We start from the raw sequence: 57671 nt of genomic DNA on the forward strand, positions 1-57671 counted from the left end.
AAAGTTATCCCAGAATTTTTGGTATTTATCGTTATCTTTTTTAGCTAGCTTAGTAAGTTCACTTAAAACTTTTGATGTTGTAGCTTTTCTAATTTTGTCGATAACTTTATTATGTTGTAATATTTCACGCGATACATTCAATGGTAAATCAGCAGAATCAACAACACCTTTTACAAATCTTAGGTATGGAGGAAGAAGTTCTTTATTTTCCATAATAAATACTCTACGCACATATAAAGATAAACCATAATCTTTATCTCTATTCCAGAAGTCAAAAGGCTTATTTTCTGGGATGAATAGTAAGCTGTTGTATTCAAGATTACCCTCAACTTTATTATGTGACCAAGTTAGAGCATTGTTGAAGTCATGAGAGATGTACTTATAAAATTCATTGTACTCATCATCACTAATCTCTTCTTTTGATCTTAACCAAATAGCTTTAGTATTGTTTACAACTTCGTATTCATCAGTAATTGTTTGCTCACCTTTGTCATCAGTTTCAACTTTTTTCATCTCAACTGGTGTATTTATACAGTCAGAATATTTGTTTACTAAACCTTTTAAAGCATTGTGATCTAAAAGATCTTCGCTTTCTTTTTTAAGGTGTAGAGTTATTTCTGTACCGCGTTGCTCTTTTGAGATAGTTTCGATTGTGAAATCTTTTTCTGCAGAAGAAACCCATTTTGTAGCTTGATCTTTAGCTTGGCCTGCTTTTCTAGTTCTTACTGTAACTTTATCAGCTACAATAAATGATGAGTAAAAACCAACACCAAATTGACCGATTAGATCGCTATCTTTGTTTTTATCACCAGTCAGGTTTTCTAGGAATTTTTTAGTACCTGATTTTGCAATAGTACCAAGGTTTTCGATAACCTCTTCTTCAGTCATACCGATACCATTATCGCTAACAGTTATAGTTTTTGCATCTTTATCAAAATCAACTTTGATTGCATAATCAGCATCACCTTCGTTTAAATCAGCATTTGCTATAGATTCGTATCTTAGTTTTTCGATAGCATCTGAGCCGTTAGATACTAGCTCACGCAAGAAAATATCTCTGTTTGAATATAGTGAATGAATCACTAGGTGTAATAACTTATCTACTTCTGTTTCAAATGTATAATTTTTCTTAGACATTTTGTTAAACCTCTTTATTGATTGTTATAAATTAAATCTGTTCAAAGGTTATATGAGAGCTAGATGTGTTTTTTCAAGGAAATTTTGTTTAAGAGATGGTCTTTTTAAGCAATTAACTGGTAAAACTCTGACATATCAAAAATTTTTACATCTTCATTTGGGCAAATATTCATACCATAGTTATCAAATATCTCTTTAGGACAATATTTTTGTTTATTATTTGAGTCATAAGCTCTTACCCAGTTTGCTTGAGAACCTAAAGTCATTTGCCAAGGAGTTTTAACTGCTGGTAATTGAGATAAGCCTTCTGCAATTTCATTATTATTATAGTTAACAACAGCAGTATGAATATTTTCAAAAGTATTCTGTGTTGTTTTATTTGGTACTATCAATAAAGCCCAATTATCAAAATCATTACCGGGATCAAAAGAGCGATCTTGAGGAGCTGGCCCTAGAGATAAATTTACAGGTAACCAAGTAAGCCATTTATTAGTTTCAGAATTACAAGTTTTACCATCTTGTTTAAAATCTTCTACTACAGTTGAGGATGCTCCAGCTTCTTGCAGAAGTTTTACGATATTCGCTTCAGCATTATCTTGATTTTTAGTTGCTTGATTTAAACCTTTATCTAAAACCTCAATCCATAAATGTTTATCAAATATATGATGTCTAGTCATATAGTTTTCAGTACCATTTGTAGGGTCGCAAAAAGCATCTGAACTACTATCGACATCACAGTGATTAAACTGACCGCCAGGTATGCCAGCTTTAGGCTTACTTTTATTAACTTGAGGAATACATGAAGCATTCGCAAGCTGAGCTAATATAATTAAAGATATTAGGTAAGTGGTTTTACGCATTTCAGGTTTGAGTTTAAATATATTTTTAAAGATGGTAGCATAAGGACTAAAGTAATTATAGATTTAAATTCAACAAATGTATTGTAAATATATCCCTATACAATTATCCCACCGCCTAGGCAGACATCACCATCATAAAAAACAACAGATTGACCCGGTGTGATAGCTCGTTGAGCTTCTTCAAAAACCACATCTACTGAACCATCAGCTTTGACTGTTACCTCACAAGCTTGGTCTTGCTGTCTATAGCGAACTTTTGCTTTACACTTAAACTTATCTGCTGGAGCAACCCCTGCACACCAATTAAGCTCTATTGCTTTTAATGACTGCTTGAATAACAAAGGATGGTTATGGCCTTGCACAGCTATAAGCACATTATTCTCAAGATCTTTTTGAGCAGCAAACCAAGGTACTTCTGGACGATTTTTCACACCTCCAATACCGAGACCTTGGCGTTGACCAATTGTGTAGTACATCAAACCATCATGCATACCAATTTTGATACCGTTCTCATCGTGGATTTCTCCTTTTTGAGCTGGCAGAAATTTTGATAAAAACTCTTTAAACTTTCTCTCGCCAATAAAGCAAATACCCGTACTATCTTTTTTATCAAAAGTTACAAGGTTGTTCTTTTTTGCTATATCACGAACCTTATCTTTGATGATTTCGCCAACTGGGAATAGTGTTTGCGATAGCTGTTCTTGCCCTAGCGTGTATAAGAAATAAGTTTGATCTTTTGATTCATCAACACCTTTTACAAGCTGAAAACTGCCATCATCAACTTTTCTACACCTTGCATAATGCCCTGTTGCAATATATTCACCACCAAGTAAATGCACATAATTCAAGAATGCTTTAAATTTGATTTCTTTATTGCATAAAATATCTGGGTTTGGCGTTCTGCCAGCTTTGTACTCTGTAAGAAAATGTTCAAACACATTATCCCAATACTCTGCAGCAAAATTTATCTTTTTAAATGGAATGCCGATAGAATCACAAACTGCTTGGGCATCAGCTATATCCTGCTCTGCTGAACAAAAGTCATCACTATCATCCTCTTCCCAGTTTTTCATAAATACGCCAGTTATATCGTATCCTTGCTGTTTTAAGAGCAAAGCTGAAACTGAAGAATCTACACCGCCGGATATTCCTACTACTACTTTTTTTGACATTCTACTATTAATTAAAATATGTTTGATAGAGATTATATATTATTTGGAGACGTTTTAAAAAATCTTAACTATACAAATAGTCTTATTCTTTAGGGTTTTGTATAGTTATTAACAGACTACAGTTCCTTGATGATACATAATTTTCCAATTACCATCGTAAAATTTCCAAATAGTAGATCTCCTAGTAATACGAGTCTTATCTTGCGTTAGTGTATATGTAAGCAGGAAGGTATCCTCAGATAATTGTCTACATTTAAAATCTCTAGGGTTTTGCCAAGTTTCTTCATATGACTTACTGTATCTTTCCTCAAGACCATCTAGCACATGGTCTTTAGTATAAATATTACCTGATGCTCCAACCTCCCAGAATCCTTCATCCATCATCGCTTCAAAATCATGACGTTTTCTACCAAATTCTTCTCTATGAAAAATAGGTTCACGGCTTTTAAGTTCGGTTAATATCTGTTCATCTGTCATATTAATCATAAAGCTCCCTCATAGTTATTAAATAGGTATCCAATACTTATTTTTTCAACACAGACAAAAATGCTTCTTGTGGAATCTCTACAGAACCGATATTCTTCATACGCTTTTTACCTTCTTTTTGCTTCTCAAGAAGTTTTTTCTTACGTGAAACATCGCCACCGTAGCATTTTGCAATTACATTCTTACGCAAAGCTTTTACAGTACTTCTTGCAACAATCGTACCACCAATAGTAGCTTGGATTGCAACTTCAAACATCTGTCTAGGAATAAGCTCTTTTAGTCTCTCAACCAAATCACGACCTTTGTACTTTGCTTGGTCTTTATGAACTATACTAGCTAAAGCATCAACTTTATCACCATTAATAAGCACATCAAGACGCACCATATCACCTTCTTGATAACGATTTAACTCATAATCAAGAGAACCGTAGCCTTTAGTTACAGATTTAAGCGTATCAAAGAAATCTGATACTACTTCAATCATTGGCATATCGTAAGTAATAGATACTTGGTTACCCATGTAGTTCATATCTACCTGAGTACCACGCTTTTCGATACAAAGAGTTATCACACTACCGACATGATCTTTTGGCACAAGAATATTTGCACGCACAATTGGTTCTAGGATTTTATCAATAGCACCTGGATCTGGCAGTTTAGCAGGGTTATCTACAATTACTTTTTCGCCGTCTTTTTTGATGGCTTCATAAACTACAGTAGGAGCTGATGTAATAAGGTCAAGGTTATACTCTCTCTCTAGTCGCTCTTGGATAATCTCCATATGAAGCATCCCTAAGAAACCACATCTAAAACCAAAACCTAATGCTTGAGAAACTTCTGGCTCAAAAAATAAAGAAGCATCATTTAAGCTTAGCTTTTCTAACGCTTCTCTAAAGTCAGGATAATCATCTGAGCTAATAGTAAACATACCAGCATAAACTTGCGGTTGTACTTTCTTGAATCCTGGAACTACAGTATCTGTGGGGTTATGAGTATGAGTCAGAGTATCGCCCACCGGAGCACCGTGAATATCTTTAATACCAGAAATCACAAAGCCAACTTCACCAGCTTTTAAATGGTTTAAATCTTTCATCTTAGGAGTAAATACCCCAAGCCTATCCACTTGATGAGATACACCTGTAGACATTACTTTAAATTTCTCGCCTTTTTTAAGCGTACCATTCTTGATTCGCACAAGTGAAACTACACCTAAGTAGTTATCAAACCATGAATCAATAATCAAAGCTTGAAGCTTAGCATCTACATCACCAGTTGGAGCAGGTACTTTTTCTACGATAGTTTCTAATACATCTTCGACACCTAAACCAGTCTTAGCACTACAAGTAGTCGCACCTGTAGCGTCAATGCCGATTATCTCTTCAATCTCTTCAGCTACTTTTTCTGGATCTGCAGAGGGTAGGTCAATTTTATTTAAGATAGGAATAACTTCTAGCTCTTGGTCAATCGCAGTATAGCAGTTTGCTACAGTTTGAGCCTCTACACCTTGTGCAGCATCCACAACTAGCAATGCACCCTCACAAGCAGCTAAAGAACGCGATACTTCATAAGAGAAATCCACATGACCTGGAGTATCAATAAAGTTAAGTTGATAAGTTTCACCATCACGAGCTGTGTAATCTAATGTTACAGACTGAGCCTTGATAGTGATACCTCTTTCTCTTTCAATATCCATCGAATCAAGTACTTGCTCTTTCATTTCTCGTTCAGTTAAGCCATTACAAACTTGGATGAATCGATCAGAAAGAGTCGATTTACCATGGTCAATATGTGCAATTACAGAAAAGTTTCTAATATGTTTCATAAATGATTTTCTTAATAGAGTTTTTATATTTCATAAGATTAGTTAGCTATATATTATGCTATAAAACCACTTTAAAATGTAGCCATTTAGTCCAATGTTTAGCATAAATGTGTCTCTATAGTAATAATCGGGTTGACAAAAATGAATAAAATATGCAAAATACCAAAGTTATTTATATTATAATAGCGTGTCTCGCATCCTCAAAAGAGAACCGAATTTATAAAAATTAAAAATAAGACAATTGGAGAAATAAATTGGCTAATTCAAAACAAGCAAAAAAAAGAATCATTCAAGCTGAACAAAACCGTCAGCATAATGTAGCTCGTCGTTCAGTAATGAGAACTTTCTTAAAGAAAACAGCTACAGCAATCGAAGCTGGTGATGTTAAGTCTGCACAAGAAAATTTCGCTAAAGCAGTGCCATTATTGGATAGATATGCAACTAAAGGTCTTATCCATAAAAATAAAGCTGCAAGACATAAGTCTCGTTTAGCTGCTAAAATCAAAGCACTTTCTGCTGCATAATTTCAAAATATTTTTTCTAAAAAATTTTCTAATACTTATATCGAGCATTCATTGTGATATGATTGATGAAATCTTCATTAATGGTAATCACTATGCCTACAATAAAAATTCACTATACAAATAATATAAACATTGATGATAAGTTAGAGTTATTTACAGAAAACACTCATCAAATGCTTGTAGATGTAATCGCTACAGATATCGACACTTGTAGAACTTTAGTTTACCCATGCTCACAGTATCGTGTAGGCAGTTCAAATAGTGAGTATAATGCTTTTATACAGCTTGATATAGCTATTTTACCAGGTAGAAGTGTAGAGCTTCGTAAAAAGCTTGGTCAGATATTACTGAATGATTTGAGAAAGCTTTGCAAAGATAGTTCGCAAGCGATTGATTTTAGAGTGAATGTTAATGAAACTGATACAGAGTTTTATTTTGGTTTATAGTAGAAAGTAACTTTTGTTATTAAAACACTGGCTCTTTAGTTGGTGGTACATAGTTTCCTGATATGCCAATCAACTTATCTTGGTTGTTGAAAGTTAATATAAGTTTAGACTCCTCATAATTGGTGTCTTGCATATGTTCTTTATATGAATGTATATAAATATATTGATTTGGATTAAAGGTATCGATAATATCTGGAGATCCTAAGATGTATTTAACTTCACTTTTTGTCATATTGGGTCTTATATCAAAGACTTTTTTGTTTGTGATAGTCTTACCTTGAGGTACTGGAGCTGTATATGGCTCGATGATGCCACAGCTATTTAGTAAAACAGCAGAAGCAATAGTTAACGGTATTAAAAACTTTCTATACATCTGTTAGTCTTCTAGGCCTGCAAATAATTTTTGGTCAATAATATCACATAAGCAGTGTATTATAAGGAAATGATTCTCTTGAATGGTAATTTCATGGTTAGAAGGGACTCTTAATTCTATATCACCATCCTGATGCATTTGTTGCATATTGCCACCGTCAAAACCTGTCATAGTAACAACTTGCATCTCTAAATCATGCGCTTCCTCTATAGCTTTGATGATATTTGCTGAGTTACCTGTAGGTGAGATTGCTAATAATATATCGTTTTCATTACCAATTGCTGCAACTTGCTTTGAGAAGATTTCATCATAGCCATAATGTTCAGCAATACTCGTGATGCTAGAAATATCTCCAGTTAATGCTATAGCTGGAAGGGGAGGTCTTTCAAGGTTAAAATAACTTAGAAGTTTTGATGAAAAATGTTGTGATAATGTTGCACTACCACCATTACCACAAACAAGTATTTTGCCACCATTTTCTAAACAAGAAACCATTGATTTACCCACCTCTGCTATAGCTGGAGGTAAAACATTGGCTGTTTCAATTTTTGCTTGAATGCTATTTTCAAAATATTTATTTACTCGATCTATTGAGGTCATGCTTTATCAAGAATGTTTTATAACTAGAAAAATTTTACTATATTAGATTTTTGATAGCTAGCGATACAGCTTAATTTACTTAGTTATTTGCTTTTACTAAAGGGATTAGAATTAAGCAGATTATGGGAAGTATTAAACAGATTAACATAAAGCTCCAAATATATTGTATAGGTATATAGCCCATTATAGAAACACCCAAAACGCCTGTAGACATGTTTACAAAATTCATTGCACCAGATGCATTAGCACGGCATTCTATGGCATTTGAAGCTAGGTGTGATGCTGTGGGGTATATAAAATTACATACAAAATACATTAGTGTAACGAGTATGAAAAATATAACTGGAGAAACTAGGCTGTAAACTTGCAGCAGAGCTAATATGACTATTAATACTATTAAAGAAGCTAATGCTATTGTTAATAGACTCTCTGAGCGGTACTTGTTTATAAGTTTTGCTACTAAAAAAGATCCGCTAATAATACCTATTGTGGTTAAGCTATTCCACACACCGTATTGGGCACTAGTAAAACCAAACATTTGATGAGTAATAAATGGGCTAGAAGTAGAGTAACAGTAGCTAAAAACAGTCATAGCACCGATGCTGAGTGAAAATACTACTAGCCTTGGGTTACTTAGAGCTTCTTTATAGCCATTTAAAATATTTGTTATGTTTAGGTCGAAGTTGTTATCTTTGTTGTTGTGATATATAAAGCTAAGAATTAGCATAATAATGCCGTGTATTAATAAAGCATAGAAACAGTAATACCAGTGTGAGTATGTACTAATCATTCCACCAATTAGGACAGCTAAAGTGATCGACAGAGCAAAAGAGATTGTTGCAAAGGATAAGGCTGTTTTTGCACGACTTTCTTCTACTGAATTATTGAGTATTATAAATGTACATACTAGTCCAGCAGATGAGCCTATAGCTGTTATGAACCTGCCTATAAGTAGTATGGGCATAGAAAGTAACTGACCACCAAATAGGCATATGATAATACCTATAAGATTTATGGAGAGTCCAATTCTTAGTGTTACAGCATCGCCAAATCTTTTTGCAATGGGGCCATAAGCAAGCTGCCCAATCACATAACCAATTAGAAAAATACTTACTAACCACTCAACTGTACCATTGTGAAGGTTCATTTCTGTAGAGATATGTGGTAGAGCAGGGTTTAATATAACAGCCGATGCGCTTGCTATACTTATATAGCTTAGTAGGATTGCTATTTTATAGTTTTTCATATTACTTTTTTGTTATATATTAACTTGAAAAATATTGTATATTTCCTGTTTTGTTTTTACAATGGCTTATATAATGAACATAGGTTTAGTTTTATTTGACAATGAAGGTTGCTAAAAAGATATCTGTTTCACTGTTTGAGGTTTTTTATGAGTTAAGTTTACATGGTAGTTTTACAAGCACAGCAAAAGCTTTAGGTGTTACAAAGGCATCTGTAAGCCATTCTATTAAGCAATTAGAGAAAGAGTTAAGAGTTGATTTACTTAATAGAACAACAAGAACATTGTCGCTGACTCATGAGGGTCAGCTTTTACTTACTTACTGTAAATCGCTTCAATCTCAAATAGATAGTGTTAGAGATCTATCAAAGTCGTTTCATAAAGAGCCATCTGGAGTTTTGAAAATAAGTACAACACCGTATTTTGCAAAAGAGGTGCTACAGTCATTCATAAAAGAATATCTGTTAAAATTTCCAAAAGTAGAGATTGAGATATTAATCGAAGAAAAAATTTCTAACTTTAAAATACAGGAAGCAGACTTGATTTTGGGGGTTAATTGGCAACCACCAGAAGATATTGTTGCTCGCAAAATAGCGCAAACGAAGTACATCCTCTGCGCAACACCGGAATATTTGAAGAATGGAGGCTGTCTAAATGATTTAGATGATTTGCAGAAACATAACTATATTAGGCATAAATCTAGACCAACAGCTTTAGTAGCTCTTAAAGGGAAAAGTCGCCATATTGAAGTAAACTCATCGCTTTCAGCAAACGATTCTGACTTTATCAAACAATGTGTGCTTTTAAGTATGGGAATTGCTCAGCTTCATGGGTATATGGTTGTTGATGAGATTAAGAAAGGAAAACTCGTACCATTATTGGAAAATGAGTTTATAGATCATCAAGATATATTTATATATTATCAAAAAAATAAGTTTGTTCAGCCAAAAGTGAAAGAGTTTGTAGAGCTTGTTGTGAATGCAAAAATATTGTTGTAGGAATTTTATTGTTTAGGTTTTTTTAACTCTCTCACCAAATAAGCTACTACCAATTCTAACTTCTGTGCTGCCATGCTGTACCGCTAGCTGATAGTCTGCACTCATTCCCATAGATAGTCTTGTGAGTTTTTGCTCGTTAGATAACTGAGAATTAACTTCATCAAAAAAGCTCTTCACTTTCTTAAAGCTTTTGTCAGGTGTGATTGATTTTGCTGGGATACACATTAGTCCTACAACAGTTGTGTTTTTCAGCTCTTTTGATATTTTTATACACTTCAAAACTTCATCTTGCTGCAAAGAGTTAAATCCTGATTTGTTGGGATCATTATCAATATTTATTTGTAAAAGAACATTTATTTGCTTGTTTTCAGCTTTGGCAGCTTTATCGATTTTCTCAAGGTGATCTTTTTTTTCAACGCTTTGAATAGAATCTACATATTTAACAATGTGTTTTATTTTACGAGATTGTAAAGAGCCGATGAAATGCCAGCTTAGATCAGGTCTTGCGGTAGCTTTCTCCTCTAGTGCTTGTAAATAATTTTCGCCAAAATCAGTTTGTCCTAGTGATTTTAAGTAGTCTATTTTTTCTATAGATTGATATTTGCTTACAGCTAAAAGTTTTACTTTGCTATCAATGTTTTTAATAATCTGATTATATGCGTTTTTTATGAAACCTTTATCTATCATATTTAGCGTTCTTGTTTTTTAGTCATTACTATCAAATTTCTTTCAGCATCTAAAAAAGGCACTTTGATTTTATGCTTAATAGTATTTAGTGGTAATTTTGCTAAGTTTTGCTCTTCTAAATCAGGGCCTTTCATTGCAAGCATTTGATTTTCATCAGTTAGGAAGTGCTTGCAAAGCTCATAGAAGTTATCAGATGCGCTAAATGCTCGAGATATAATGTTATCAAAATTTCCTTCTAAGCTTTCTATACGGGTATTTACGGGTTCAATATTATCAAGCTTCAAAGACTTCTTCACATTTTTCAGAAACATAATTTTCTTGCCAACGCTATCAACTAAAGTAAATTTGTGCTCAGGATATAAGATAGCTAACACAACACCAGGCAATCCACCACCTGTACCCACATCTACAGTTGTATTACCTTTTATGTATTTTGCTACAGATAAACTATCAAAAAGGTGTTTTACAAGCATGTCATCAAAGTTTTTAATGGCAGTCATATTGTAGACTTTATTCCATTTTTCAAGAAGTTTTAGGTATTGTATCCATAGTTCAATTTGTTCTTCAGAGGCTTTAATATCTAATTTTTCTAAAGCAACTTGTATTTTTGTAGAGGGAACCGTCATTATTGTGTAGATATATTGTGTGAATAGCTTATATTATAAGCTGTATTTCTGTAAAAATGTTATTATAAATTTAATTAAAATTAGATTTTGAGTTGTGGTTTAGGTTTTTTTTATATATAAAGAGTTTTCATAAATAAGTTTCATAGCCTTAACGTTACCATAAGAGGCGGCTTTATTTAGCCATAAAAAAGCTTCTTTACGATTGGTTTCAACGTAGTAGGGTTGGTCTTTGTCGATATATGATCTACCAAGAAAAAACATAGCCTCTGTATTATCTGCTTTGGCAGATTGCTCTAGGTATTTGTGAGCTTTCTCGGTATCGCCTTTAGAATTATAAATAATTGCTAAAGCAAGGGAAGCGTTAGCTCGGTATCTTCGTGGTTGCTTATGATTTTTTTTAGCTAAAAAAATATCAAAATACTTGATTGCCATATCAGTATTTTTTTTAACACCTAATCCATAGGCGTAATGGATTCCCAAAAAATATGGAGATGTAGGGCATCCATTTTCATATAGGTTGGCAAATGCCTTTGCAGAGGATATATAGTCACTGTGTTGAAATTTAGAGTATGCTCTGTTGTATTCGGTAGAAATACATGCTTGAGATATTTGAAAGCTAAGGCATCCCAGTAAGATGGTTATTATAATTATTTTTTTTCTAATGTTCTTCATAGTTTGTAAATTAAAGACTTGCTCTTTAGTAAAGTTTCGCTATTTAAACATAGTTGTTTGTAGCTTGTCAAGCAAGGTGTTACAGCACTTGTAAGGCATACTAAAATGAAGTTGTATTAATAAACAGGTTGGTTTAATGATTGACTATGACAGTCTTTTTCTATACAATACCGAAACTATTTCTGCAATCTATAAGATTGGTTTAAATTTTAAATATATTAATTAAGAGGATAATAACATGAAAAGAACTTTCCAACCTTCAAACCTAAAAAGAAAAAGAACTCACGGTTTTCGTGCTCGTATGAAGACTTTAAGAGGTCAAAAAGTAATCAGAAACAGACGAGCTAAAGGCAGACATAAGCTTGCAGCGTAATTTTTGTTTAACAAAACAAAATATACTCTCTAAAGAAGAAATTACTAAAGTTTTTAACAGTGTTGAAACTAAAATAAGCTCAGATCATTTTACTTTTTTGATAGGTGAGAGAGCTGTAAAAACAGCGGGTTTTTGTGCAATATTAGCAAAAAAAAACATTCGTAAAGCTGTAAAAAGAAATCTTTGTCGAAGGCTTTTGAAAGAGTCTTTTCGAACTCATAAAGATTTTCTTGAGCATAAAGGTTTAGTAATTCTTAGTAAAAAGCCAGCAAATGAAGCTAGCAAGGAAGAATTGTGGCAATCAATACAAAAATTTCAACAATTTTTAAAAAAGTGACAATTTTCCCTTTTATCCTGTTCATCAAATTTTATCGTTACTGTATCAGTCCATTTATACCAGCTAGATGTAGGTATTATCCTACTTGTTCTGAATATGCTCTAGAAGCTTTGAAATCTCATGGTATACTAAAAGGATTATATTTAAGTGTTTGTAGAATTCTTAGATGCCAACCGCTGTCTAAAAGAGACTACTACGACCCAGTTCCTAGCAAAATAAAAGGTTTAAAATAATAATGAAATCTAATCATATAAGAATATTACTATTAGTTACAATAGCAATAATGTTTGTCTCTCTTATGGGTAAATGGGAAGAGACATTCCCATCAAATGATAGTGCTCAACAAACTACTGCACAAGTTCAAGACGCTACTAGCCATTATAGTGATTCAGCAGCTGTTACAAATGATAAAGCTACAACTCCAGTTAAGGGAGATGTTAAAGAATCGTTAGCAGCTAAAACAAACTTCTCTGAGTATGATGATTCTAAAAGCGTAACTATAAATACTGGTGTATTTAAAGACTTAAAAATAAGCCTTAATGGTGGCGCAATAACTTCTGCTTCGTTAAAGGACTATACGGTAAGCTTAGAAGATAAGTCAGCAATGCCTCTTCTTACTAGTAAAGATAAGTCGCAGTATATTGCTAAAAGTAATATAGTTGTTGATAAGAAACCACTTGATATAACCTTTGAAAATAAAGGCATTAAGAAAGAGGGTGATAAGCAAGTATTAACTTTAAGTGCAAATGTTGACGGTTTAGATATAGTTAGAACTTATACTTTTGATGATAGTAAATACAATATCTCTGTAGCTCAAAACATCACAAACACTACAGGTAGCCCAATCAGTGTTATTGTTGATAATTCACTTGCGCGTGATTTTGATCCTGCTGGAGATAGCTTTAGTTTATTAAATGCTCATAGCTATACATTTACAGGTGTTGCTTATTCAACAACCCAAGATAAGTTTAGAAAAGAATCATTTAAAGATATTGCTAAAACTAATGGTAAACCTACTATAGTTGGTAATGTTGGTAATGGTTGGGTAGCTTTTGTAGAGCATTATTTTGAAACTGCATGGATTCCACAATCTACTAATTCTATAATTTACTTTAAGAATATTGATGAAAATATCTTTGAAGCAGGTGAATATTCATCTATAACAATACAGCCAAGCCAATCTCAAGATGTAACATCTGTTCTTTATTCTGGGCCAATTATTAAAAATAATCTTGCTCCATTGGCACCTAACCTTGAGAAGACTTTAGATTATGGAATGTTATCATTCTTCTCAGAAATTATTTTTTGGGTAATGTCTCATATTCATGCTTTAGTTGGAAACTGGGGTTTAGCTATTATCTTGGTTACTTGTCTAATTAAGGCTATATTCTACCCATTATCTGCTAAGAGCTACCGTTCTATGGCTAAGATGAGAATGCTTCAGCCAAGAATGAAGCGTTTACAAGAAAGCTATAAGGATGATCGCCAGCAGCTTGGTAAAAAGATGATGGAAATGTACAAGAGTGAAAAGGTAAACCCTCTAAGTGGTTGTTTACCAATGGTTGTGCAGATTCCTATATTTATTTCATTATATTGGGTGTTATTAGAATCAGTTGAGTTAAGACATGCGCCATTTATATTCTGGATTCATGACTTATCAATTAAAGACCCATTCTATGTGCTTCCTGTACTTATGGGTATTTCGATGTTTTTACAACAAAAAATATCTCCTGCTCCAGCAGATCCAATGCAAGCTAAAATAATGATGTTTTTACCAATTATGTTTACATTCTTGTTCTCATCATTCCCTGCAGGCTTAGTATTATACTGGCTAACAAATAACCTTATTAGTATTACCCAACAATATATAATTACTAGACGCTACCAAGCTAGTCACACTCATAAGAAAAAATAATTAGTTATGGACAAATCTCTCTTAAAACCTAAGTACTGGGGGATTTGGTTAGCTATTTTTATAGCTAAAATCCTCGTTAATACACTTCCTTATAAAGCTTTGATGAAACTCGCAGTTTTTATTGGTAAGCTTGCTAAACCATTGGTTAAAAAGCGTAATAAGATAGCGTATATTAATCTTAAAATTGCATTCCCAGAAAAGTCAGAATCTGAAATTCAGCACCTAGTTGAAGAAAGTTATAAATCTGCTTGTATGGCAGGGTTTGAAAGCTTGATAGCATGGTTTATGTCTGATAAAAAATTCAAAAAAATACCTGTTGATGAAAGTGAGTTTGAAACTTTTAGAACTACACATGAAAATCTAGATAGACCTTTGATGTCTTTAGGTTTTCACTTTCATACTTTAGAGATAGCTGGTAGATACTGTGGAGATACCTTTAAGCCTTTGAGTCTTATTTATCAAAAGCATAAGCATCCAGTGATGGAGCATGTAATTACCTCTTCACGCTTAAAGTATGTTGAAAAATGTTTTGAGCGTAAAAATATGCTGACGGTAATAAAAAGTTTAAGAGGACGCATGACACTCTGGTATGCCCCAGACCAAGATTTTAAAGAGCATAGTATTTTTGTGCCTTTTTTTGGCAAGCTTTGCTCTACTTTGGTGGTTACTCCATGGTTAGCAAGGAAAACAAAGTCTATAGTTATCCCAACATATTATGTAAGGAATAAAGATTTATCAGGCTATAAAATGATTTCTGGTGAGCCAATTGAGTTTTCAGGTAATGACTATGAAGATGCATTGCTTGTTAATAAGTTTCTTGAAAGTGCAATTCGTAAATATCCAGAGCAATATCTATGGCAACATCGTCGTTATAAAACTCGTCCAGATGGTGAGCCAAAAATTTACTAATAAATTATTTACCTACATTTATTTATCCATCTTTCTTAAGTATGAAAATTATAGTGCAAGTATTTGTATTAAGAGTTTATAATTTTTATTACTTTGAGTATAATTAATCTTTAGAAATCGTAAGAATATAAAAACAGGTTTTTTAGGATTAAATTATGCAAGATATCTCTCTTTCTTTTATTCAGTTGATATGGCACGCTAATTTTGTTGTGCAGCTTATAATGTTGCTCTTAGTGGTCATGTCGCTATATTCATGGAAAGTTATGATAGAAATGAATACTAGAGTGAAAAAATATAAAGATGAGCAAGTTAAGTTTGATAAACTTTTCTGGGCTGGTCACCATATTCAGAAGCTTTATGAATATTATTTACAGCATAAAGAAAATATATTTGGTAAATCTGTAATATTTTGTATGGCTCTTAAAGAGTTTAATGGTTTAAAAGATACGGGCATTCTTAAAGGTGAAACTATACTGGAAGGTATGGAAAGGACTGTTAGTATAGCAATTTCACAAGAAGCTAAAGAATTGGATAATGGCCTTTCAGTACTTGGGATGATTGGTTCAGTTGCACCATATATTGGATTAGTTGGTACTGTATGGGGTATTATGTCTTCATTTAGTGCTCTTGGTGGTGTTGAGCAAGCAACTATATCTGTGGTTGCTCCACATATTGCTGAAGCTCTTATAGCTACAGCCTTAGGTCTGTTTGTCGCGATTCCTGCTGTTGTTGGGCATAGTAGGCTTGCTAATCAAGTTGATGATGTTTTGTCAGGATATGAAGCGTTTCAAGATGACTTATGTATATTGTTACTTAAAGAAGCACATAAGGATCAATTACAACAACCACATAATCAAGAAAATTACTAAAGCCATTTTATGAGAAGAAGAAATAAAAAGTTTTTTAGAAAAAAAAGAGCAATGGTTGAGATCAATGTAGTACCATACATTGATGTAATGCTTGTATTACTAGTTATATTTATGATTACCACGCCAATTTTAACACAGGGTGTAAAAGTTGATTTGCCGAAAGCAACATCAGAAAAAATCCCATCAAATGATAGTAAACCAATAGTTGTTACAGTCAATAAAGATGGTCAATATTTTATAAATCAAGGTGTTGGTAATCCAAAAGCATCATTAACTGCTTCGAAGCTTAGCTCAGTGGTAATAAGTCTATCAAAACAAAGTGCAGGTAAGCCTGTATATGTGCGAGGAGATAGTCAAGCAAGTTATGGTGAGGTTGTTAAAGCGATGGCTCTTATTCAAAAAGCAGGTGTTGATAAAGTGGGGTTAGTTACAGAAGATGGAAAATCTTAAATCCTACTACCATAAAGCAAAAATTTTTTGTAAAAAACAAATTGATAAAGATCCATATTTAGCAAAATCAGTGTTAATACATGTAAGTGTTGTTGTCTTGCTATGTATCTTATCATTTGTTAGTACGCTGAGATTTAGTTCGCCAACTAATTTTGAAGTCCAGATTAAAGGCAAGCCTAACCACCCAACAGTTATACAAGCTACATCAATTACTAGTCAAGATTTAGATAAGCAAATACAGTCGTATGAAAATAATCGTGAGCAAGAGAGAAAAGCTCGTCAAGATATTAAAGATGCTAAGCAAGACATAAAAGAAGCACGAGCAAAAGCTATAAAACAGGCAAAAGCACGAGCAAAAGCAAAAGCTGAGGCTGATCGTAAGGCTAAGTTAGAAGAGCAAAGGAAAGCTAAACTCGAAGCGAGGCGTAAAGAGCAGAAAAAACAACAAGAGTTAGAGAACCAGAGAAAGATTGCTGAAAAACAGAAGCAACAAAAGCTTGAAGAGCAAAGAAAAAAAGAGTTGCAAAATAAAAAAGTAAAACAGGAAAAAGCTAAGCTTGAAGCAGAGAAAAAGCGTAAGCAACAAGAGGCAGAAAAACAAAGAAAAGCTCGAGAAGCACGCCTAGCAAAAGCTAGAGCAGAAGCTCAAGAGTCAGCTCGAAGACAAGTACAAAAAAGTCAAAGTGATTCAGCTATTGCTAGTTACTTAGGTGAGTATCAGCAACGCATTGAAGATCATTGGGTTAGAGATAATTGTCGGGGAATATATAAATTCCCTAAAGCAATAGCTAGAAATGGTAGCTTTATAAAGCTTACAGGAACTACTGGAAATTTCAGGTGTGATCAATCATTAATAGATGCTATTAAAGATACCACACCACCAGCAATAACAAATGATGTGGCAAAACAAAGATTGCAAGATGAGAATATCAGCTTCTTATTCGATCCATATAAATAAAAAGGTAACAAATGAAAAAGAAAATTTTATATATTACAGTATTTATTTTTATTAGTTTTAATCTCTATGCGGATTTTGTTGTAAATGTTCGTTCAGGGATAATAAAAAAACCATTAGTTGCAGTAATTTCTAATAACATGATTGATGGTTTTTCAAAGTCTGTTAACAGTGTTGTGGAGGAAGATTTAGCTCATAATGCTAAGCTAGAATCAAGTATGCCGATACAATATGAAGTTAAAAGTCAAAGTTTAGTACCTTGGAAAAATATAAAGGCTGATTATGTTGCTTATACGAAATACACTAAAAACTCGTATAATAACTATACAGTAGAAGTTAAAGTCTTAAAAAGAGATGATTCAAGCTATATTCAGTCAATAACATATAGAAATATCAGTGCTGCTTTAAGTAGAACTCTAGCTCATAAAATCTCGAATTATGTTTATCAAAAAATAACCGGGGATCAAGGGTTCTTTTTAACTAAACTTGCCTATGTAAAAGTAACTAATCCATACGCAAGATATGGTAGGACGTATGAGCTAATAATCTCAGATTATGATGGTTATAATAAGCATACAGTTTTAAGGCAGAAAGATAACCCTATTGCTACACCATCGTGGTCAAGTAATGGTAAGTTTATTGTATACTCTAGCTATAGTGGTGGTAGTATGGCAGTTTATAAGCTTCAAATTGCTACTGGAAAAGTTACTAGAATATCTAACTTTAAAGGGATTAATAGTGCCGCAGCGTATTCACCTAATGATGATATGATTGCTTTAGCCTTATCAAAAGGTTATTCAGATCAGACAAATATTTATATTATGAATCTTGTAAATAAATCTTTAAAGAGATTAACGATTAATGGTATTAATACAGCTCCAAAATTTTCACCAAACGGTAAGAGTGTAATATTTACCTCAGATAGAGGAGGTAGACCTAATATATATGTTGCACCTATAAACTCTAAATACCCTCAATCTTCAAGACTAAGTAGCAAAATATATCAAGGATATGAGCCAAACTATACGCCAAATGGTAAGGACGTAGTATTTATGAATCAAAGTGCTCGTTCAAAAGGGACGCGGATTGCTGTATTTGATATATCTAATAGTGATCTTAAGATATTAACAAATGGAAAATCCGATGCTTCACCTACTGTTTCACCTTTTGGTGATATGGTTGCGTATGTAGCTTCGAATTCTAGAGGTTATAATTCTATAGATATGGTATCCTTAAATGGAGATAATCATTTTAGCATAGTAAATATAGATGATAATAAAACACTTATTCAGTCACCATCGTGGTCACCGAAAAATTTTTAGGGAGGGTTTATGAATATAGTAAATAGATTTTTGATTCTAACAATAATTGTAGGTTCGCTTTTTAGTTGTGCATGGTATAAAGGTCCTGAACCTTCGGCTGTGGATAGCTCGGGCACTAGTCTTGACGGTTCATCTTTGGGCGAATCTGGATCAAATACAATTAGTTTGCTTAAGTCTGGAGAAAATTCAGGTGGTAATTTTGCAGACGATGGTGGTAATTTTGAAACTACAGATTTTGATAATGTTACTTAAAATAAAAAATAAATGGAGATTAATAGCATGAAAAAGAAAATAATTGGTTTAGCTGTAATAGCCTCAGTATTAGCGTTGGCTAGTTGTTCTAGTGACAGACCTGATAATAGTGATCTAATAAAAGATAAGTATGCAGGTGTTGATAGTTCAGATGCCTTAGAAATGTCATCAAAAATATTTGGTTCTGAAAATATGAGTTCAGATGAAGTTTCTAAAATGAAAGAAGAGTTAATGGGTATAAACTGTAGATCTGTGTATTTTGGATTTGATAGTAATGATGTTACTGATGATGCTAAAACATGCCTAGATCAAACAGCAGACTATCTAATAGCGCATCCTAATCAGCCAATTAAACTTTCAGGTAACACCGACCCAAGAGGAAGTGATAAATATAACTTTAATTTAGGTCAAAAAAGAGCTGATGCAGTTAATCAATACTTATTATCAAAAGGTGTTAATCAAGACCAAGTATGTGTGGTAAGTTATGGTAAATTAAAGCCAGCAGCAGAACCTACGCAGTACTATGATGAGTTCTGTAGTGATGGCATGAATGATGCTTGTATGTATAAAGCATCTGAGAAAGCTTATTATTTAGATAGAAGAACTGATCTTGATTTCGGTGTGAAATGTGATGAAAGTGACTCATCTATTCAGCCATCAGCAGAAATGTAATCTGATTTTTTATCTATTCTTTTTTCTAAAATTAATCTAAAATACACTTCATAATTCTATATAACTTTAATTATCATGATTAAAATACCTAAAATTGGCTTTGTGAGTCTTGGTTGTCCTAAAAACCTTGTTGACTCTGAAAGAATAATTACTAAGCTAAAAGCTGAAGGCTATGAACTATGCGATAGTTACAATAATGCTGACATGGTAATCGTAAACACTTGTGGGTTTCTTAACTCGGCAATAGATGAATCACTTGAAGTGATTGGTGAAGCGATTGCTAAAAACGGTAAAGTGCTTGTGACTGGATGTCTTGGCAATAAAGCAGACATGATAAAAGAGAAGCATCCTAAGGTTTTAAGCATTACAGGACCACAGGATTATGAAAATTTAATCGAAGCTGTACATACTCATGCTCCGATATTTGCTAGTGATTTTGTATCTTTAGTTCCACCACAGGGTATAAAGCTTACACCGAGACACTATTCTTATTTGAAAATATCTGAAGGTTGTAACAATACTTGTACTTTTTGCATTATTCCAGATATTCGCGGTAAATTAAAAAGCCGTAATATTGATAATATTATGATAGAGGCTGAGAAGCTTAAAAATGCAGGTGTAAAAGAGCTACTAGTAATTTCGCAAGATACTTCAGCGTATGGTGTTGACATAAAGTATAACCCTGGTATTTGGCATGATAAACAATACCAAAGCAATATATTGGATTTATCTACAGCATTGGGTGAGCTAGATATGTGGACAAGATTGCATTATGTATATCCATACCCTCATGTTGATAAAATTGTACCACTTATGGCTCAAGGTAAGATTTTACCGTATTTAGATGTACCATTACAGCACTCTAGCCCAGAAGTACTAAAAAGAATGAAGCGACCAGCTCATACACAAAAGACTCTTGATAGAATCAATAAGTGGCGTGATATATGTCCAGATATTGCTATTCGTAGTACATTTATAGTTGGTTTCCCAGGTGAGACAGAAGCAGATTTTGAGCATTTGCTAGATTTTGCTAGACAAGCACAGCTTGATAGAGTTGGCTGCTTTAAGTACTCTGAGGTTGAAGGTGCTAAAGCTAATGATTTTGATGATTTGATATCCGAAGAAGTTAAGCAGCAGCGATTAGATACTTTTATGGGTTTACAGTCTGAGATAAGTGCTAAGAAGCTTGAAAGATTTGTAGGCACTGAGCAGCAAGTTATAATTGATTCAATAAATACTGATGAAAACTACGCAATAGGTCGTACAAAATACGATGCTCCAGAAGTTGATGGTCAAGTAATAATCGGCGATGCAAAAGAGCGTAGATTGAAAGTTGGCGAGTTTGCTATCGTAGAAATCACAGAATCTACAGAATATGACTTAATTGCTGACTAAGACATTTATATATATTTGTAAGGATATGTATCTTCTCTATTTTGAAATGAAATAATCTTACTATTTTGAATCATGCCATTTTTAATATTGATAGAGTTTTCTAATGTTTTACTCTTAGCACCACTTTCTTTCTTCAAAATCACATTGGGAAGATAACTCAAGACAGTTTCTGATATGCATCTTGAAGTACTTTCCCAAAGATAACTAGGAGTATGATCTACACCATAATAATCTATGGACTCTACTTTAAACATCGGCTTTTTAAAGCTAGTTGGTTTAGAGAAATAAAATCCCATCTCTTCATCACAGCTAACATCAATTATTAGGCTATTGGGTTTTATTTTTGCAAAATTTTTCTTATTGATAAATATCGTTGGATTGTTAGGGTCTTGTAATATTCCATTAACGATAATGTCAGATTTGCTAATTAGATTGATCAACTTTTTATTTTCAGATAAATCTTCTGAAACTCTAACATACTTGCAACCATTTATTACATCTTGTAAATCTGCAATTGTACGGCGAGAGCACACGGTTATATCCTTGAAGCCACGACCTTGTAAAGCATATATGGCCCCACGACTAACAGCCCCAAAGCCAATTATTAGTATTTTTTTCTGTTCTCCATATCTACCGTCTGTAGCTTTTAATTGAAGTGCATGCAAAACAGCACAGTATCCAGCTAATTCATTGTTTTGCCAGAAGCTATGGCGGGGTGTTTTTTTATCATCTTGCAATGAATACATATCTTCAAAGGCTAATAATGTTAATTTTTTGTCGATAGCTATCTGTGTGATTTCTTTCTGTTGTACACAGTGTGACCATCCCCAAACAATACTTTCATCTTTAATATCCATCAAGTCTTGTAATACTGGTTTAGCTAGTATTATGTTCCCAATACTTTTTAATATTTCATCTCGCGAAGCAATACCTCCAGTTTGACTAGCAATTTTCTCATCAGAAATATTCATAGATTTACCATAACCACTTTCAAATATAAGTTGCTCACGAATTTCTTTAGGTATTTCAGATATATGATCAGGGTGAATGGGAAGTCTTTGTTCATTTTCTTTTCTTGAAGTCCCGATGACTCCAAATGTTAATTTGTTCATGTTTGTATCCTTGTTGTTAAATAATATATTTATCAACACTTATATGGTCACAAAAGAATGTCTCTAATTTAATAGATAAACTCTTACATATACATGTATAGTGTCAAAAGTTAGATCAAAAAAAGCTGTTTATTTACAGGTCAGACTAAGAATGAGTATCAGTAGGCTAATTGAAAAAATTAGAGCTACCTGTTTGAGTATATACTAATTATTGTAGTGATAAGGTAATTAATAATTATACTGAAGCATCAGAGCTGTGATAGCTAGCACTTACTTAATTATCTCATGTTTTTATTGACAATTAAGTCTAACTTAGAATATACTGTGTAAATGTTGTGTGTTGAGTGAATAAAATGAAATTGGAACTAAAAAAATACTTAGATATTGCAGAGGCTATAAGTAAACTTTTAAGTCCTTTCGCTGAAGTTGTAATACATGATTTATCAACTAATAAAATTGAAGCAATATTTAATTCTATATCTAAACGAGAAGTTGGAGACTCTTCATATTTAGATCATATTAATTTAGAGACATATGATGAGCTTTCAAATGTTATTGGTCCATATGAAAAGTTAAATTATGACGGAAGAAAACTAAAATGTATCATTACTGTAATTAGAAATAGTGATGATGTTGCAGTTGGTACGCTGTGCATAAACCTAGACATATCTGTATTTGATAAGTATAGAGGAATTTTACAGCTGTTTTTGACAAATAATGATAAAGGGATGTCTCAAAAATCTCAGAGTCTATTTAGAGATACTTTATATGAGCAAATCAATAATTTTGTTCAGAAATATTGTTTAAATCACAATTTGAGCATAGACAATCTGACAAGGCTTCAGAAAAAAAATCTAATATTAGAGCTTAAGCAAAATGGAGCTCTTGATGGAAAGAATGCTAGTCACTATATTGCTAGAGCTTTGAATGTGAGTAGAGCAACGGTCTATAACTATCTAAAATAAATTTATAAAAAGGAAGTAAGATGTTAATTATACTAGGTGCCTTAATAGGCTTTTTTGCAAGCTTTGTATCCACTCTACTTGGTGGAGGTGCTGGACTTATTGCTACACCTGCTTTTTTTTACATAATATTGCATACTTATGGTGCAGACTTCGCGATGCAGATAGCTTTAGCAACTTGTTGTGGAATGTCTGTATGTCTTAGTTTGGTTGCTACATATAAACATTTACGGAGAGGCAATATTCAAATTGGAGAGTTAAAATATTTTTTGATTGCTTTAGCTATAGGCTCGGTAATTGGAGGTGTGTTGGTTAAGCATATTGATACAGTTCTTTTAAAACATATATTTTCAGTGATACTTGTATTAAGTGGAATCTGGATGATTCTACATAATGATAGTAAGATTGTTAAATTGCCTGGAACCGTAGCTTATCCAATTTGTAGCTTTTGTGGTGTTTTAAGTGTGCTTGCAACATCAACTACCTTTGCTACGATGTTTTTTATTAAAATAGGTGTAGAAATTAGGAAAGCTATATCAATTGCTAGTGTTTGTGTGGTAATAAATTCAACTATAGCAACTTTTATGCTAGTTTATGGTATAAAAGTAAATATTCCCCAAACATTTGGGTATATTAGCTTACCGTTGCTATTATCATCAGCACCTTTTTCTATTATCGGAAGTTTGCTTGCGGTGAGATATTTAGGTGTGATATCACCAGTGCTTCTTAAAAGATTGTTTATAGTTCTGATGTTTGTATCTGCTGTGATAATGGCTTTATAAATCACTTTTAAGTTTACAGGAATATTATGAGGGAATTAAAATTTTGGCAGGTTGATGCATTTACTCAAGAACCTTTTAAAGGAAATCCAGCCGCAGTTTTTATATTAGAAGAAGAGCTTGATGATGACCTAATGCAACTAATAGCAATTGAAATGAATTTATCTGAAACGGCATTTATTCTCTTAAGAGAAAATAAAAACCCTTTGCTCAGATGGTTTACACCAATGTATGAGATTGACTTATGTGGACATGCTACTATTGCGAGTTCAGAAGTGTATTTTTCACATGTAGATAGAGATACAGATAAGGTTGTTTTTGATACCAAGTATGTTGGACCGATTGAAGTGAATAAGTGTGATCAAGCTTATACTATGAGCTTTCCTCTTCGTGAAGGTGAAGAAGTAAATGTAAATAGTATACCAAAATATATTTTAGACAGCTTATCCTCATCTAAGCCAATTTACGCTGCAAAATCACGAGACTTAATGTTAGTTTATGATAATGAAGATTCTATTTTAGAAATGAAACCTGATTTTAACAAACTGTTAGAATGTGACGAGTTTATAATTGTTACAGCAAAATCATCTAATTCAAAATATGATTTCATATCTAGATTTTTCTGTGCAGCTGAAGGTATTTTAGAAGACCCTGTAACAGGCTCTGCTCATTCAACTCTAGCACCATACTGGGCAAAACAACTTAATAAAACTAATATGTTGGCTTATCAAGCTTCAAAAAGAGGTGGGGAGTTGAGATTAGAGATGAAAGCAGACCATGTAAACATAACAGGGTATGCTGTGAAATTGATAGAAGGGTGTATGAGTTTATAACTATCTTCAATTGAAAATATAAATATATAAGGTATACTTTGAGATTCAACTGGAGAGGTGGCCGAGTGGTTGAAGGCGCACGCCTGGAAAGCGTGTATAGTAGAAATACTATCGAGAGTTCGAATCTCTTCCTCTCCGCCAAAGATAATTTAGAGTATGCTAAATTACTATAGAATTATTTTATCCATACTTGATATGAATTGTTGATATAATTTATTTAATTCTTTTTTATCAATACAATAATAATTTTTATTAGCCTTAGTTTCTGATAATAAGATTTTTGTATCTTTAAGTTCAAATATTAGTGAAATAATTAGTAGTTTACCTATTGTTTATATATCTAATCCGATGCCGAAAATAATAGCAAATATAAAATATGTCAATATTAAACTAATGTTGAAGCTATTTGGTTTGTTAAGTTTATATATTATGAATCACCTAAATACCTGAGATATCCTCATAAGAATGTAACTTATGAAGATTATATTCTGAGATTTATAGCCTGCCAAAAAACATTATAAATTTAAAGAAAATAATAGTTTATGTTATTCCTTGTGCAGACATTAAAAGAGTTATTATGAATGCAGATGTGATATTATATGAAAAATATTAATAAGATTAATAAGATTATCTTATAAGGTAAATAAGTAATTAATATTGGTATTAATTTTTACAATTCAATATTATATGTTGGTATGATCAATATTGATTTTTATAATTATAAATATAAACCAAAGGAAAAACAGATGCTTAAAAAAATTGTAATAGCTCTAGGAACTTCTAGTTTGTTGTTTGCTTCTAGTGGAATAGCAGGTGAAAAAACTAATCCAACAGGTGAAACTAAAGCACCATCAGCTAGCCAAAATACTACGCCGCAGCTGAATTTATCACCACTGCGTAATTTAAATACAGTTGATAGTCCTATGGGTAGTGACTATAGTTATCGTGAAGCGTTTAAAAAAGTTAATATTGATGAATTAAAAGCGGATATGAAAGAGCTTCTTACAAAGTCTCAAGACTGGTGGCCAGCAGATTTCGGTAATTATGCTCCTTTCTTTGTTAGACTATCATGGCATGACGCAGGGACTTATAGAGTATCTGATGGTCGTGGAGGAGCTAACCGTGGCCAACAAAGGTTCTCTCCATTAAACAGCTGGCCAGATAATGTAAACCTTGATAAAGCCCGTCAACTTTTATGGCCAATTAAACAAAAATACGGTGATGCTGTTTCATGGTCTGATTTGATTGTGCTAGCAGGTACGGTATCTTTAGAGTCTATGGGTATGGAGCCAATTGGTTTTGCATTTGGTAGAGAAGATGATTGGCAAGGTGATGATACTGATTGGGGTGTTTCTCCAGAAGTACTATCTAGTAATGTTAAAAATGGTAAGCTTATAAAACCTTTCTCCGCTACAGAAATGGGTTTAATTTATGTAAACCCAGAGGGCCCAGATGGTATCCCTGATAAGAAAAAAGCTGGTAGTGCAATCCGTCAAGCCTTTAGTGGTATGGGAATGAATGATAAGGAAACAGTTGCTTTGATAGCAGGTGGTCACGCATTTGGTAAAACTCATGGAGCAGTGCCAAAAGAAGATCTTCAGAAAGATATTGGTCCAGCACCTGATAAAGCCCCAATTGAACAGCAAGGATTAGGTTGGCATAATAGTTATGGTAGTGGTAACGCTGATGATACTATGGGTAGTGGTCTTGAAGGTTCATGGACATCTACACCAACTCACTGGAATTCAACTTTCTTAGATAACTTATATAATCTAGATTGGAAGAAAACATTATCTCCAGCAGGAGCTCATCAGTGGACTCCAACAAACTCAAAAGAGAGTGATATGGTTCCTGATGCACATAAGCCAGGTGTAAAACATAAACCTATGATGTTTACAACTGATTTGGCTCTTAGAGAAGATCCTAAGTTTAATAAATATGCTGAAGAGTTCCATAAAAACCCTAAAGAATTTAAGAAAGAATTTGCTAAAGCATGGTTCAAGCTGACTCATAGAGATATGGGACCAGCTTCAAGATATATGGGGTCATGGGTTCCTAAGCAAACATTTGCATGGCAAGATCCTGTACCTAAGGCTGATTATAAGCAAGTATCTAAAAAGGACATTTCACAGCTTGAAGAAATGGTTGCTAAATCTGGACTATCTAGACAACAACTTATTAAAACTGCTTGGGCTTCTGCGTCAACGTATCGTAAAACTGACTACAGAGGTGGTACTAACGGTGCAAGAATTGCATTAGCTCCAGAAAAAGATTGGGCTATGAATGAGCCAAAAAATCTTGAATTAGTATTGACTAAATTAAAAGAAATTCAAACTAAGTTTAACAAAAGTAAAACTGATGGAACTAAAGTTTCATTAGCAGACTTAATTGTTTTGGCTGGTAATATGAGTGTAGAAGAAGCGGCTAATGAAGCTGGCTTTAATATTGAGATTCCATTTGTACCAGGTAGAACAGATGCGACTCAAAAACAAACTGATGTTAAATCTATTAATTACTTAAAAACTAAATCAGATGGTTTTGTAAACTATACAGATGGTAGTGTAAGTCCAAACAAACTTCCACAAGCATTAGTTGAAAAAGCGAGTATGTTAGATTTAAATGTCCCAGAAATGACAGTTTTAGTTGGCGGTATGAGAGCATTAGATACTAACTATAAAGATTCTCAAGATGGTGTGTTTACATCAAAAGCAGGACAGCTTAACAACTCATTCTTTGTAAACTTACTTGATATGTCTACAAAGTGGGAAAAATCTGATAAACCAGGTGAGTATGTTGGTCTTAGTAGAAAAACTGGTGATGCTAGATGGACAGCTTCTTCTGTTGACTTAATCTTTGGATCTAACTCTGAACTTAAAGCTGTGGCTCAAGTTTATGCAGAAAAAGGCAATGAGCAGAAGTTTGTAAATGACTTTGCTAAGGCTTGGCATAAAGTTATGATGAACGGTAGATTTGATGTTCAAAACAATCCTACTTCTAAAAAAACAACTTATGATAATGTTATTATCTAATCGCTAAGATATCTTTAAAAATATTCTTTAATTATCCAACTTTAGCAATTACTTTATTGTTAGACCATGTGAGATTGATTTTCTATATTGATCAGTATCAAGTTTAAGGACTTGTTCTGGTATTCGTTCAAGACTTTGTCTGCTTTCATCACTAGTATTATAGATGCGAATCTCTGCTAGATCATCATTTTGTCACTATTTATCATGAACTCATGAGAGTTTTTAGGTGAGTTAACTCTTCTAACAACAACGGCTATTTTCCTGAAAGGTAGGTCGATACATTTACCATCCGTAGATTCTTTTGAGTATGGCTATTAGAGTCGATAGAAGACATACTGTCAAGATCACCTACATCCCAACAATCATTGCCTATTTCTTCAGTGTATAGGGTATTGTTTGATTCATTCGAGATTTTTACTCTGAACTCATTTTATTATCAGTAGTTTCTTGGTCACTATTAGCATAACATGTACGCCTAATAGACTAATTAGTAGACTTGTATATAGCTTTTTCATAAAATATGATCCTAAAATAAATGCAGAGAATTAATTATAGTTTTAACTTTTTTTAAAAGGTATAGTAGGAATGGATATGTTTTTTTAAGAATTTAATGCTTTTTCCTTTGGAGTGTTAGCATTCCCATTACAATCAAACAGCCCCATCCTAACATAAGAGTGGTTCCTCCAATTGGAGCTAATCTTAACGCTTGAGATAGGTTAAATATTACGAAGCAATATATACTAAAACTAAACATCAAAGTACCCAGGATAAATAGTATAGAGCTAAGTTTAAGAAAAATGCTATTTGTTATATTATGAGTTGTAAGTGAAATTAGCCCTATAATACTTATTAGTATTGCATAAAGCTGATTATAACGAATAGCTGTCATTAGCATATCAAAGTGTTCACTAGAAATATGTGTTTTTAATCCATGCTCAGCGTAAGCACCTATTGCTACAGATATAAAGCCAAATATAGCTCCGATAATTAAAGTCATTACTTCTCTCCTTTGTTTTGTAAAAAAGATTTAACTTGAAGTATTATGTCATTGCACGCTATTTTTGCTTCATTAACTTTAGTATATAAATCAAAAAAACCATGTATTAAACCTTCATAACACTTATACTCTACATTAGCATTAGATCTGGATAGTAAATTAAAATATAACCTACCATCATCTCTTAATACATCTAATTCTGTTGTAAATATTAATGCTGGAGCCAAATTCTCAAAATTTGTTCCCCGAACTGGTAAAGCATATGGATCTTGTATATCACTTATATTACTAAGATATTGTTTCCAAAACCACTCCATTGTATCTCTCGTTAAAATATAGCCAGATGAATAATTACTATATGATTCTGTAGAATAGTTAATATCTAGCATAGGACTAATTATAATCTGACAAGCCAATGTAAACTTATTTCTATCTCTTGCCATCATAGCAACAACTGCCGCAAGATTACCTCCACAACTTTCTCCCCAAACACCTATTTTTGATGAGTCAATATTAAGTTCCTTACTATGACTAAAAACCCAACTTGTAGCTAAAAAACAATCTTCTGGTGCTGCTGGAAAAGGATGTTCCGGAGCTAATCTATAGTCCACAGCTATAACCATACAGCCAACTTCACTAGCGATACGTCGGCATGTTTGATCATAAATATCCATATTATCTCTTATTACAAAGCCACCTCCATGAAAATACATTAATGCTGGCAGTTGATTATTCAGTGATGGGTAATATAACCTTACTTTAATGCTTCTAGCATGTGTATTTACAATTTTAGCTGCTACCACCTTTGCCATTAAAATAGACTCTTCTTTTGGTTTTTTATAAAATGCTTCATTGAAAGCATGCCTTAACCCTTTGGGAGAAAAAGAAGAATAATTAGGGAATCCTGAAGAATTATAGTTATCTATTATGTTTTGCATCTCTTTTGAAATAGTCATTTTTTCTCCTTTGTTTGGTGTTATCTCACAATAACTTAACCTTTTAAATCTCCAGCTTGCAAAAGCTTTGTAGGCCAGATTTGTGATTTGTTTGATTATTGGTAATGAAACTATTACTGCGAATAACTTCCAAAATTTTAATTGTTGCCATATCAAAATAAATGAATCTAAGCCAATAAATAAGTTACCTTCATTATCTCTAGTATGTAAAAGCTTTAGAGTGTCATTATATTCAAGATTTTCATTTACTAAAGTATCTGTAGATGTTGTTATATCTATCCATTCAAATATATTTTCAGGGGCTACTCTTTTGTAGTATCTAATTTCTTTTGAGCAGAGACCACATTTTCCATCATAAAAAACTTTTATCATTATGATATGTTTTTGTTTTTATATAATGATTAATTGTAGTAGATATTGTGAAAAAACTATAGAAACTTTGAGATTATAAAAACTAAGATTATTTTGTAATAGTTATTTTATACCACTATGTCTTAGTAAAGCATCCTCATTAGGTTTGCGACCCATAAAGCCGACAAAATTATCCATAGCATCTCGAGATGAACCTTTTGAAATAATATTTTCAAGCAAATCACTGCCTACACAATCACTTAAAACACCTTCATTTTCAAAGCGAGAAAACACATCAGAAGATAGAATTTCTGCCCATTTATAACTATAGTATCCTGCAGCATAGCCACCAGCAAAAATGTGTGAAAATCCGTTTTGGAATTTGTTATAGCTAGGAGCTTTCATAAGGTTTGCAGACTCTCTAACTTTATTAAGTTCGGCTTGTACCTCAGTAACAGTTGTAGCTTTATTATAATGAATATTGATATCAAAAAGTGCAAACTCAAGTTGGCGAACCATTGCCATTGCTGATTGGAAATGTCTTGTACCTATTAGTTTATCTATTTGCTGAGTTGTAAGAGCTTTACCATCACGAGAGCCTGACATTAAGTCTAAACCTTCTTTGCACCAACAAAAGTTTTCCATAAATTGACTTGGTAGCTCGACAGCGTCCCACTCAACACCATTTGTACCAGATATAGATGGGATGCTAACTTTTGATAATATGTGGTGTAGAGCATGACCAAATTCATGAAATAGCGTTACTACATCATTATGCGTAAGGTTTGCACCATCTTTTGAAGGTGGCATAAAGTTACAGTTTACATAGGCAACAGGCATTTGCTGTGAGCCATCAGACTTTATGAAAGCAGTACGAGAGCCATCCATCCAAGCACCACCACGCTTGTTATCACGAGCGAAATAATCACAAATAATAGTGCCAACATATTCTCCAGAACGATAAAACTCAAGTGTACGCTGTTCTGCTAAGTATTTTTTATAGTCGGTGTTTTCTCTTACTTCAAGTCCATATATTTTACCTAAAATATTAAATAAACCCTGTTGTACTTTTTCTAGTGGAAAGTACTCGCGTAACTCTTCGTCGGTAAAATCATATTTTGCTTTTTTAAGTTTCTCTGAGTAGTAGCCGGTATCCCATGGTTTTAAGTCATTAGTAAGACCACTATCTTCAGCAAATTTGCGTAATGCTTCTAGTTCATGTTTTGCTTGAGATTTTGATTTTTCTAATAGATTGTTTAGTAGTTCTAAAACTTGCTTAGGAGTTTCAGCCATCTTCGTATAAAGTGAGTAGTCAGCGTAACTATCAAATCCAAGGATTTGAGTTTTTTCTATTCGCAGCTTGAGGATTTTCTCGATATTATCATCATTGTTAAAACTTTTGTTTTCAGCTTCAGCAGAAGCTTTAGTACAAAATGCTTTATAAAAAGTTTCTCTTAGCTTTCTGTTATCAGCTTGCTGCATAACTGCTAGATATGTTGGTATATCTATTCCTAAAGCATATTTACCTTTAGATTCTTTTTGTTTTGCTTTTTCAATTGCTGCAGAGATAGTATTTTCAGGTAACCCTTTAAGTTCAGCTTCATTATCTGTTTCGTAAACCCAGCTCATAGTTGCATCTAAAACATTATTTTCAAAACTAGTTGTTAGTTTTGCTAATTCTTGAGATATTTCTTGTAGTCGTTTTCTCTTTGACTCTTCAAGGTCTACTCCTGATGCCTCAAAACCTTTTATAGCTTTCTTGACAGTCTGAGCTTGTTCAGGGTTTAAATCTTGCTTTTGTACTTGTTTATAGGCGTTAAAGAGACCTTTATTTTGACCAACTTTTGTATAAAATTCTGTAAGCTTAGATATTGCATACTCATATCCATCACGTAATTCTGGAGTATTACAAACGGCATTTAAATGAGATATTGTTGAGCATATTTGTGTGATTTTTTCATCATCTTCTTCCAGCTTAAGTAAGTCTATCCATGATATCTGTTGTTGTTTTAGCGTATTGTCGAGGTTAGTTTGAGCTGTTGTAAGACTTTCATCAATTGCTGTTTTTATCTCATCAGCATTAAAATTAGCGAGGTTAGGTAGATCAGAATAAGTTAGTAATGAGTTCATGTTTTCTCCGAACTGGTTTAGATATATAATATTATATAAGTTCAAATATCAGTTATATCAAGGTTTATTTTATGATGAGTTTACAAGAAGAAAGAAATGATGCGGAGCTTTATTTTATAGAATATAAGCCTGGTAATATAAAGTTAAATGTAGGGAGTTATAGTCAAGCAGTAATAGTATCGTTACAAAAGGTAGTCAAATATGATAATAATATAATCAAGCTTAATGACATAAATAGCGATCATCTTGATATATTACTCAAAGATAGTCCTGAGGTTATATTGATTGGTACAGGCTCAAAACAAGAACTTCCAATTATCGATATCATAGCTAAATTAGCAAATGCTGGCAAAAGTGTAGATTTTATGGCAAGTGAGAAGGCTTGCAAAACCTATAACCTTTTAGTAAATGAGGGAAGAAATGTAGGCTGTATCATAATTTGATGTAGAACGGTTTATTTGTATGGCAATAGTGCTATAATGCAATTGAATACTAAAATTTTTTTAATCATAAGAATGGAGAATGCTATGAAAAATATAATTAAATTTGGAGCTATTACGATGACGGTTGCAGCTTTAGCAAGCTGCTCAACATTTGGCTTTGGAGATGATTCTAAATCAGCAAATACTAGTGATTCAGCTAATGATACTCAAACAGTACAAGTAAACCCAGATGCTGTAAGTGCAGATTCTTCAACTCCAGTATCTAAGATTAGTTTAAAGCAGGATGGTGACCAACTTAAGGCGACTATTTATACAACGTATAATAACAATCCAAATGGTAGTGTAAAACTTCAGTGGAAAGCACCTGAAGGCACTAAATGCTACGACACTAGCTTCCCAATCACTAAATATGGTGAGAAAAATGATATGACTTGGGCTACTGTTCAAGTTAAGCAAGGCAAAAATGAATGTAAAGGTGATTGGACTGCAAATGTTGAGTTTGATGGAGACATTATCGCAACGGATACATTGAACGTTAACTAATCTACATTTATATAAAAAATAAAAAGGGTTTCTATGAAAAAAATAGGATTATTCGTTGTTTGTATATCTTTAAGTATTATGCTGAGTTCTTGTGTGACAAGTACACAAGATAAGATTAATGATCTACAGCTTACTCAAAAACAATTGCAAAATAAAGCATCTGAAAGTCTTGCTAATATCCAGGCACTTAAAGATAAGGTTGTTAAATATAGAGCAGAAGCTGATGAACTACAGAAAAAATCTGACAAAATGGATAAAGATATATCTGATCTGAAAGTTGCGTATGGACAATTTGAAGATCCAAATAATGATAGTGCCATAGCTGTAAATAGTGAGCTTGTATCTAAAATGAAACAAAAGGTCGATATTGATGAAAAAATTAATAAATATCGATCTCAAGCAAACACATTTGCCTCACAGATAACTCAGCTAAAAGCAACATCTCAAACTCAAGCTAGTCAAGCCTCAAAAATATCATCACAAATAGCACAACTTAGCTCTAAAAAGTAAATAGTTGTTTTACTTATTAGCACATGATGATAGAATTTCTACTAAGATTATAAGTGTTTATAGCGTTATGACTAAACTACAAAAAATATTTGTTTCTTTAGGTTGTATTTCAGTGATGTTGATAGCTGGTTGTGCTACAGATTCAGTTGAAAAACTTGCTAAACTAGAGAAAACTCAGCAGCAGACACAACAAGAATTGTTGGATGCAAAAAAGCAGCTTGAAGAGGCTAATTTAAAAGTCCAAAGATATAATGAGCTAACTGATAAATATGAAAAATTAATTAAAGAGCAGACAACTAATTTAAAAGAATTAGAAGAGGAGTATATCTTATTAAAAAATAAAAAAGACTCTAGTAAACAAGCAGTAAAAAGTAAACTTATGGAGTCTGCTCAGAAATCCGTTGTCTTACAAAGAAGACTGAAAAGATACTCATCAAAAATAGATACATATGAGAAAAAATCAGAGAAGTTAGAAGAAAAAGTAAAAGCAACAGAAGTTTCTGTAAAAGAAACAAGTAATGAAATCAGCAAGATAAAGAAAGAAATCGTAAAAGCTACTTTTGAAGAAAATCAAAGAGAAGTTAAAGAGGTTAAGGCTAAGGTTTCTGGTACCTTAGATTAATACAAAAACATAATAATAAACAGGTAATTAAATTAAATGAAGAAAATACTTTTAATGTCGCTATCAGCATTAGCTTTAAGTAGTTGTAGTTCATATCATGCATTTATGGATAAGATGTACAGCTCGGATGAATCTATATCTATAAACCCTGATGATACTCTTGAAAATCCAGATCAAGATGGTGAAAATGTTACAACTGTTAACCCTTCTGCCACTCTTAAGATAGTTTATGTTGCGAAAACAAATGAAATAGATGCTAATATAATAACAAACTGGAATGATGCACCACAAGGTTCAATTTATTTGACCTGGACAGCACCTAAAGAAAGTAATTGCTATAGTACTTCTTTCCCGATAACTAAATATAAAGAAGACCAAGATTACACTAAAGACAGTCAAAGTGTGATGGCTGATGATATAGTTTGTAAGGGTAAGTGGTCTGTTTCACTTGTAAATAAATCAGATAATTCGGTCTTAGCTAAAAAGACCATCAATATAGAATAATCTTTCTTAAAGATTTTATAAGATAATTTTGCTAAACTATAGCAAAATTATTCATAATCAAAAATTAATGACTACTTTAACGAAAAAAATATCTCTTAGAGATATTATCTTTGCATTTCTATGTATATCGCTGTTTATCGTTTTTTTAATGCCTTTTGAACCATTTATTTCATTAAATTTAGTCGATATATCTTCTGGCAGTGGTAAAAAATTTTTAAATGATCTAACTAGTGCTAACATAGGATTGTTTATACATAGGTATTATATTTTTTACTATAGCCTTTGCATCAGTAGTTTAGCAATACTTCTTAATAAAAAAATATTATTTGATGTTATCGATTATTTTAAAGGGTTTAGTAGGGTAGTTAAATCAGGGATACTTTTATTTTTTACTTTTGGGGTAATTTCTTCTTGTTTTGCATTCTCACCATCTATAGCAATTAAGGGTGTTGGGTTGACATTCTTACAGTTTATAAATGTACTATTTGTGGCTCGCTATATTCAAGAAAAACAATATGGTGTAGAGATCTTTTATAAAATTGTAATGCTATCATTAATTTTCTTTGGTGGTACTTTAGCATTACGGTTATGGTTATCAAACTACTCAGTTTATGGATCTGTCGTAGCAGGAAATATACAGAAAGTACTTTTATATCTATACAACTGTTTGAATCCTAGATTTTTGGATAATTATTTTAGTTGGTTTCTGCCATTGCTTTTATTACCCTGGTTTGTCGACATGAGACCTATCTATAAGATTGGTTCATTTATAGCAATTACAGTAGTTTGGTTTGTACTTATAAACCACGCTTTTAGAACTATATATGCTGAATATATGGTCATTTTACCGTTACTATTTATCTATTCTAAGAAGTATTTTAAAGTAACTGTTACGGTATTCGTTCTAGCGTTTAGTTTAGCGTATTTAATTGATTATGCTTATACTAGTTATATTTTATCTTCAGGAACATCGCAAGTTTCAACCTTGATGAGATATGGTACAAGTGGTAGATTATCTTTGTGGCATGAAGCATTTCTAATAGGTCTAAATCACCCACTAACAGGTATAGGGCAGTGGAATTATTTGGTTTATACTAAATATTCTGCTGGGTATCCTCATAACTTACTTTTAGAGATATGGTCACAATGGGGTATACCTGCATTTATAGGTGCTGCAGCCGTAATATTAGTTTCAATTAAAAATCTGTTCAAACAAAGAGTTGAGATTTGTGCTAATCCATTGCACTGTATATTTATCATGATGTTTACAGCTGGAATGATTGATGGAATGTTAAATGCGATGTTTAAAACTTCTTTAGGTCTTTTTGGCTCAGTATTTGTTTTTGGTTTTTGTTTATCAATGTTTAAGTCGAAGAGTTTAAGCTCAGTAAAAGATAATTCATCAACCTTAGATGTAATACTAACTACTGTTTTGGTATTGGGCAGTATTTTTTGTATTACTATTTTACCTCTTATATTTAAGCCAATGTGGATTTAGCTGCAAAACTGCTATAAATCTTTTGTGATTATATTTTACATCATGATTTGTCTATTATAGAATTAGCTTCTAGAGTATTTTCTCAAGGAAGAAAACATGAAAAAACTAAGAATAATTATGGTTGGTGTTGCTGCTGCTTTAGCGTTAAATGCATGCTCGCAAAACAGTAGTATGGCTGAAGACCTCAACTCTGCAAGTGATAGTGTTGTGAGATTCGTAAATGGTACATTTTCCGCACAGATAGATAATAGTGATGTTAAGAGTGTCTATGATGCAACTATTTTAGCTTTGGGTAATAACAGTGACTATAAAATTGTTAGTAAAGATGCTAAAGACAATATCGCTGAAATATCTGGCCAAGTTGAGTCTTCACAGCAACAGTTTAGTGTTAAAATAGTTAGAGATAATTATGATATTGTGAATATATATATCAAGATTGGAACTTTTGGAGATAAAGAGTCTTCAGTTATTTTACTTTCAGATATTAGAACCAACTTAGGACTATAACTATTTTGATGAAAACTCCTCGCGTATTATCAATACAATCTCATGTTGCTTATGGCTATGCTGGAAATAAGGCTGCAGTATTTGCTATGCAAAGGTTAGGGGTTGAAGTGTCTCCAATATATACAGTACAGCTTTCAAACCATACACAGTATGATGTTTTTAAAGGAGCTTTCTTTAGTGCGAAAGATATTCAGTCGATTATAGATGGACTGAAAGAGAATAGCTTCTTAGGTAAGCATGATGCGTTATTGTCGGGGTACATTGGTAATATTGAAGTTGCTAAAGTTATTGCAAATACTGTTATAGATCTTAAAAAGCTAAATCCTAAAGCTATATATTGTTGTGATCCTGTTTTTGGAGATTTTTATGATCATAATGATGAAGGGCATATTTTTGCATCGAAAGATCATCCGCAAATGTTTTTAGAAAACTTATTACCAATAGCTGATATCGTTACCCCAAACTTATTTGAATTGTCTATACTAAGTGATACAGATATTAGCTCATATAATGATATTGTTATGGCCTGTGAAAATCTTATTAAAAAGACTAAAAATAAATCACAAACTATAATAGTTACAAGCACATCTTTTGATAAAAATAAGACTGGAATTGCTATTTACAAAGATGGTTTCTTTGAATATTTAGAGTCTGCAAAATATATAGTACAGCCTAAAGTTAGTGGGTCTGGAGATATTACAGCTGCGATGTTTTTAAGCTATATATTAAAGGAAGAAAATTTTTCTAAAGCATTGCAAAATATTACTGTATGTTTAGATGGTATATTCAAAGTTACTCATAATATCAATAGTGATGAATTAGCATTAATTCAGGCACAAGATTATATAAAGTGATATAATCAATTCTATATACTGAAAAATATTTCATGTTTTTAAAGAATATTTTCAGACTCAAAATGATTAAAACTTAATTATAAGGAAGAGTAATGCAACATACCATAAAAGAAATTGCAGAACATTTGGGTGCGGAGCTTATTAATCCTAGCGAAAAAGTTGTCACAGGACTAAACTATGCTGACAAAGCACAAGAGGGAGAGCTTACTCTTATTAATAAGCCGGAGCATGTAAAACTCTTAGCTAAGTCAAAAGCTAGTGCGGCGTTGATTACAAAAGAGCTTAAAGGTAGAGTTGTTGATATTAATGATAAGCCAATACTTATCGTTGAAAATGCAGATTTAGCAATGGCAAAAGTTTTAGAATATTTTGTAGATCCTGACCCTGAGCAAAATGGGATCCATCCAGCTGCTGTAGTTGACCCATCAGCTAATATTAGTGAAAATGTATCTATAGGTGCAGGTACATATATTGGTAGAAATGTTAGCATTGGTGAAGGTACTATAATATATGCAAATGTTTCGATTTATGATAATGCTCAAGTAGGACCACAATGTATAATTTGGCCAAATGTAAGCATACGAGAAAGAACTGTTGTAGGAGCTTTTTGTAGACTTTATTCAGGTTGTAATGTTGGTAGTGATGGTTTTGGCTATCGTCCATCAGAGGATGGTCGTACTATAGTTCGAGTTCCGCATATTGGTAATGTTATTTTAGGTAATTATGTAGATGTTGGGTCTGGTAGCTGTATAGATAATGCTAAATTTGGCTCGACAATAGTTGGCGATTTTACAAAGATAGATAATCTTGTGCAGATAGGACATAATGTAACTATTGGTAAGGGCTGTATGATCTGTGGACAAGCAGGAATTAGTGGCTCAGTAAATATTGGTGATGGTGTGATTATCGCTGGTAATGCAGGTATAAAGGATCATGTAAATATTGGTGATGGTGCAAGAGTTGGTGGTAAGGCTGGCGTTATGAAAGATATCCCTGCTGGAGAAAGTCATATGGGCTACCCAGCTTATGAGGGCCGTGAATTAATGAAGCAATGGGCTGCTATTCGTCATTTACCAGAAACTATGAAAAAGCTAAAAGCATTAGCTAAGACTTTGAATATTGATTTATAATAGCTCTCTAGCTTCCTATACTGTTGAGTTTCTACTGAATCTTTTATTTGTTATTGACTTTCTTTGATCCTGACGGATTTTTTGTTTATCATCAGGTGATAAATCGTGGCCAGCTATAGCTTTTTTTCTGTATGTGTCAGTAGTTACGTGTTCTTCAGTAACTACTTGAGGTGCTTGTGTTGTACTTTCTTGGTTTGGTGTGGTTGTAGTAACAGTTTCAGTTGTTTGATGAGTTGCTTCTTCGACTACTTTACCATCTTGATTTGCTGCAAAACTGGTGGAACTAAAAAGTACAAATATTATAGTTGATAAAAGTAAGTTTGATCTTTTCATATTTCACTATTTAAAATAAGGCTGTAATAAAATTATGCTAATAAAAAGTTAATATGTCAATAATTCTTGAGAAGAGTCTGAAAGCAGTAACAAATAGTTTTTTATAAGCGCATATTGGTGTAAAGCGTTTGACAAAAAGTTTGGGTATTGGTTTGTGAGAATATATACCTGATTTCTGATAAAATGTTTACATAAACAAAATATCTCAAAGCAGCAACAATCATGAAAAAAATAAACTTCAATTCTCACGGCTCAAATATAGCAGCCCTACTATATACACCTGAAAATTTTGATGCAAATAATAAATATCATACAATAGTACTTTGTCATGGTTTTGCAGGTTTTAAAGAAGTTCTTCTTCCTGCGTATGCTGAAGCTTTTGCAAAAGCTGGCTATATAGTTCTTAACTTTGACTATAGAGGTTTTGGGGAGAGTGAAGGCGAGAGAGGTCGACTAGTACCGAAGTTACAAATCGAAGATATTCATTCTGCGATTGATTATATAGCGAGTTTAGATTTTGTTGATTCTAGTAAGATTGGGCTTTGGGGTACTTCGTATGGTGGCGCTAATGCCATCACAGCTGCTGCACAAAATGATCTTGTAAAATGCCTATCAGTACAACTAACTTTTGGTAACGGTGAGAGAGTAATCACTGGCGATATGTCTACTGAAGAGAAAGAAAAATTTGTAGGTATGATTGATAAAATGCTAGCTAAAAAAGAAAAGACTGGTAAAGAAATGATGGTTCCTTTACATAAAGTACTTACAGATGAGCAATCAAAAGGCTTCTATGAAAGATATAGCAAAGAATATGATGCTTTTGATATCAAGACCCCATTCCTAACAGTTAATGAAACTATGTCACATAAACCAGAGAACTATATCAGTGATTTAAAAATCCCTGTACTAATAGTTGCCTCTGATACTGACTCTGTAAATCCTGTTGAAGAGTCACATATACTATATGAAAAAGCTAATCAGCCAAAAGAACTAATGCTTTTAGAAGGAATTAGTCATTATGAGTGCTACGAAGGCGAGCCTCTACAAAAAATACTAGCTAAGCAGATCGCTTGGTTTGATGAGTTTATAAAGTAAAATACTACCCCGTCTTGCTTTGCAAGCCACCCCTTCAATATTTGAAGGGGTGGCTGCACATTAGCGGTTAGTAGTTCCAAAAACAAATGATTAGAAAATAAAACTAACTCACATCTTGATATGCTTTTAATATTTGGTTATATTTTTTTTCACCAACTTTACTTTCTAACTCTTTTTTATTCTCTTTAATTCTAGTAACTACTCCTTTTATTAAAGCATCATTGTAACTAATATGAAGGACTCCATATTTTTCAACATTACTACTATTTTGAATATTCTTATTTAATGGTACCAGGTATGTATATGCTTTTTCAGGATCAGATACATAATTATATTTGTTATCTGAAAATACCGTTGCTATATTACCATTTAACATCATTTGATATATTTTATTAGATTCTCTGCTTAATAAATAAGATTTAATTAGAATGATTGAAAATAAGAAAATAATTGTTACTACACCCAAATAATATATTTTTGGAAATATTCTTAAACCACTTTTTCTTTCTAAAATCAAAATTCTGACAAATATCTCTAATGAGATGAAAATCAAGAAATATAAAAACAGAACAAATGAATACATATGATCACTATAAATATTTACCTGAAAAAAAGCTTCCAGTCCAAATTTATATATATCAAAAAGATTCAAACTAATAAAGTCAGATACATTATATAAGCTCTGGTAAAGGAAACCATATATGAATCCAACATATAAAATAAGGATATTTATACCAGCAAAAACTTTTATTTCTAAATTATCAAACTTAGAGACGAGCTCTTTAAAAAGAGAAAGAAAATCTAAAAATAAATTCCACACAAGTGAAGGATTTAGCATAATAAAAAAGACTTTTTTACGTAGCTTTTTTATATAAATTTTACTTATATTTTTATTTTCATTGCTTTTTAACCTTTCTCTACAATTCTTTATAAAGATCACCCTTATAAAACGTTTTATAGTTGATATGTAATATAAGAAAAATGCTAACAATAATGATAATGCTATTAATAGTATTAAAAAAATAATTACTGTAAACAGTAGCATATACTAAAACCTTTTATTTACTAGATATTTTATTAAAATCAAAACTCATGATTAAATTCTAAGCATTGACCTCTTTGGTCGCTGACTACCTTACCTTTGTGATATTTCACAACACCGCTGATGATAGTGGTTTGAACTTTTGATTTAAATGTGCGACCTGCAAATGGTGTCCAACCACACTTATAGTGACTGGTTTCATCACTACGCGTATGAGGTTCTTTTAAGTTTACAAGCACTAAATCAGTTGTAATACTGAAGACCATCATTAATTCAGTAACCATACAGTTTTCCAAACAATCCATCCGTTATGGTTAGTATTATTTATATAAATAAAATAGTAGGGTCTATTTTTAACCGTGGTTAAATGATTTTTTTCTTTGTCAAATCTACTATGTAGTTCAGCAGAGTCATCATAAAACTGAGAATAAACATCTTTATTGCCATACTCGAGTAACCTATATCTTGTATCCCCCTCATATCTTGACATAAACCCATAAAATGGTGTCTGGCTTAATGAATTCGAAATAAATGCGGAATATGGAACCTGTCCAATAGTATTAAATTCATTAATGCCATATTTGTTTTTGACATCATAAATATCAACTGTCAACCCATAAAAGATGGGTTTTTCAAACTCTTCTTGCAATTGTTGGATATTCCCAACTCTAGCACTAAAAATAAAGCATGCGAAAAGTATTGGTAATATAACAATTTTAGCAGCATTTTTAAAACTATGATCACAAATAATATAAATAAACATTATAACCACAGGGAAGTACATATAAACCCTTACTTGGAAGAAATCCATTTGATAAGCTAACAATACCATAAAACCCAGAGAAGATAATATAACCAGCAACAGACTAATAGAGCACCCAAAAATGAAAGAGATATTTTTATGGGTAAATATATGATTTAGAAGAGCAAGACCCATTAAAAGAATTGCCGGAATAATGAATATAAAATTAATTTTCCAGAAAGACATAAAAGGTGTAAATGCATGGTAGTAGTTTTTAAATATATCTAATGGTAGAGCAGATGATATTGATAAAAGAGAAGATCTACCTTGTGTAACATGTAAGAAAAGTTGTTTTTCAATAAAGTAACAAACTGTTACTAGGAAGAAGATTAGAAAACCTTTAATTAAGTACTTTCTAATATCTCCTTTTGTTTGAGGGTTACTAAACATAATCAATAAATCAATTGCCATTAAACCAAGAAATAAATTATATGCGGTCTGATAAAAATTCATACTTATGAATAAAAGAAGAATCTTGAGGAAAAAACACTCTTGTCTTATACAAAAGCCTAGAACACAAAAAAAAACAGCTAGAGCCATACTAATACTATCAAAACGGTATAGCATATTTTGAATAAAAAAAGGATTAGCTATAAAAATTGATGCTAACATGAATGCTGTTTGTTTATAGGTGTTAGCAAAATGCAGGTACACAAGTTTTGCTGCAACACCAATGAGTGCAATTGATATAATCCAATTATATGGTGTTGGGTCGATTACAGGTCCTCGAGTAAGAGAGTACATTTTGCCTATCAAGTATGTTAATGGCCGTCCATCATTTAACCACCAAAATGCACCTGTCTCTAGTCGATGTAAATCATCTGTATAAATTCCATGCCCATAAAGTATAGGGTAAAAAAATAGCAATGAAATAAGCATCAAAAGTAATGCTTTTTTACCGTCAAATGATGACCAATCTAAGACACTATTACTATAATTTTTTAGATTTTTAATTACTGACATGATTTAATATAGTTAGAAGTCTACTTATTAGGAATAATATCAAAAAACATTATTATTTAGTATATGTTTAAGTGTGGTTTTGAATTTTTTTAAACCTTTTAAAGAAGTTGATGAAAATTATAATTTAAAACTCATGATTAAATTCTAAACACTGACCTCTTTGATCACTGATAACTTTACCTTTATGATACTTCACAACACCGTTGATAATAGTTGTTTGAACTTTTGATTTGAATGTACGACCTGCAAACGGAGTCCAACCACACTTGTAGTGACTGATTTCATCAGTACGCGTATGAGGTTCGTTTAGATTCACAAGCACTAAATCAGCGTGGTAGCCTTCACGGATAAAACCACGATCTTTAACCTTGTAAACTATAGCTGGAGCGTGGGCAGTCTTTTGTACTACTTGCTCAAGAGTTAAGAAGCCATTGTGATGATGCTCTAGTACAGATATAAGAGCCTCTTCAACTAATGGTAAGCCAGCAGGTGCTTTAAAGTAAGTACCTTGCTTTTCTTCCCAAGTATGTGGAGCGTGATCTGTTGCAATTACATCGATAGTATTGTTCGCTACACATTCTAAAAGCTTCAACCTATCGCTTTCTTCTTTTACAGCAGGGTTACACTTTATCAAAGAACCTTTTTCCGCATAGTCTTTGCGTGAGAAGAATAGATGATGCGCACAAACCTCTGCTGTGATGCGTTTTTCTTCTAGCGGAATAGTATTATCAAAATGTACCATCTCTTCTGCTGTAGTTAGATGAAGTACATGAAGTCTTGAGTTGTATTTTTTCGCAAGTCCTACTGCAAGCTCTGATGACTTAAAGCAAGCTTCTCTTGAGCGAATCTCTGGGTGTAAGTCAAACGGTACATCTTCGCCGTATTTCTCACGAGCTTTATTCTCAAGTTCTGTAATCATTGGAGTATCTTCACAATGAGTTACTATCAGAAGTGGACTGTTTTTAAAGAAGCCTTCAAGAGTTTCTTTGTTATTGACTAGCATATTACCAGTTGAAGCACCCATGAATATCTTAATAGCACAAGCATCATTTGGTTTCAGGCGTTTTAGCTCTTCGACATTGTCATTTGTAGCACCTAAGTAAAAAGCATAGTTAGCATGAGATCTAGCAGCAGCTCGCTCTTTTTTCTCAGCTAGTCGCTCTACAACTGTTGTAGCTGGGTTTACATTTGGCATCTCCATATATGAAGTAATACCACCCATTACAGCAGCTTTTGACTCTGTCTCAATCTCGCCCTTATGCATAAGACCCGGCTCTCTAAAATGCACTTGATCATCTATCATACCAGGCAATAAATGAAGTCCTGTAGCATCAATTACCTTATCAACTTCTTTTGAGATGTTTTCAGCAACTTGAGCTATCTTGCCATTCTCAACTAAGACATCTGACTTAAAAGATTTACCTTCGTTGACAACTGTAGCGTTTTTTATGAGTAAACTTTGATTAGACATTTCTCTTTCTCCTTTTTCAATTCCTAGATGAAAGTATAGCAAAAAAATGAGTTACTTATTATAGGGTTTTAGGAAATCTACTTCATGTATTTGTTTTGATTAATCACATTAGCCATTCACTAGCTTTTTTTGCTTCTCTAATAATTTTTATTTGTTGATTTTTGTATATAACTTCGGCAGGTAGGGTATGACATAAGAAAAAAGGCATACTTTCAGTAAAACCATATGCTCCAACTTGTTTGAATACAAGAGTGTCGTTTGGTTTAGTGGTTTGAGGTAAATCAATACTTCCTAAATAGTCTATGCTAGTGCACAGGGGTCCATGTAATTCCATTGTATTTTTACTGTTATCATTTCTATTTAGATTAAATACAGGGAAAGCTTGCTTACTAACAAAAGGACGAATTAAATGATGGCTACCACCCTCAAGTACAAGTAGGGTTTTATCATAAACATTTTTTTTATCAATAATCTGAGTTATATAAACACCACATTCACCAACAGCATAACGACCCAATTCAAGCCAAAAATCTATTTGGGAATATTCGGTTTTTAGTTTATCTAAAGCGGCTTTTATATCTTTGATATTAAGTTTTTCGTCTTCATTGTAGTAAGGTATTCCAAGTCCACCACCAAGATCTATAACTTGTAAATCAATCTTAATTTCAGATGCTAAGTCAACTAGTGAATGTGTAATAGTTTTCCACAAATCAAATAGCTTACTCGAACTAGTAATGTTTCCCCATTGGAAGCAATGCAAACCAATGATGTTAAGGTGTTGGTTATTATTTTGATTAGTGCTAAAGTACTCTTTCCATGCTTGAGGAGGTAGACCAAAAGGTGTAATACTATCGCCACCAAGAACATTCTTTTCGCAAGAGTTATCCCATCTTAATTGAACTCTAAGTAATGCCTTAACCTCTATATTATAAAGCTTAGAAGCTTTGGATAAATCTGCATATTGCTGGGTACTTTCTAATACAAAAATACGCACACCTTTTTCCAAGAAATAGCAAATTTGATTATAGGATTTAGCAGGGCCTGTATGTAAGATATTCTCAGGGTTTACATTTTGTTTGAGTACTTGGTCTAGCTCACCGATACTAGCAACATCAAAATTGATACCTTGTTCAGAAACAGTTTCTATAATACTGGATAAGGGGTTTGCTTTAACTGCATACCAAAGCTTAATAGGTAAAGTTTTGATGTTTTTTAGATTACTTTCCAACTCTTCAAGATCATAAAAGAAAAAAGGAGACTCTATATCTTTTGTAAGTTTATTTAAATTATCTTTGTGTTGTTCGATAGAAAACATCAGCGTAATGCCTCCTCAAGCGAAAGAGACTTATCACTTTTATCATCACGATATTTGATAATTATAGGACAATACATTTGTAGATTATGCTCTTTACCCCATTTTGTATTTACTGGTCGAGATCCTGGGATTACAACAGCACCTTCTGGGATTTTTTCACCTTTTTCTAACACTCTTTCATTTACACTATCATAGACAGAAACTCCTTTTGATAAAGAAACAGATGGAGCTATAACAGCTCGTTTACCGACTACGATACCTTCAACAATAACAGCACCAGCACCAACAAAAACATTATCTTCAATAATAACTGGGCTCATGCCTATAGGCTCTAAAACTCCTCCGATTTGAACGCCTGCAGATAAATGTACATTTTTACCTATTTGTGCGCATGAGCCAACTAAGACATGACTGTCTACCATTGTCCCTTTATCTACATAAGCACCTGTGTTTATATAAGATGGTGGCATGATAATTACAGATGGAGCTACATAAGCACCCGCGCGAACAGATGAACCTCCAGGCACCATGCGAACTGCATCTGAGGTGTTAAATTTACGGGGAGAGAGGTTGTGCTTGTCTACAAAGCCTTCGTAAATTCCATTGAAATCTTTATTTTTACCAGCTTTAAAAGCATCTAATATTGCTTGCTTAACTTCAGTGTTAGCTTCCCAGTTACCATTAGATAATTGGTTAGCTGCTCTTATTTCACCTTTTTGTAATTGTTCTAAGTTTTTTTCCCAGCTCATTATTTCTTCCTTGTGTGTTTATATTGATTCATAGTAGGTATTTATTAATGTATCGGCATCGTTAACGTTCTTTATGCTGTTGAGTTCATTAGCTATAAGAGGGGCTCTTAATGTATTTGATTTGATTATATCTTTGTAGGCAAGCCATACTTTGACAGGTATAGGATTAGCCACCTCAAAGCAAGCAGCTGTAGCTTGCTTCCATAGCTGAGAAACTTCATCTTTGATTGTTTTACTTGTACTTTCTTGAACATACTTTTTTGCCTGCTGTGGCCATATATTTGATATAACAGATATTAAGCCAATAGCTCCATTATCAACAAGTTCAGGAAGAATGGCATCTTCACCACTATACATTTTTAAATTAGGAGCAATCTTTGTGTAGTTCGCAAAACGCTCAAAATCACCAGACGCTTCTTTCATTGCCCATAAGTTTTTATGGTTTTTTAGGTTTTCCAATGTGTCATAGCTTAAGTTTACCCCTGTTCTTGATGGCACATTATATAAAATACATGGTTTTTGAGCAGTATCTAATAATGACTGAAACCAAGAAGTTTGCCCCAAAGTTCCTGGTTTAGCATAAAGAGGAGTGACTAGTAAAAAACTATCTATTCTTTGATTATTACAAAAATTTATCCATTTGATCTGTTGGCTAAGTTGGTATCCTCCGACACCTACCATTATTGGAGTGTCTAATTCTAATGAACATGTAAATTCTACTACTTTGCATTGCTCTTCAAAGCTTAATGCAAGTGCTTCACCAGTACTTCCTAGAATTAAAATCCCACATTTTGAATTTGCTTGAAATCTTAATAGTTTCTCAAAACTAGTGTAGTCTATTTTACCATTTTCATCCATTGGTGTGATTATAGCGGTATAAAGATTGTTGTTAATATCCATTTATAGCTCCTCTAACAAGTGTTTCAAACTGATGAAATCCTTTAGTATCTGGGTGTTGAATAATATACTTAGCAGTCCAAATAGCTCCTTGAGCAAAAAGTTTGCGATCATGCGCAATATGTTTAAATTGTAAACTTTCATATTCATAATCAATTCTAAGATCATGAATGCCTTTTACATCACCAGTACGAATAGAAGAAATCGGGCATTCATCCACATTAGTCCATTGTTGCCAAGATACTGCTGTACCACTTGGAGCATCAAGTTTTTGTGTGTGATGAGTTTCCTCTATACTATATTGAGCATTAGGGATTAAATCCTTGATTTTTCCTAAAGACTCGAGAGTTTCTTTTATAAAAACCATAGATAAACTAAAGTTATTTGCTACAACCCATGTCTTTTTGCTGATATTGATATTTTCAATAAATTCTTTTGAATATTCAAAACCAGTTGTCCCACAAACTATAGGGGTCGTAGTATTTAGAAGTATTGACATTATATTTGTGAGTGTATCTCTATCAACGAATATGATTGCAATATCAGCGTTATCTAACTTTTCTGAAGTAACAATATTCTTTGAATCAAATATTTCAGAAATATTATCAGCGCCTAATATGTCGACTACAGCTTGGCCTGTTTTGCCTTTTCCAACTATTGCAATTTTCATATAGAACTCCTTTTTAGATTAAAAAACTGGTCGTATATTTTTCTTATAATTTTGGGAGCATCATTTTTATCAACTAGCAGGCATATATTGTGACCACTAGCTCCATGACTAAATAAGCGAATATTGTATTCAGTTAATTCAGAAAAAACGCGAGCACTGATATTCTTTGTTTGGTGAATATCGTTACCAACAATTGCAATTAAAGATAAATCTCTATCAATCTTAACTTCAACATTACCTATTTCATTAAGTTCATTTAGTAAGCTTGGTGTTAATAATGTATTACCAATAGATTGACTACCTATGTGATCTAGAGTTAGTGCCACACTAATTTCACTTGTGGTGACTAAGTCAACGCTAACTTTATGCTGGGCTAATATATTAAAAACTTTAGCAAGAAACCCTTGAGCATGTACCATGTCATAACTTTTTATAGTAAGTAAAACTTGGTTTTTACGCTCAGCTATCGCACGAATAACAGGCGGATTTTGTTGGTTTTCTTTTGAAATCCATGTCCCAGCTATAGTCGGGTTAAATGTTGACCCTATAAAAATATCGATGTTATTATGTATTGCAGGCCATAGCGTGCTTGGATGAATGATTTTTGCACCAAAAGTTGCTAATTCAGCCGCTTCATTAAAAGTTATTTTCTCGATTGATGTCGATTCTTCTATAACTCTGGGATCAACTTGGTATATACCAGGGACATCAGTCCAAATATGTAAAGCAGATGCCTGTATCGCTTCAGCAATTAGTGCAGCTGAATAGTCACTACCTCCTCGTCCAAGAGTTGTGGTTTGTCCAAAACTATCTGAACCTATAAAACCTTCAAGAATGACAATATTTTCCTCAATTAGAGGTAGTAAATGTTGTTGAGCATGTGTTCTAATTTCTGATGTAAGAGCTTTTGCTTGACCGAAGTGACTATCAGTTTTAATAATGTTTTTTGCACTTAGATGTAAAGCAGGTAGGCCAGAGTTTTTTAACGATTGAGTCATAAGTGTTGCAGATATAAACTCACCAAATGATAATATCTCATCAGATAGTTGAGGTGTTTTAAGTCGTAAAGACATTTCAGCTAGTAAGTTTAAGTCTTCTAGAATATTATCGATTTTTATAGAAGTTTCTAAGTCATTAATATTTTGTAATATAGGCTTAGTTATATTTTTAATTTCTTCAATAATCTGAGTGATTGAGTCTTTCGTATTACATTGTGTTGCAAGTTGTACTAAAAGATTTGTAACACCTGATTGAGCACTTACAACGACAATCTTTGTTTGTGGTGAGTTTTTTATAATTTCAATACAATGTTTGATTGAGTTTGTATTAGCTACACTAGTACCACCAAATTTTGCAATAATGAGTTGTTTATTCAAGGAAATTCCCTCCAAATATTTGCTAGTGCAGGGAAAATAGATTTTGCAAAGGATAGTGCTAAAACCGAAGCTCCCCACGTATAATTAACGTGACAGTTCTACTACCTTTCAGTATTAGACCCAAGAATATAGCCAATAACTTCTACATTCTTTCGGCATAAAATCTAGCAAATCAACCATCTTTAAGTGTTATTACTTTCAGGTTGGGGCTATAGATTACGCTCCTCTTCTTAAGAATAAGTTGATCTTAGAAAAACTTATTATGAAAATGAGTTTAGCATTTAAGTTTAAAAAATGTCAAACATAATATGGCAGATATTTTAGAAAATTTAGAAGGGACTTTTAGAATGCTGTGTTTAAACAGATATTAAGTACTCGTCTAAGAGGTTCGGCAGCCCCCCAAAGAAGTTGATCGCCAACTGTGAAAAGTTGGATATGTTTTTTAGAAATGCTAGTAATTTTTAAGCGACCTACTGCAATATCCAATGAACCTGAAACAGATAGTGGAGTCAAATGTTTGGCAGTATCTTCGGGCGTATTAGGTACAAACTTTACATATTCATTTGCTGATGAAATAATAGTTTCTAGTTCATTTAATGGATACTCTTCTTTTAGGTGTATTGTGAGGGCTTGGCTATGTGCTCGAAGTACAGGAACTCTTACACAAATGCCATCTATTGGAATTATTTCTTTTGAGTTTAGTATCTTGTTGAGTTCGGCTTGAGCCTTGTATTCCTCTCTGCTTTGACCGTTTTCTAATAATGTATCTATGAATGGAATTAGGTTAAAAGCCATTGGAGCCATAAATTGAGTACAAGAGAAGTTATCATTTTTTGTTTGAGAACGGACATTTTTTTCTAGCTCTAGCGCATCTTTAGTATTTAAGCTTTCACTCATAACTTTACTTTGCTCTAAAAGTTCACTCATAGCACGAGCACCAGATCCAGAAACTGCTTGGTAGCTCATTACAGATATAGACTCAATAAGTTGAGCTTTCAGCAAGCCATGTATAGCTAACATCATTAAGCTAACTGTACAGTTACCGCCAATAAAGTTCTTAACACCATCATTTATTGCTTGCTGGATATTTGATAGATTAATAGGATCTAAAGCTATTATGCAATTATCATCCATACGATAATTAGATGCGGCATCTATCCAAAAACCTTGCCAATTATTTGTGCGAAGCTCAGGCAATATCTTTTGGCTATATTCACTACCTTGACAAGTAACAATAATATCCATTTCAGCTAGTTCTTTAATATCATAAGCATCTTTAAGTAAGTGTTTATTACCATTTATCTCAGCTTCTTGACCTTGTTGTGAAGTCGTGAAAAACAAAGGTGTGATTTTTTCAAAATCATTAGATTGTGCCATTCTGTTCATAAGTACAGAGCCAACCATACCTCGCCAACCTATAAAACCAACGGTTTTTTTATTTTTAGTCATAAATTTATAGCTTTAGATTTTAGATGTCTATATCTTGGCAGATAAAATAAATATTGAAAAGAATTTTATGCCTTAATTTTTTTAAATAGTTGAAAGAAAATTTTTGAACCTACTAATTGCTTCTTTTAAAGTACTCATCTCTGCAGCTGCACTAATTCGAACATATCCAGGAGCACCAAATGCACTGCCATGTATTGTTCCTACTGATTTTTTTTCTAAAAGTTGTAGGCAGAATTCCTCGTCAGAGATGTTCATTTTAGATAATATTTTACGTATATCTACGAACACATAAAAACCACCTTGAGGAATAAATATTTGTACGTTAGGGATGTTTTTTAATGCATCAGTTACATAACAAATACGACTATAGTATGCATCCACCATATACATCAAATCTTTTCTATCTAGTCTCATTGCAGTAGCAGCTGCAATTTGCGAAATAGAGCATGCGCATGATAAAGATTGTGATTGAAATTTTTTTACCGCTTGTATTAACTCCTTCGGAGCGATTATATATCCTACTCGCCAACCAGTCATAGCATAATTTTTTGAAACACCATTAACTACAATTGTACGTTGTTTAAGATGAGGAGATACCTGAGTAATGGTTATTGGGGTTTGTTTCCAGTAGATTTGATCATAAATTTCATCACTAATTAATATAATGTTCGGATATTTATCCATAAGCTCAGCAATAGCAAGTATAGTCTTTTTTGAATAAATAGTTCCGGATGGATTGTTTGGAATATTTAATAAAATTGCTTTAGTTCTTGCAGTGATTAAACTTTCTAACTTATCAATGTCTGGTTCAAAGTTATTTTCAATATCGGTTTCTAAAACAATTGGAACACCTCCAGAAAGTTTTATCATATCAGGATAAGATCCCCAGTATGGTGCCATATATATGACTTCGTCACCATCGTTTATCGTACAGTTAAAAACATTGTGCAAGCTATGTTTTGCACCTGTTGTTACACAGACTTCATCGAGAGCATACTTGATTTGATAATCTGTTTGATATCTATCAATGATAGCCTGCCTGAGCATTTTGTAACCATCAACAGTAGTGTATTGAGTGACATTCTCTTGTATAGCTTCAATACCTGCTTGCTTAACTATAGCAGGGGTATGAAAACCAGGTTCCCCAACATTGAGAGAGAGTATTTCTCTTCCCCTATCCTTAAGTTCTTGAACTTTAGAGGACATTGAGGCTGTTGCAGAGGCATTTATATTTTTTATTCTGTTACTGATTTGTATCGGCATGGTTTAAGACCCTTGGATAAGTTAATGTTATTTTTTAAGTGTAGTAAATAAGAGGTTTTAGAAGCTTGAGAAAGATTATAGCAATTGAATATAAAATCGCTAGATTTGATTTGTTATCTTTTTCAGCAGCTCTTTGGATTATAATTGAAAGTTGGACGTTATAGCATTCAAATAATGATATGATACTTGCTAATTAGAAGCTAAAAATAAATGATATGAGTGGAATTGAAACTGATAAGGTAAATAATGAATATTGGCTCGATCGTTGGAAAAATAATGATGTGGAAAATTTTTGTCAAGAGTCAGCGAATGAGTTTTTAGTTAAGCATTTTTCGAAATTAAAAGTGGATAATAATTCATTGTGTTTTATCCCAATGTGTGGAAGTAGTATAGATATTTTATTTTTCTTATCTAAAAATATTAAAGTTGTAGGTGTTGAGATTTCAGAAAAAGCTGTTAAATCTTTTTTTACGACAAACCATATAGAGTATGAGATTTTAGATCAAGAGGGTTGTAAGTGCTATAAAGGCAGGAATGTGAGCATATATGTATCAGATATTTTTGAATCACCTAGAATTGCTCAAAAGTTGCCAAATATTACTATATGGTATGATAGGGGTGCATATATTGCTTTGCCGAAGTTGTTAAGGTCTAAGTATGCGGAAATGATGAAGAGTGTAACTACAAAGCAAACACAAGTGCTTCTCCTAGTAATGGAGCATGATAAAAAAGTCCAAGCTCCTCCTTTTAGTGCTCTTCAAAATGAGTTAGAGAATAATTTTTCTCCAGATCTTGAGTTTAAGCTGATAGATGATCAGCCAAGGGAAGATATTCCTGAGTATAGACAAGCTGAAGGGATGACTTTTCAGAATTATGAAACGTATATTAGATAATTGAAGTTTTATTTCCCTACATTAGACTCGGGAGCTTCATTATCTAAATTGTTTTTATTGCAAGGGCAGTCACATCCCGTACCACAGCCTTTATTTCCTTTTTTATGGTATTTACTAGCATATAATACTAATATACTAGCAAGTAATACAAACCAGATATTACCATAATCAGATCCAGGTATAACATTTAGTATGAATGTAATGACTTTAAGGCCTATAGAGATTGCCAGGATAGTTAGGAAAACTCCTAAATAACATTTGCCAGCTTTCATTGGACAACCTTTACTTTCTTTAAATGGGCAGCTCATGATTTTCTCCTAGAAGGTTAATTTACAAATTAATGATATCAGATTAGTTAACTGAAGTTACACACTAAACATAAGTTTGAGCAAAAAAATAAGTCTTATGTCATTGTGTAATAGCTATTAGTTTCATCAAAATAGTGAAATCACTGAATTATAGAAATATAAGAATTACTTTGAAAATTTATTATTGATCATTGTGATGTAGTTTGAGAATGCCTCTAGTGTACAACTATTATCTTTATCCATAATTGGTAGCTTGATATATTGATCGTTATATCTGATTTTTACAGAATAGTTTCCGTCATCTTGGTATAATTCAAATTCAATATGGCTAGCATAACTAGGAGATTCATTTAGTGGTACACCCAAGGTCCCCATAATGCCAAGCAGAGTAAGATCATGCCCAGAGTAGTATGTCATTTTATATTTAGAGTCACCTGTAGAAGCACTTATTAGATCGATTAGTATTTTATTTGTTAGCTCGCCGTTTAATGTATATGCAACTTTTTGAGATTTGAATTGCTGAGCAAGTCCCCAATCTGTTATTTTGATAATTTGATCAGCATCTTTTTGAGATAAGCCTTTTGGTAGTGGTTTACCATGAGCCTTAGCAACTATCAAAACATCACCAACAGTAATGATGTCATTTAACCCAGTTATTTTGTTTCCAAGTATTTGCTGCCATTTTTTAAAGCTAGGTTCAACTTCCTTGGTCTTTTTCAACCAAGCAGGAGATTGATAAATATGTTTTTTAAGTACCTTGAGATAGTCCTCATATGGATAGCTTACAAGCTTTGAATCTTCAGAAAGGGTCATGATTGGTATAGGCTGAAATCTCCCTTGAATAGCTGGACTGCCATATTTTAATGATGGTCCAGTGCCAGGAGGGTAAAGTCCTACAAGTAGGCTTTGAGCACTTACAACTGTTCTATTTGTGTGGCTTGATAATGTGAAAATACTTTGATTTTCATAGTTATTGCTTAGGAGTTTAAATTGATTTATATATCTCTCTCTAAGTCTTTTTCCTAGGTTGTATTCTTGATTCATACCTATAGGCGTAAGCTCAGAAAGAGATGTTCCCCATTTGTAGTCAGCATTGACTATATTTGCAAATGGAGCCCTATCACCATGCCGAGTTATGAGTGAAACAAAAACTAGCTTACCCTCAGAGTATGCAACAGGAATAAGCGATAATAAAAGAGTTATAATAAGGAGTGTTTTTTTCATTACAATATATATTTATTCTTATAAGAATTAAGCGTCGAAAAGATAATTCTATTATAAAAGCATCCTTAAAACTAGTCTAAAAAAAGAAATAAAAAAAAAGATCGTATTGGCTCTTTACAGATGTAACCTCACTCCATACAATACCTTTAATTTATCCATCAACTTTACATAAGTAAAATGATAAGAAAAATTATCTCTAAAGTTTCATTCAAAGTATATTTTCACTCTAAAAAGGTTATTTTATGATATTAGCAAATGATATGACTAATGCATTATTAGTATTTCCAGACGGTACATACTACTTAGGTAGATCGGTTGGTGTTCGTGGTTGGACAGATGGTGAGATTTGTTTCAATACAGGTATGACAGGCTACCAAGAAACACTTACAGATCCATCATATGCGGGACAGATTATTACATTTACATTTCCACATATTGGTAATGTAGGGATTAATAATGAAGATAACGAATCTCTAGGTGTATTCGCTAAAGGTTTGGTCGTGCGAGAAGATGTCACAAGTCCTTCAAACTTTAGAGCAAATAAGAGTATAGATACATGGCTTAAAAATAGACATATAGTCGGCATAAGTGGTGTAGATACTCGTGCTATTACGCGTAAAATAAGAAAAGAAGGTGCTGTAAGGGTTGCAATTCTTTCTGTGAAACCTGGTGAGTTTCTTGATGCAAACTACGCTAGAATCAGAATCAAAAACAAATCAACTCTTGGTGGTAGAGACTTAGCAATTTCAGTTACTACAAATAGAGAGTATGAATGGAATGAGCATACTTATCAGCTAGGCCAACAAGTATATAAAAAACAAGAAGATTATAGATATACAGTTGTCGTTATAGATTATGGTGTGAAGTATAATATCTTGAGAAACTTAGTAGATGCTGGATTTAGAGTGATAGTAGTGCCTGCGGATAGTACTTATGAAGATATTCTGAAGCATAATCCTGATGGTGTGTTTTTATCAAACGGTCCTGGTGATCCATTTGCAACATCAAGCTATGCAGCAGGAGTTATAAAACAATTACTAGATGACAAGATGCCGATATTTGGTATATGTCTTGGTAATCAGCTTTTAGCATTAGCTGGCGGCTTAAATACTGAGAAAATGCACAAAGGTCATCGTGGTGCAAACCAACCAGTTCAGGATAACCAGACTAAAAAAGTATATATAACAAGTCAAAACCATGGTTTTGTGGTTTGTGATGAAAAAGTACCTGATAATATGGAAATAAGTGTAAGCTCACTTTTTGATGGAACTGTAGAGGGTATAAGGTTTAAAGATAGACCTGCGTTTGCCGTACAATACCATCCAGAGGCTTCGCCAGGACCACATGATTGTAAATATTTATTTAATGAATTTGCTGAAATGATTGCTGAAGCTAAAAAAGGGAGCAAATAGAAAATGCCAAAAAGAATCGATATAAAAAGTATTTTAGTTTTAGGTGCTGGTCCAATTGTAATTGGTCAAGCATGTGAGTTCGACTACTCTGGTACTCAGGCATGTAAAGTGCTTAAAGAAGATGGCTATGAAGTTTATCTTGTAAACTCAAACCCAGCAACTATCATGACAGATCCTACTACTGCTGATAAGATTTTTATTGAGCCAATTACCAGTGAAAGTGTAGGTAAAATTATAGAAAGAGAAAGACCTGATGCAATCCTACCAACAGTAGGTGGACAAACAGCTCTAAACTGCGCGTTGGCATTAGATGCTGATGGCATACTAGCAAAGTATGATGTAGAAATGCTTGGAGCAAAAGCAGATTCTATCGATAAAGCTGAGAACCGAGAAAGATTTAATAAAGCAATGGCGAAGATAGGTCTTGCTGTACCTCGTAATGTGGTAGTGCAAACTATGGAGCAAGCAATGGTTGCTCTTGAAGATATTGGCCTACCTGCAATTGTTCGTCCATCATTTACCCTTGGTGGTAGTGGTGGTGGTATCGCTTACACAAAAGAAGAATTTGTGGCAATTGTAAAGAATGGTCTAAGACTTTCACCTACAAATGAAGTGCTTATAGATGAGTCTATCCTAGGATGGAAAGAATATGAAATGGAAGTTGTCCGTGACAAAGCTGATAACTCTATTATCGTTTGTGCGATAGAAAATATTGATCCAATGGGTATCCACACAGGAGATAGTATAACAGTTGCTCCTGCCTTGACTCTTACAGATAAAGAGTATCAAATAATGCGTGATGCCTCTATCGCTGTATTGCGTGAGATTGGAGTAGAGACTGGTGGTTCAAATGTACAGTTTGCTGTAAATCCTGATACAGGTAAGCTAGTAGTAATTGAGATGAATCCAAGAGTTTCAAGATCATCTGCTTTAGCGTCAAAAGCTACAGGTTATCCTATTGCAAAAGTTGCTGCAAGATTAGCAGTCGGTTATACACTTGATGAAATTGATAACGATATAACTAAAGTTACACCTGCATCATTTGAGCCAACAATTGATTATGTTGTTACGAAAATCCCAAGATTTACTTTCGAGAAGTTCCCAACAACGGATGACAGACTTTCTTCACAAATGAAATCAGTTGGTGAGGTGATGTCTATAGGTAGATCATTCTCTGAAAGTTTACAAAAAGCATTAGTTTCATTAGAGGTTGGGCTTACAGGTTTAGATGAGGTTGAAATAGCTGGAGTTGATCGAGAAGGGTCTTTGGCTGATAATCAAGCTGCGATACTAAGATCACTACAAGAGCTTTCTCCGATGAGGATTTTGCGTGTAGCAGAAGCAATAAGGTTTGGGATTCCAGAGGAAAAAATATTTGATGCTTGCCGAATAGATCCATGGTTTATTGAGCAGATTGCAAATATTGTCCATGCTGAGCAAAAACTCAAAGAAACAGGTTTGCCAAATGATAAAGAGGATTTCTCAATCTATAAAAATATTGGTTTTTCTGATGCAAGAATTGCAAAGCTAGTTGGTAGAACAGAAAAATATGTA

Annotated in this window: 59 protein-coding genes, 1 tRNA gene, 2 pseudogenes and 1 riboswitch (2 of these 63 running past the window's edge); of the genes and pseudogenes, 33 read left to right on the top strand and 29 right to left on the bottom strand. The window is 33.0% G+C overall.

Features of this window, described 5'->3' with window-relative positions; all coding sequences use genetic code 11:
• From htpG to lepA, 5 genes are all read right to left on the bottom strand, one after another.
• On the bottom strand, positions 1-1137 hold the 5' portion of the coding sequence (gene htpG, locus CDH04_RS01135) for a molecular chaperone HtpG (RefSeq protein WP_112869278.1). 750 nt of this gene lie to the left of the window's left edge; 1137 of the gene's 1887 nt are visible here — the first part of the coding sequence; its start codon is at positions 1135-1137; its stop codon lies beyond the left edge, outside the window.
• A gap of 104 nt (positions 1138-1241) precedes the next feature.
• The gene (locus tag CDH04_RS01140; protein ID WP_112869279.1) at positions 1242-1997 is read right to left on the bottom strand and encodes a hypothetical protein; all 756 of its coding nucleotides are present in this window, start codon (positions 1995-1997) and stop codon (positions 1242-1244) included.
• Positions 1998-2092: 95 nt separating this feature from the next.
• On the bottom strand, positions 2093-3169 hold the full coding sequence (mnmA, locus tag CDH04_RS01145) for a tRNA 2-thiouridine(34) synthase MnmA (protein WP_112869280.1): 1077 nt from the start codon (positions 3167-3169) through the stop codon (positions 2093-2095).
• Positions 3170-3277: 108 nt separating this feature from the next.
• The gene (locus CDH04_RS01150) at positions 3278-3655 is read right to left on the bottom strand and encodes a nuclear transport factor 2 family protein (RefSeq protein ID WP_112869281.1); all 378 of its coding nucleotides are present in this window, start codon (positions 3653-3655) and stop codon (positions 3278-3280) included.
• A 37-nt stretch (positions 3656-3692) separates the two neighbouring features.
• On the bottom strand, positions 3693-5477 hold the full coding sequence (lepA, locus tag CDH04_RS01155; RefSeq protein ID WP_112869282.1) for a translation elongation factor 4: 1785 nt from the start codon (positions 5475-5477) through the stop codon (positions 3693-3695).
• Positions 5478-5731: 254 nt separating this feature from the next.
• Between lepA and rpsT the strand changes: the two genes are divergently transcribed.
• A complete protein-coding gene (gene rpsT / locus CDH04_RS01160) occupies positions 5732-6001 on the top strand; it encodes a 30S ribosomal protein S20 (RefSeq protein WP_112869283.1) in 270 nt (89 codons plus the stop codon).
• 92 nt (positions 6002-6093) lie between these two features.
• On the top strand, positions 6094-6447 hold the full coding sequence (locus tag CDH04_RS01165) for a 5-carboxymethyl-2-hydroxymuconate Delta-isomerase (protein WP_112869284.1): 354 nt from the start codon (positions 6094-6096) through the stop codon (positions 6445-6447).
• A gap of 19 nt (positions 6448-6466) precedes the next feature.
• On the opposite strand, the gene CDH04_RS01170 is transcribed toward CDH04_RS01165, so the two are convergent.
• The 3 genes from CDH04_RS01170 to CDH04_RS01180 form a co-directional block, all read right to left on the bottom strand.
• Positions 6467-6820, bottom strand: a complete 354-nt coding sequence (locus CDH04_RS01170) for an outer membrane protein assembly factor BamE (protein WP_112869285.1) — start codon at positions 6818-6820, stop codon at positions 6467-6469.
• A gap of 3 nt (positions 6821-6823) precedes the next feature.
• A complete protein-coding gene (locus CDH04_RS01175; RefSeq protein ID WP_112869286.1) occupies positions 6824-7420 on the bottom strand; it encodes an SIS domain-containing protein in 597 nt (198 codons plus the stop codon).
• 79 nt (positions 7421-7499) lie between these two features.
• A complete protein-coding gene (locus CDH04_RS01180; RefSeq protein WP_112869287.1) occupies positions 7500-8666 on the bottom strand; it encodes an MFS transporter in 1167 nt (388 codons plus the stop codon).
• 101 nt (positions 8667-8767) lie between these two features.
• Here CDH04_RS01180 and CDH04_RS01185 point away from each other — a divergent pair, with 101 nt between their 5' ends.
• Positions 8768-9661 carry a LysR family transcriptional regulator gene (locus CDH04_RS01185; protein ID WP_174208878.1) on the top strand — a complete coding sequence of 298 codons (894 nt, stop codon included), beginning with the start codon at positions 8768-8770 and terminating at the stop codon, positions 9659-9661.
• 12 nt (positions 9662-9673) lie between these two features.
• Here the strand turns inward: CDH04_RS01185 and CDH04_RS01190 are convergent, their stop codons facing one another.
• From CDH04_RS01190 to CDH04_RS01200, 3 genes are all read right to left on the bottom strand, one after another.
• Positions 9674-10348 (bottom strand): YggS family pyridoxal phosphate-dependent enzyme, encoded by a 675-nt coding sequence (locus CDH04_RS01190; protein ID WP_112869289.1) that lies wholly within the window; start codon positions 10346-10348, stop codon positions 9674-9676.
• A gap of 2 nt (positions 10349-10350) precedes the next feature.
• Positions 10351-10974: a 16S rRNA (guanine(527)-N(7))-methyltransferase RsmG gene (gene rsmG / locus CDH04_RS01195; RefSeq protein WP_112869290.1), complete on the bottom strand. Its 624-nt coding sequence runs from the start codon at positions 10972-10974 to the stop codon at positions 10351-10353.
• Positions 10975-11073: 99 nt separating this feature from the next.
• Positions 11074-11646 carry a tetratricopeptide repeat protein gene (locus CDH04_RS01200; protein ID WP_112869291.1) on the bottom strand — a complete coding sequence of 191 codons (573 nt, stop codon included), beginning with the start codon at positions 11644-11646 and terminating at the stop codon, positions 11074-11076.
• Positions 11647-11884: 238 nt separating this feature from the next.
• Between CDH04_RS01200 and rpmH the strand changes: the two genes are divergently transcribed.
• From rpmH to rimO, 12 genes are all read left to right on the top strand, one after another.
• A complete protein-coding gene (rpmH, locus tag CDH04_RS01205) occupies positions 11885-12019 on the top strand; it encodes a 50S ribosomal protein L34 (protein WP_112869292.1) in 135 nt (44 codons plus the stop codon).
• Complete coding sequence (rnpA, locus tag CDH04_RS01210; protein ID WP_112869293.1) at positions 12009-12356, top strand: ribonuclease P protein component; 348 nt, start codon at positions 12009-12011, stop codon at positions 12354-12356. Before rpmH ends, rnpA begins: the two co-directional genes overlap by 11 nt.
• Entirely contained in the window at positions 12314-12589 is a 276-nt protein-coding gene (gene yidD / locus CDH04_RS01215; RefSeq protein WP_112869294.1) for a membrane protein insertion efficiency factor YidD, read from the top strand. The genes rnpA and yidD overlap by 43 nt, the downstream gene beginning before the upstream one ends.
• 2 nt (positions 12590-12591) lie before the next feature.
• The gene (yidC, locus tag CDH04_RS01220) at positions 12592-14271 is read left to right on the top strand and encodes a membrane protein insertase YidC (RefSeq protein ID WP_112869295.1); all 1680 of its coding nucleotides are present in this window, start codon (positions 12592-12594) and stop codon (positions 14269-14271) included.
• Between the two features lie 6 nt (positions 14272-14277).
• Positions 14278-15180: an LpxL/LpxP family acyltransferase gene (locus CDH04_RS01225; RefSeq protein ID WP_112869296.1), complete on the top strand. Its 903-nt coding sequence runs from the start codon at positions 14278-14280 to the stop codon at positions 15178-15180.
• 155 nt (positions 15181-15335) lie between these two features.
• Positions 15336-16049 (top strand): protein TolQ, encoded by a 714-nt coding sequence (gene tolQ, locus CDH04_RS01230; protein WP_112869297.1) that lies wholly within the window; start codon positions 15336-15338, stop codon positions 16047-16049.
• A gap of 9 nt (positions 16050-16058) precedes the next feature.
• A complete protein-coding gene (gene tolR, locus CDH04_RS01235; protein WP_112869298.1) occupies positions 16059-16499 on the top strand; it encodes a protein TolR in 441 nt (146 codons plus the stop codon).
• Entirely contained in the window at positions 16486-17457 is a 972-nt protein-coding gene (locus CDH04_RS01240) for a cell envelope integrity TolA family protein (RefSeq protein WP_112869299.1), read from the top strand. The genes tolR and CDH04_RS01240 overlap by 14 nt, the downstream gene beginning before the upstream one ends.
• 11 nt (positions 17458-17468) lie before the next feature.
• Positions 17469-18776 carry a PD40 domain-containing protein gene (locus tag CDH04_RS01245; protein ID WP_112869300.1) on the top strand — a complete coding sequence of 436 codons (1308 nt, stop codon included), beginning with the start codon at positions 17469-17471 and terminating at the stop codon, positions 18774-18776.
• A 9-nt stretch (positions 18777-18785) separates the two neighbouring features.
• Complete coding sequence (locus CDH04_RS01250) at positions 18786-19028, top strand: hypothetical protein (RefSeq protein ID WP_112869301.1); 243 nt, start codon at positions 18786-18788, stop codon at positions 19026-19028.
• A gap of 27 nt (positions 19029-19055) precedes the next feature.
• Positions 19056-19700, top strand: a complete 645-nt coding sequence (locus tag CDH04_RS01255; protein ID WP_112869302.1) for an OmpA family protein — start codon at positions 19056-19058, stop codon at positions 19698-19700.
• Positions 19701-19775: 75 nt separating this feature from the next.
• On the top strand, positions 19776-21095 hold the full coding sequence (gene rimO, locus CDH04_RS01260; protein WP_112869303.1) for a 30S ribosomal protein S12 methylthiotransferase RimO: 1320 nt from the start codon (positions 19776-19778) through the stop codon (positions 21093-21095).
• A 5-nt stretch (positions 21096-21100) separates the two neighbouring features.
• On the opposite strand, the gene CDH04_RS01265 is transcribed toward rimO, so the two are convergent.
• The gene (locus CDH04_RS01265; protein WP_112869304.1) at positions 21101-22207 is read right to left on the bottom strand and encodes a N(5)-(carboxyethyl)ornithine synthase; all 1107 of its coding nucleotides are present in this window, start codon (positions 22205-22207) and stop codon (positions 21101-21103) included.
• A gap of 353 nt (positions 22208-22560) precedes the next feature.
• Between CDH04_RS01265 and CDH04_RS01270 the strand changes: the two genes are divergently transcribed.
• The 5 genes from CDH04_RS01270 to katG all read left to right on the top strand — a co-directional run bounded on the left by CDH04_RS01270 (position 22561) and on the right by katG (position 27810).
• The gene (locus tag CDH04_RS01270) at positions 22561-23172 is read left to right on the top strand and encodes a helix-turn-helix transcriptional regulator (RefSeq protein WP_112869305.1); all 612 of its coding nucleotides are present in this window, start codon (positions 22561-22563) and stop codon (positions 23170-23172) included.
• Between the two features lie 20 nt (positions 23173-23192).
• Positions 23193-23951 carry a sulfite exporter TauE/SafE family protein gene (locus CDH04_RS01275; protein WP_112869306.1) on the top strand — a complete coding sequence of 253 codons (759 nt, stop codon included), beginning with the start codon at positions 23193-23195 and terminating at the stop codon, positions 23949-23951.
• 26 nt (positions 23952-23977) lie between these two features.
• A complete protein-coding gene (locus CDH04_RS01280) occupies positions 23978-24781 on the top strand; it encodes a PhzF family phenazine biosynthesis protein (protein WP_112869307.1) in 804 nt (267 codons plus the stop codon).
• 51 nt (positions 24782-24832) lie between these two features.
• Positions 24833-24922, top strand: a tRNA-Ser gene (locus CDH04_RS01285).
• 605 nt (positions 24923-25527) lie between these two features.
• Positions 25528-27810: a catalase/peroxidase HPI gene (gene katG, locus CDH04_RS01290; RefSeq protein ID WP_112869308.1), complete on the top strand. Its 2283-nt coding sequence runs from the start codon at positions 25528-25530 to the stop codon at positions 27808-27810.
• A 607-nt stretch (positions 27811-28417) separates the two neighbouring features.
• Here katG and CDH04_RS01295 read toward each other — a convergent pair.
• From CDH04_RS01295 to CDH04_RS01305, 3 genes are all read right to left on the bottom strand, one after another.
• On the bottom strand, positions 28418-28807 hold the full coding sequence (locus tag CDH04_RS01295; protein ID WP_112869309.1) for a DUF423 domain-containing protein: 390 nt from the start codon (positions 28805-28807) through the stop codon (positions 28418-28420).
• A complete protein-coding gene (locus CDH04_RS01300; RefSeq protein WP_112869310.1) occupies positions 28807-30135 on the bottom strand; it encodes an alpha/beta hydrolase fold domain-containing protein in 1329 nt (442 codons plus the stop codon). Before CDH04_RS01300 ends, CDH04_RS01295 begins: the two co-directional genes overlap by 1 nt.
• Before the next feature lie 102 nt (positions 30136-30237).
• Positions 30238-32244 (bottom strand): M3 family metallopeptidase, encoded by a 2007-nt coding sequence (locus CDH04_RS01305; protein WP_112869311.1) that lies wholly within the window; start codon positions 32242-32244, stop codon positions 30238-30240.
• A 71-nt stretch (positions 32245-32315) separates the two neighbouring features.
• Here CDH04_RS01305 and CDH04_RS01310 point away from each other — a divergent pair, with 71 nt between their 5' ends.
• From CDH04_RS01310 to lpxD, 9 genes are all read left to right on the top strand, one after another.
• A complete protein-coding gene (locus CDH04_RS01310; protein ID WP_112869312.1) occupies positions 32316-32687 on the top strand; it encodes an Mth938-like domain-containing protein in 372 nt (123 codons plus the stop codon).
• 84 nt (positions 32688-32771) lie between these two features.
• Positions 32772-33230 (top strand): TUL4 family lipoprotein, encoded by a 459-nt coding sequence (locus CDH04_RS01315; protein ID WP_112869313.1) that lies wholly within the window; start codon positions 32772-32774, stop codon positions 33228-33230.
• A gap of 33 nt (positions 33231-33263) precedes the next feature.
• Positions 33264-33740 (top strand): coiled-coil domain-containing protein, encoded by a 477-nt coding sequence (locus tag CDH04_RS01320; protein ID WP_112869314.1) that lies wholly within the window; start codon positions 33264-33266, stop codon positions 33738-33740.
• A 67-nt stretch (positions 33741-33807) separates the two neighbouring features.
• Positions 33808-34362, top strand: a complete 555-nt coding sequence (locus CDH04_RS01325) for a hypothetical protein (protein ID WP_162699172.1) — start codon at positions 33808-33810, stop codon at positions 34360-34362.
• 36 nt (positions 34363-34398) lie between these two features.
• Positions 34399-34866: a TUL4 family lipoprotein gene (locus CDH04_RS01330; protein WP_112869316.1), complete on the top strand. Its 468-nt coding sequence runs from the start codon at positions 34399-34401 to the stop codon at positions 34864-34866.
• 67 nt (positions 34867-34933) lie between these two features.
• Positions 34934-36364: an O-antigen ligase family protein gene (locus tag CDH04_RS01335; protein WP_234393440.1), complete on the top strand. Its 1431-nt coding sequence runs from the start codon at positions 34934-34936 to the stop codon at positions 36362-36364.
• Positions 36365-36460: 96 nt separating this feature from the next.
• A complete protein-coding gene (locus CDH04_RS01340) occupies positions 36461-36871 on the top strand; it encodes a DUF3568 family protein (protein ID WP_112869317.1) in 411 nt (136 codons plus the stop codon).
• An 8-nt stretch (positions 36872-36879) separates the two neighbouring features.
• Positions 36880-37725, top strand: coding sequence for a pyridoxal kinase (gene pdxY, locus CDH04_RS01345; protein WP_162699173.1), 846 nt, complete (start codon positions 36880-36882; stop codon positions 37723-37725).
• 92 nt (positions 37726-37817) lie between these two features.
• A complete protein-coding gene (gene lpxD / locus CDH04_RS01350) occupies positions 37818-38855 on the top strand; it encodes a UDP-3-O-(3-hydroxymyristoyl)glucosamine N-acyltransferase (RefSeq protein WP_112869319.1) in 1038 nt (345 codons plus the stop codon).
• A 15-nt stretch (positions 38856-38870) separates the two neighbouring features.
• On the opposite strand, the gene CDH04_RS01355 is transcribed toward lpxD, so the two are convergent.
• Positions 38871-39188: a hypothetical protein gene (locus tag CDH04_RS01355; protein ID WP_112869320.1), complete on the bottom strand. Its 318-nt coding sequence runs from the start codon at positions 39186-39188 to the stop codon at positions 38871-38873.
• Between the two features lie 210 nt (positions 39189-39398).
• Between CDH04_RS01355 and uilS the strand changes: the two are divergent.
• A pseudogene (gene uilS, locus CDH04_RS01360) lies at positions 39399-40283 on the top strand (UilS family quorum-quenching N-acyl-homoserine lactonase); the annotation flags it as partial.
• Positions 40284-40386: 103 nt separating this feature from the next.
• Here uilS and CDH04_RS01365 read toward each other — a convergent pair.
• The 11 genes and pseudogenes from CDH04_RS01365 to CDH04_RS01415 form a co-directional block, all read right to left on the bottom strand.
• Positions 40387-41121: a hypothetical protein gene (locus tag CDH04_RS01365; protein WP_162699174.1), complete on the bottom strand. Its 735-nt coding sequence runs from the start codon at positions 41119-41121 to the stop codon at positions 40387-40389.
• 245 nt (positions 41122-41366) lie between these two features.
• Positions 41367-41570 (bottom strand): annotated as a pseudogene (locus CDH04_RS01370) (dihydroorotase); the annotation flags it as partial.
• A 23-nt stretch (positions 41571-41593) separates the two neighbouring features.
• Positions 41594-43090 carry a glucosyltransferase domain-containing protein gene (locus CDH04_RS01375; protein ID WP_112869323.1) on the bottom strand — a complete coding sequence of 499 codons (1497 nt, stop codon included), beginning with the start codon at positions 43088-43090 and terminating at the stop codon, positions 41594-41596.
• Between the two features lie 124 nt (positions 43091-43214).
• Positions 43215-44561, bottom strand: a complete 1347-nt coding sequence (locus CDH04_RS01380; RefSeq protein ID WP_112869324.1) for a dihydroorotase — start codon at positions 44559-44561, stop codon at positions 43215-43217.
• Between the two features lie 103 nt (positions 44562-44664).
• The gene (locus tag CDH04_RS01385; RefSeq protein ID WP_112869325.1) at positions 44665-45876 is read right to left on the bottom strand and encodes a PLP-dependent decarboxylase; all 1212 of its coding nucleotides are present in this window, start codon (positions 45874-45876) and stop codon (positions 44665-44667) included.
• Positions 45876-46625, bottom strand: coding sequence for a 2,3,4,5-tetrahydropyridine-2,6-dicarboxylate N-succinyltransferase (locus CDH04_RS01390; RefSeq protein ID WP_112869326.1), 750 nt, complete (start codon positions 46623-46625; stop codon positions 45876-45878). The genes CDH04_RS01385 and CDH04_RS01390 overlap by 1 nt, the downstream gene beginning before the upstream one ends.
• An 18-nt stretch (positions 46626-46643) precedes the next feature.
• On the bottom strand, positions 46644-47525 hold the full coding sequence (gene dapA / locus CDH04_RS01395) for a 4-hydroxy-tetrahydrodipicolinate synthase (RefSeq protein ID WP_112869327.1): 882 nt from the start codon (positions 47523-47525) through the stop codon (positions 46644-46646).
• Positions 47515-48192, bottom strand: coding sequence for a dihydrodipicolinate reductase C-terminal domain-containing protein (locus tag CDH04_RS01400; RefSeq protein WP_112869328.1), 678 nt, complete (start codon positions 48190-48192; stop codon positions 47515-47517). The genes dapA and CDH04_RS01400 overlap by 11 nt, the downstream gene beginning before the upstream one ends.
• Positions 48189-49568 (bottom strand): lysine-sensitive aspartokinase 3, encoded by a 1380-nt coding sequence (gene lysC, locus CDH04_RS01405; protein ID WP_112869329.1) that lies wholly within the window; start codon positions 49566-49568, stop codon positions 48189-48191. The genes CDH04_RS01400 and lysC overlap by 4 nt, the downstream gene beginning before the upstream one ends.
• Before the next feature lie 59 nt (positions 49569-49627).
• A riboswitch (Lysine riboswitch) is annotated at positions 49628-49805 on the bottom strand.
• A gap of 105 nt (positions 49806-49910) precedes the next feature.
• Positions 49911-51017, bottom strand: a complete 1107-nt coding sequence (gene asd, locus CDH04_RS01410) for an aspartate-semialdehyde dehydrogenase (protein ID WP_112869330.1) — start codon at positions 51015-51017, stop codon at positions 49911-49913.
• An 81-nt stretch (positions 51018-51098) separates the two neighbouring features.
• The gene (locus tag CDH04_RS01415; protein ID WP_112869331.1) at positions 51099-52280 is read right to left on the bottom strand and encodes a pyridoxal phosphate-dependent aminotransferase; all 1182 of its coding nucleotides are present in this window, start codon (positions 52278-52280) and stop codon (positions 51099-51101) included.
• 215 nt (positions 52281-52495) lie between these two features.
• Here CDH04_RS01415 and CDH04_RS01420 point away from each other — a divergent pair, with 215 nt between their 5' ends.
• Entirely contained in the window at positions 52496-53173 is a 678-nt protein-coding gene (locus CDH04_RS01420) for a class I SAM-dependent methyltransferase (RefSeq protein ID WP_112869332.1), read from the top strand.
• Between the two features lie 8 nt (positions 53174-53181).
• On the opposite strand, the gene CDH04_RS01425 is transcribed toward CDH04_RS01420, so the two are convergent.
• On the bottom strand, positions 53182-53481 hold the full coding sequence (locus tag CDH04_RS01425; RefSeq protein WP_112869333.1) for a hypothetical protein: 300 nt from the start codon (positions 53479-53481) through the stop codon (positions 53182-53184).
• Between the two features lie 165 nt (positions 53482-53646).
• The gene (locus tag CDH04_RS01430; protein ID WP_112869334.1) at positions 53647-54705 is read right to left on the bottom strand and encodes a histidine phosphatase family protein; all 1059 of its coding nucleotides are present in this window, start codon (positions 54703-54705) and stop codon (positions 53647-53649) included.
• A gap of 242 nt (positions 54706-54947) precedes the next feature.
• On the opposite strand from CDH04_RS01430, the gene carA reads away from it, so the two are divergent.
• Positions 54948-56117, top strand: coding sequence for a glutamine-hydrolyzing carbamoyl-phosphate synthase small subunit (gene carA / locus CDH04_RS01435; RefSeq protein WP_112869335.1), 1170 nt, complete (start codon positions 54948-54950; stop codon positions 56115-56117).
• Positions 56118-56120: 3 nt separating this feature from the next.
• Positions 56121-57671, top strand: partial view of a carbamoyl-phosphate synthase large subunit gene (gene carB, locus CDH04_RS01440; protein ID WP_112869336.1) — the start only. The gene runs 1731 nt beyond the window's last position; 1551 of the gene's 3282 nt are visible here — the first part of the coding sequence; its start codon is at positions 56121-56123; its stop codon lies off the right edge, out of view.

Origin of the sequence: Francisella adeliensis, from assembly GCF_003290445.1 — a bacterium.
In the GTDB taxonomy this organism is placed as follows: Bacteria; Pseudomonadota; Gammaproteobacteria; order Francisellales; family Francisellaceae; genus Francisella; species Francisella adeliensis.

Coding starts and splice junctions, on each gene's coding strand:
- CDH04_RS01320 (WP_112869314.1), top strand. CDS start 33,264: ATGAAAAAAATAGGATTATTCGTTGTTTGTATATCTTTAAGTATTATG.
- CDH04_RS01365 (WP_162699174.1), bottom strand. CDS start 41,121: ATGCTAAATCCTTCACTTGTGTGGAATTTATTTTTAGATTTTCTTTCT.
- carA (WP_112869335.1), top strand. CDS start 54,948: ATGATATTAGCAAATGATATGACTAATGCATTATTAGTATTTCCAGAC.
- CDH04_RS01175 (WP_112869286.1), bottom strand. CDS start 7,420: ATGACCTCAATAGATCGAGTAAATAAATATTTTGAAAATAGCATTCAA.
- pdxY (WP_162699173.1), top strand. CDS start 36,880: ATGAAAACTCCTCGCGTATTATCAATACAATCTCATGTTGCTTATGGC.
- rsmG (WP_112869290.1), bottom strand. CDS start 10,974: ATGACGGTTCCCTCTACAAAAATACAAGTTGCTTTAGAAAAATTAGAT.
- CDH04_RS01430 (WP_112869334.1), bottom strand. CDS start 54,705: ATGAAAAAAACACTCCTTATTATAACTCTTTTATTATCGCTTATTCCT.
- CDH04_RS01355 (WP_112869320.1), bottom strand. CDS start 39,188: ATGAAAAGATCAAACTTACTTTTATCAACTATAATATTTGTACTTTTT.
- CDH04_RS01250 (WP_112869301.1), top strand. CDS start 18,786: ATGAATATAGTAAATAGATTTTTGATTCTAACAATAATTGTAGGTTCG.
- CDH04_RS01420 (WP_112869332.1), top strand. CDS start 52,496: ATGAGTGGAATTGAAACTGATAAGGTAAATAATGAATATTGGCTCGAT.
- CDH04_RS01245 (WP_112869300.1), top strand. CDS start 17,469: ATGAAAAAGAAAATTTTATATATTACAGTATTTATTTTTATTAGTTTT.
- CDH04_RS01140 (WP_112869279.1), bottom strand. CDS start 1,997: ATGCGTAAAACCACTTACCTAATATCTTTAATTATATTAGCTCAGCTT.
- katG (WP_112869308.1), top strand. CDS start 25,528: ATGCTTAAAAAAATTGTAATAGCTCTAGGAACTTCTAGTTTGTTGTTT.
- rimO (WP_112869303.1), top strand. CDS start 19,776: ATGATTAAAATACCTAAAATTGGCTTTGTGAGTCTTGGTTGTCCTAAA.
- CDH04_RS01280 (WP_112869307.1), top strand. CDS start 23,978: ATGAGGGAATTAAAATTTTGGCAGGTTGATGCATTTACTCAAGAACCT.
- CDH04_RS01375 (WP_112869323.1), bottom strand. CDS start 43,090: ATGTCAGTAATTAAAAATCTAAAAAATTATAGTAATAGTGTCTTAGAT.
- CDH04_RS01190 (WP_112869289.1), bottom strand. CDS start 10,348: ATGATAGATAAAGGTTTCATAAAAAACGCATATAATCAGATTATTAAA.
- CDH04_RS01335 (WP_234393440.1), top strand. CDS start 34,934: ATGACTACTTTAACGAAAAAAATATCTCTTAGAGATATTATCTTTGCA.
- CDH04_RS01305 (WP_112869311.1), bottom strand. CDS start 32,244: ATGAACTCATTACTAACTTATTCTGATCTACCTAACCTCGCTAATTTT.
- CDH04_RS01330 (WP_112869316.1), top strand. CDS start 34,399: ATGAAGAAAATACTTTTAATGTCGCTATCAGCATTAGCTTTAAGTAGT.
- yidC (WP_112869295.1), top strand. CDS start 12,592: ATGAAATCTAATCATATAAGAATATTACTATTAGTTACAATAGCAATA.
- mnmA (WP_112869280.1), bottom strand. CDS start 3,169: ATGTCAAAAAAAGTAGTAGTAGGAATATCCGGCGGTGTAGATTCTTCA.
- rpmH (WP_112869292.1), top strand. CDS start 11,885: ATGAAAAGAACTTTCCAACCTTCAAACCTAAAAAGAAAAAGAACTCAC.
- lepA (WP_112869282.1), bottom strand. CDS start 5,477: ATGAAACATATTAGAAACTTTTCTGTAATTGCACATATTGACCATGGT.
- CDH04_RS01150 (WP_112869281.1), bottom strand. CDS start 3,655: ATGATTAATATGACAGATGAACAGATATTAACCGAACTTAAAAGCCGT.
- asd (WP_112869330.1), bottom strand. CDS start 51,017: ATGACTAAAAATAAAAAAACCGTTGGTTTTATAGGTTGGCGAGGTATG.
- CDH04_RS01240 (WP_112869299.1), top strand. CDS start 16,486: ATGGAAAATCTTAAATCCTACTACCATAAAGCAAAAATTTTTTGTAAA.
- CDH04_RS01185 (WP_174208878.1), top strand. CDS start 8,768: ATGAAGGTTGCTAAAAAGATATCTGTTTCACTGTTTGAGGTTTTTTAT.
- CDH04_RS01170 (WP_112869285.1), bottom strand. CDS start 6,820: ATGTATAGAAAGTTTTTAATACCGTTAACTATTGCTTCTGCTGTTTTA.
- CDH04_RS01385 (WP_112869325.1), bottom strand. CDS start 45,876: ATGTTTTCTATCGAACAACACAAAGATAATTTAAATAAACTTACAAAA.
- CDH04_RS01225 (WP_112869296.1), top strand. CDS start 14,278: ATGGACAAATCTCTCTTAAAACCTAAGTACTGGGGGATTTGGTTAGCT.
- tolQ (WP_112869297.1), top strand. CDS start 15,336: ATGCAAGATATCTCTCTTTCTTTTATTCAGTTGATATGGCACGCTAAT.
- CDH04_RS01380 (WP_112869324.1), bottom strand. CDS start 44,561: ATGTCTAATCAAAGTTTACTCATAAAAAACGCTACAGTTGTCAACGAA.
- CDH04_RS01425 (WP_112869333.1), bottom strand. CDS start 53,481: ATGAGCTGCCCATTTAAAGAAAGTAAAGGTTGTCCAATGAAAGCTGGC.
- CDH04_RS01310 (WP_112869312.1), top strand. CDS start 32,316: ATGATGAGTTTACAAGAAGAAAGAAATGATGCGGAGCTTTATTTTATA.
- CDH04_RS01255 (WP_112869302.1), top strand. CDS start 19,056: ATGAAAAAGAAAATAATTGGTTTAGCTGTAATAGCCTCAGTATTAGCG.
- CDH04_RS01325 (WP_162699172.1), top strand. CDS start 33,808: ATGACTAAACTACAAAAAATATTTGTTTCTTTAGGTTGTATTTCAGTG.
- lpxD (WP_112869319.1), top strand. CDS start 37,818: ATGCAACATACCATAAAAGAAATTGCAGAACATTTGGGTGCGGAGCTT.
- CDH04_RS01400 (WP_112869328.1), bottom strand. CDS start 48,192: ATGAAAATTGCAATAGTTGGAAAAGGCAAAACAGGCCAAGCTGTAGTC.
- CDH04_RS01315 (WP_112869313.1), top strand. CDS start 32,772: ATGAAAAATATAATTAAATTTGGAGCTATTACGATGACGGTTGCAGCT.
- CDH04_RS01340 (WP_112869317.1), top strand. CDS start 36,461: ATGAAAAAACTAAGAATAATTATGGTTGGTGTTGCTGCTGCTTTAGCG.
- tolR (WP_112869298.1), top strand. CDS start 16,059: ATGAGAAGAAGAAATAAAAAGTTTTTTAGAAAAAAAAGAGCAATGGTT.
- CDH04_RS01415 (WP_112869331.1), bottom strand. CDS start 52,280: ATGCCGATACAAATCAGTAACAGAATAAAAAATATAAATGCCTCTGCA.
- CDH04_RS01200 (WP_112869291.1), bottom strand. CDS start 11,646: ATGAAGAACATTAGAAAAAAAATAATTATAATAACCATCTTACTGGGA.
- CDH04_RS01265 (WP_112869304.1), bottom strand. CDS start 22,207: ATGAACAAATTAACATTTGGAGTCATCGGGACTTCAAGAAAAGAAAAT.
- CDH04_RS01165 (WP_112869284.1), top strand. CDS start 6,094: ATGCCTACAATAAAAATTCACTATACAAATAATATAAACATTGATGAT.
- CDH04_RS01300 (WP_112869310.1), bottom strand. CDS start 30,135: ATGATAAAAGTTTTTTATGATGGAAAATGTGGTCTCTGCTCAAAAGAA.
- CDH04_RS01390 (WP_112869326.1), bottom strand. CDS start 46,625: ATGAGCTGGGAAAAAAACTTAGAACAATTACAAAAAGGTGAAATAAGA.
- dapA (WP_112869327.1), bottom strand. CDS start 47,525: ATGGATATTAACAACAATCTTTATACCGCTATAATCACACCAATGGAT.
- CDH04_RS01270 (WP_112869305.1), top strand. CDS start 22,561: ATGAAATTGGAACTAAAAAAATACTTAGATATTGCAGAGGCTATAAGT.
- CDH04_RS01295 (WP_112869309.1), bottom strand. CDS start 28,807: ATGACTTTAATTATCGGAGCTATATTTGGCTTTATATCTGTAGCAATA.
- CDH04_RS01275 (WP_112869306.1), top strand. CDS start 23,193: ATGTTAATTATACTAGGTGCCTTAATAGGCTTTTTTGCAAGCTTTGTA.
- CDH04_RS01180 (WP_112869287.1), bottom strand. CDS start 8,666: ATGAAAAACTATAAAATAGCAATCCTACTAAGCTATATAAGTATAGCA.